This window comes from Myxococcaceae bacterium JPH2 (assembly GCA_016458225.1).
Lineage (GTDB): Bacteria > Myxococcota > Myxococcia > Myxococcales > Myxococcaceae > Citreicoccus.
This window is the reverse complement of sequence record JAEMGR010000009.1, coordinates 402,962-460,632: the sequence shown is the minus strand read 5'-3', so window position 1 is coordinate 460,632 and position 57,671 is coordinate 402,962. Positions and strand designations below refer to the sequence as shown.

Genomic DNA, 57,671 nt, shown 5'->3' with positions numbered 1-57,671 from the left:
CCCTTCGCGACCTGGTTCGCCAAGGCGACATTGCCAAGGACGGCAAGCGCTTCCGCCTCAATGCTGCCTCCCAGGCTCCGAGCCCCGAGCGGCCCTCTCGTCCTGGGCGAGCCGAGCGCGAGCGCCCTCGTCCCCCTGGCCGCACGTCGCGCGCCGCCCCTGCCCCGCGTGACGACGGGGACGCCGATGGCGAGTCCACGGTGGAGGGAACGCTCCATGTCCACCGGGACGGCTTCGGCTTCGTGCATCCAGTCTCGGGGGAGGGGGAGAACATCTTCCTGCCTCCGCACGAGGCCCAGCGGGCGCTCGACAACGACCGCGTGGTGGTCGAGGTGTCGGGGCGTCCAGGTCGCTTCGAGGGGCGGCTCGTCCGCGTCGTCGAACGGCGGCGCGAGCTGGCGGTGGGAACCTACATGACGCATGGCCGCCACGGCCTCGTGGTTCCCACGGACACGAGCCTGCCGGGCCCCATCCGCGTGCCGCTCACGCAGATGGCGCGAGATGGCGACCTGGTGAAGGTGCGGCTCGGCATCGGCGCGAACCTGCTCACTCCGGGGCGGGATCTCATCGGTGAGGTCGCGGGTTCGCTCGGGCGTCCCGGTACGCCCAGCGCCGAGGTCATTGGCATCGCGTACTCCCAGGGCTTCTCCGATGAGTTTCCTCCGGAGGTCATGGACGAGGCGGACACCTTCGACGTGCGCGTGTCCGAAGAGGAGGCGCGCGGCGAGCACCGGAAGGATCTGCGCACGTTGCCGCTCGTCACCATCGACGGCGAGGACGCGCGTGACTTCGACGACGCGGTGTACGCCGAGCCCCTCGGGAATGGCTGGCGGCTGGTGGTGGCCATCGCGGACGTGACGCACTACGTGCGCGAGCGCCGCGCGCTGGATACCGAGGCCCTGCGCCGCGCGACCTCCGTGTACCTGCCGGATCGCGTCCTGCCCATGCTCCCCGAGCGGCTGAGCAATGGCATCTGCTCGCTGCGCCCGGACGAGGACCGCCTGTGCATGGTGGCGGACATGACGTTCGATGCGCGCGGCCACCGGCGCTCGTCGGAGCTGTATCCGGCGGTGATGCGCAGCGTGGCGCGCTGCACATACAACGAGGTGCAGGACGTCCTGGAGGGCAAGGACGTGCCGCACCGCAACGCCTTCAAGCCGCACTTCGAGCAGCTCATGGCCCTGGCGCGCGCGTTGATGGGCATGCGCAAGGAGCGCGGCGCCATCGACTTCGACTTGCCGGAGCACAAGGTGGTGCTGGGCTCGGATGGCCTGCCCGAGCGCATGGACAAGCGCGAGCGCAAGGACAGCCACCGGCTCATCGAGGAGTGCATGCTCGCCGCCAACGAGGCGGTCGCGGCGTTCTTCCAGGACGAGGGCCTGCCCACGGTGTACCGGTTCCATGGCGAGCCGGACCCCGACAAGCTGGCGGCCTTCGCCGCGCTCGCGCAGGCCTATGGCTTCGTGCTCCACATCGAGGATGGCGTGTCCTCGAAGGAGCTGGACGCCTTCGTGAGCCAGTTGGAGGGGCACCCCGAGCAGCGCGCGCTCAACCAGCTCTTGCTCCGCTCGATGATGCAGGCGGTCTACACGTCCTCGCGTGTGGGCCACTACGGGCTCGCGGCGGAGTACTACCTGCACTTCACCTCGCCCATCCGGCGCTACCCGGACCTGCTGGTGCACCGGCTGCTCAAGGCGCACTGGGCTCGCAAGGGGCGCAAGCCCACCGAGGCGCAGCTGGAGCGCGAGGAGGAGCGGCTCGAGGACATGGCCGTGCAGTGCTCCGAGCGCGAGCGCGCCGCCATGCAGGTCGAGCGCGAGGTGGTGTCCTTCTACGCTGCCTTGATGATGGAAGACCGGGTGGGGGAGGAGTTCGACGCCACCGTGGCCGGCATCGCTGACTTCGGCTTCTTCGTGGAACTCGACACCGTGCACGTCGAGGGGCTCGTGAAGGCGGAGACGCTCGGGCCTGGCTCGAAGCTGGACAAGCGCGTGCACGCCCTCGTGTATGCGAACGGGCGCCGCGTGCGCGTGGGGCAGGCCCTGCGCGTGCGGCTGGTGTCGGCGAATCCCACGACGCGGAAGATCGACTTCGAGGCGCTCCAGTTCTCGGGCGAGGCGCCGCTGCCCAGCCGAGGTGGCTACGCGCTGCCCCGTCGTCGCCGGGAGTGGGCCCCGTCCGCGCCCACGCACCGCCCTGGCGAGCGTGCGAAGCGACCGGGCCGCCGTGAGCGTGAGGCCGCGAAGGAAGTGCAGCCCTCGATGCCGTCTCCGGAGGAGCTGGATGCGGCGCAGGCGCTCGAGGCGCTTCCCGTGCCCGTCGCGGAGGCCCTTCCGTGGGCCGAGCCCGCGCGGCCTCGCGGGCGTTTCAGCCGCGAGGGTCGTCGCGAAGATGCCGCGCCCGCGCGAGGGCCACGCGCGCGTCCCGTGGACGCGGAGGAGTCCACGACTCGTTGGCCGGGGATGGATGCCACGCCCGCGCCCACGACGCCGAAGCGGCGCATGTTCGTGCGCCCGGCGGCCGTTCCCGCCGAGCCCAGTGAGCCTCCTGTTTCCGTCGAGTCCGCTCCCGAGGCTCCTGTCGCGGGGTCGGGTTCCTCGGGGGAGACGTCGCCCTCGCCGCACCCGGGCTTCGACCGCATCCGGGCCCTGGCCTCGCAGCGCAAGTGGGATGCGTCGCGCGGGCGAGAAGTGGGCACGGAGGCACGGGGGCCGGAGGACTCGGGTGGATGGGCTCCGCGTGACACGGGGGCATCTCCGCCGCGCAAGGGCAAGAAGGTGAAGGCCAGCGGGCCGAAGAAGTCGCCCGGTGGAAAGTCGCGCGCGCCGAAGAAGTCCGTGGGACGCTCCAAGAAGTCGCCCGGGCGCAAGCGCTGACCCGAGTCGGACCGACCCTGAGGGGCTGCGCGTCCCACGGGGAACCAGCAAGGAGGACATGTGGGTGCTGCCCGCGTCGTGGGATTGATGCTCGTCGTGGTCGGGGGCGTGCTGTTGTGGACGGGAATGAAAGCCCGTGACTCCTTGTCGGAGCGCGCAACGGAGCTGCTCACCGGCCGCAACAGCGACACGACGACGGGCTATCTGGCGGGCGGCGGTGCGGCCCTGGTGGGCGGACTCGCCTTGCTCGTGCTGGGAGGCGGTCGGCGGCGTTAGCTTCTGACTTCGTCGGCACCCAGCGCGGAGGAGCGGAGCACCATGGCGGCAGAGCGGGCTGCGAGCGACTGGCGGTTCATGCTGCGAGCGCTGGGTCACCGCAACTACCGCCTCTTCTTCTCAGGGCAGAGCGTCTCGCTCATCGGGACGTGGCTCACGCGGGTGGCGACGAGCTGGCTGGTGTACCGCTTGAGCGGCTCGGCGATGTTGCTGGGCGTGGTGGGCTTCTGCGGACAGCTCCCCACGTTCCTGGTCGCGCCATTCGCGGGCGTGCTGGCGGACCGGTGGAATCGGCACCGTGTGCTGGTGTGGACGCAGGTGCTGGCGATGCTCCAGTCGTTCGCGCTGGCGGCCCTGGCCCTCTCGGGCGTCATCGCCGTGTGGCACATCCTCGTGTTGAGCGTGATTCAGGGCGTCATCAACGCCTTCGACATCCCCGCGCGACAGTCGTTCGTGGTGGAGATGATCGACGCGCGCGAGGACCTGCCCAACGCCATCGCGCTCAACTCCAGCATGTTCAACGCGGCGCGACTGCTGGGGCCCTCGGTGGCGGGCGCGCTCGTGGCGGCGGTGGGGGAGGGCGGCTGCTTCCTCATCGACGGGTTCAGCTACCTGGCGGTGATCGCCTCGCTGCTCGCCATGCGCGTGCGCCCGCGGACGCCGAACGCGGAGCACCAGCACGTGCTCTCCGAGCTTCGCGAGGGCTTCCGCTACGCCTACCACTTCCCGCCCATCCGCACGGTGCTCCTGCTCCTCGCGATGATGAGCCTCATGGGCACGCCCTACACGGTGCTGATGCCTGTCATCGCCTCGAAGGTGCTCCAGGGCGGGGCGAACGTGATGGGCTGGCTCATGGCGGCCTCGGGGCTGGGCGCGCTCATCGGCGCCGTCTACCTCGCGTCGCGCCGCTCCGTTCGAGGCCTGGGCCGCGTCATCGTCACCACCGCGGCGGTGTTCGGCGTGGGGCAGCTCGCGTTCTCGCTGTCACGAGGGCTGGTGTTGTCGCTGGTGACGCTCGTGGCCACGGGCTTCGGGATGATGGTGACGATGGCCGCGTGCAACACCGTCCTGCAGACCATCGTGGAGGAGCGCATGCGCGGCCGCGTCATGAGCTTCTACTCCATGGCCTTCATGGGGACGGTGCCCTTTGGCAGCCTGCTGGCTGGCTCGCTCGCGTCGAGGGTCGGGGCGCCCATCACCATCGCGCTGGGGGGCGCGGCGTGCATCGTGGCCGCGGCGCTGTTCCGTTGGCGACTGCCGTCGCTGCGCGAGCACGTCCGCCCCATCTACACGCGCCTGGGCATCATCCCGGCCGAGGTGGCATCGGGGATGGCGGCGGGCGCGGAGCGCACCGGTCCTCAAGAGTCCTGAGGATGCGACAGGGCCCGGAAGCACCGAGGCGGCTGCCTCGGGACTCCGGGCCCGGGTGTCACGGTGCGACAGCGAGGCTTACGGCTTCGCGGCGGCCTGCCCCTTGGCGGCCTTGGCGAGGTCGCCGAACTTCTTGTTCACCTCGTCGAACTGCTTCTTGAACTCCTCGACGCGGGCCTGGTGCTGGTCCGCGCGCGCCTTGGCCTCGGCCACGATGGCGGCGTCCTTGGCGTTCTCGGCGGCCTCGGAGAGGGCCGCGTCCTTCTGGTCCGTCTCGTACTGGATGTACTTCAACATGACGATGCGCTTGTTGAGGTACGTGTTGGCCGAGTTCGGGTTCACGGCCAGGACCTTGTCGTAATACTGGAGCGCCTTGTCGAGGTGCTCGGGGACGAGGGGCGCGGTCATGGAGCGCGCGCCGCCCTTCTGCGAGTAGATCTCCGCGATCCAGCCAAGCGAGGCCTCGTCCTTCGGATCGATCTTCAGCGCCTCGTTGAAGTACTCCTCGGCCTTCTCCAGCGGACCGCCCTGCATGTAGAAGCCGGCGATGTTCCGGTAGACCTCCGCCTTCTGGGCGGGCTCCTTGCGGAACTCGAGGAGCTTGAGCGCCGAGGTCGCCGCCGCGGCCGGGTCGCCCGCCTGCAGGTGCGCGAAGGCCTTCTTCTCCCAGACCTTCTCCTGGTTCGGGTTGGCCTGGAGCGACAGCTCGTACTCCTTGATGGCCTCGGCGTACTTCTTGTCCGCCAGGAAGTTGGTGCCGGCGATGCGGTGGGAGTTCGCCTGCTCCTCTTGCTCGTTCTTGCAGCCCGTCATGCCGCTCAGGGCCAGCACCCCGAGCACCAATCCAACACGTCCCATGTGCTTCATCGACAAAGCCTTTCTGGCGGGTGCCGGCCTCTCGGGCCGGACACGGTTCGGAAAACAGCCTTTGGGGCTCCCTCCGGGGGCCCCTCACGGGCCTGGGAGCATACCCGAACTCGCCTACCACGTTCCCGTCCTGACAGGGGCCCTCGACTCGGGAGTGGATGGACGTGTGAGGGCCTGGATAGATGCCCGCCTTCTAGGGCCTGGGAGGGAGGCGCACGCGGAGCGTCCGGGCGGCGCGTGACGGCGCGGGCGGGCTCCCGTATAGGTGCAGGCCATGGAACTGCGCCACCTGCACTACTTCATCGCGGTCGCGGAGGAGCTCCACTTCGGACGCGCGGCGGCCCGGCTGCACATGGCGCAGCCCCCGCTGAGCCAGCAGATCCGCCGTCTGGAAGAGGACCTGGGCGTGCTCCTGCTGGAGCGCAGCCAGCGGCGCCAGGTGAAGCTCACCGAGGCGGGCGCGGCGTTCCTTCGGGAGGCGCGCATGGTCCTCGAGCAGGCCGAGCACGCCGCGCGAGCCGCCCAGAAGGCCGCGCGGGGGGACTCCGGGCACCTGTCCGTGGGCTTCGTGGGCTCGGTGGCGTTCCACTTCTTCCCCACGCTGCTGCGAGCCTTCCGCCGGCAATACCCCGACGTGGAGCTGCACCTCGTGGAGCTGCGCACGCCCGACCAGGTGCAGGCGCTCCTCCAGGACTCCCTGCAGGTGGGCCTGCTGCGGTCGACGAGCGAGGTGAACGGCCTGTGCCTGGAGCCCCTGCTGGCCGAGGAGCTGGTCGCCGTGCTGCCGGAGGGGCATGCGCTGGCCTCTCGCGCGCGGGTGGACCTGGTGGACCTGGCCCGCGAGCCGGTGGTGTTGCCTCCTCGACACAGCGGCTGTGGGACGCTGCATGACCTCATCATGCAGGCCTGTGCTCTGCACGGAATCACGCCCCGCATCGCCCAGCAGGCGACGGAGCTTCACGCGCGCATCGCACTGGTGGCCGGAGGCATGGGCGTGACGATGGTGCCCGCCACGTATCAGGTGCTCCAGCGTGAAGGCGTGGTGTTCCGCCCCATCACGGATCCCGCGCCGCGAGTGGACCTCACCCTGGCGTGGCGGCAGGGGGACCGTTCTCCGCTCGTGCAGGCGTTCCTCAACGTGGCCCGCGAAGCGGCGGCGGTCCACGAGGCGCGCCGCTCGGGGAACGTGGTTTCGATATCTCCGAAGTATTGAAGTCGCGTCCCCAAAGTATTGGACGCGGACGGACTCGGAGCGCATTTAGCACGGCATTCAACAGGGAGCGTTTCGCGCGCGGTGGTGACACCGAGGCGTGACAGGCGCTCCCGGGAGTTGCCATTCCGTGTGGATCGTGCGGCTGGCGCTACGGCGCCCCTACACCATTGCCGTGATGTCCGCGCTCATCCTCCTGGCGGGAGTGATGTCCGCGGCCCGGATGAAGGTGGACATCTTTCCTGCCATCGACATCCCGGTCGTCATGGTGGTCTGGAGTTATCCGGGCATGTCCGCCGAGGACATCGAGCGACGCGTGGTGCTCATCAGCGAGCGCGCCTACTCGACGACGGTGGATGGCATCAGCCACATCGACTCGCAGTCGATCTCCGGCATCGGCATCCTCAAGGTCTACTTCGAGCAGGACGCGGACATCGGCGCGGCCATCGCGCAGATCGCCAGCGTGTCGCAGACGGCCAGCCGGCTCATGCCCCCTGGCATCAGCCCGCCCAACGTCATCCGCTACAACGCGTCCAACGTGCCGGTGGCCCAGCTCACCGTCTCCAGCCAGAACCTGTCCGAGCAGCAGCTCTATGACTACGGCCTGAACTTCCTGCGCATCAAGCTGTTCACCATCCCGGGCATGTCCATTCCGTCACCGTATGGTGGCAAGGCCCGGCAGATCATGGTGGACGTGGATCCGGCGAAGGTGGCGGCCAAGGGGCTCACGCCGCAGGACGTGGTGCAGGCGCTGCTCCAGTCCAACGTGCTCGTGCCCGCGGGCACCGCGCAGATCGGCAACACCGAGTACAACGTCAAGCTCAACTCCAGCCCCACCACCGTCGATGAGTTCAACGCCCTGCCCGTGAAGGTGGTGGACGGCGCGCCCGTATATCTGCGCGACGTGGGGTTCGTGCATGACGGCTTCGCCGTGCAGACCAACATCGCGCGGGTCAACGGCAAGCGCGCCACCTACCTGTCGCTGCTCAAGCACGCCAACGCCTCCACTCTGGCGGTGGTGGACGCCTCGCGAGAGCTGCTGCCCCAGCTCAAGGCGGCGGCGCCCGAGGGCATGGAGCTGAAGATCGACTTCGATCAGTCCGTGTTCGTGCGCGCCGCCGTGATGAACGTGCTGCATGAGGCGCTCATCAGCTCGGTGCTGGTGTCGGTGATGATCCTCCTGTTCCTGGGGAGCTGGCGCAGCATGTTGCTGGTGTCCACGTCCATCCCGCTGGCCATGGCCGTGGGCGTGACGGGCCTGTTCCTCTTGGGCCACACGTTCAACATCATGACGCTGGGCGGACTGGCGCTCGCCATCGGGATGCTCGTGGATGACGCGACGGTGGCCGTGGAGAACATCCACCGGCACCGCACGCTGGGGATGCCGCTGACGCCCGCCATCCTCATCGGCGCCGAGCAGATCGCCACGCCCGCGCTGGCGGCCACCCTGACCATCTGCATCGTGTTCTTCCCGGTGGTGCTGCTGGTGGGGCCCGCGCGCTTCCTCTTCACGCCGCTGGCGCTGTCGGTGGTCATCTCGATGCTCGCCAGCTACGTGCTCAGCCGGACCTTGGTGCCCACGCTGGCGCGCCAGCTCCTGGAGCACGAGGCCCATGGGCCCGAGGCCGCCCGGGGCATCTGGGGCCGCTTCAATGCCTGGCGCGACCGTCACTTCGATCGCTTCACGGACGTGTATGGCCGGGCCCTGTCCATGGTGCTGGCACATCGGGGCTTCGTCCTCGGGTGCGCGGCGCTCTTGGTGGGCGCCACCGCGGTCCTGCCGTTCGTCGTGGGCTTCGACTTCTTCCCCTCGGTGGATGCCGGCCAGATGCGCCTGCACGTGCGCGCGCCCATCGGCACGCGGCTGGAGACGACCGAAGAGATCGTCGACGCGGTGGAGCAGCGCATCCGGGACCTCATCCCGGAGGATGAGCTGGAGACCATCAACGACAACCTGGGCCTGCCCATCTCCTTCAACCTGGCGCTCGTCCCCACGGACAACATCGGGAGCCAGGACGCGGAGGTGCTCATCGCGCTGAAGGCGCATCACCACCCCACGCGCCTGTACATGCAGGCCATCCGCGAGATGCTGGCGAAGGACTTCCCCGGCGTGAGCGCCTACTTCCAGGCGCCGGACATCGTCAGCCAGGTGCTCAACTTCGGCCTGTCGGCGCCCATCGACGTGCAGATTGAAGGCAGCGACCTGGACAAGTCCTTCCTGCTGGCGCGCGAGCTGCGCGACCGCATGCGCGAGATCCCGGGTACCGCGGACGTGCGCATCGCCCAGGTGTTGGACCATCCCGCCATCCAGGTGGTGACGGACCGCGTGCGCGCCGCCCAGGTCGGCATCACCCAGCGCGATGTGGCCAACAACCTGCTCACCACGCTGTCGTCCAGCTCCACGGTGTCGCCGTCCTTCTGGTTGAGCCCGCAGAACAACGTGAACTACCCCGTCGTGGTGCAGACGCCGCTCGTGCAGATGCAGAGCGTCAACGACCTGATGACCACGCCCGTGGCGGGGGGCACGGCGCCGCTTCGACAGACTCCGAGCCGCGGGGTGGGGGACGCGAGCTCCAGCACCACGCTCTATCTGGGGAGCATCGCCTCGATGCGGGCCACGCAGGACAAGGCCCTCATCAACCACGCCACCGTTCAGCGCGTCATCAACGTGCAGGCCTCCGCCGAGGGCCGGGACCTGGGCAGCGTCACCCGCGACATCCAGAAGGCCATCAGCGGCCTGAAGGACGTGCCCAAGACGACGCGCATCACCATCCGAGGCCAGAGCGAGAGCATGTTCACCTCGTTCAAGAGCCTGGGCACCGGGCTCCTCCTGGCCATCGTGCTCGTCTATCTGCTCATGGTCGTGCTGTTCCAGAGCTGGCTGGATCCGTTCATCATCATGGTCGCGGTGCCCGGCGCGCTGGTGGGCATCCTCTGGATGCTGGCCGTGACAGGCACCACGCTCAACGTGGAGTCCTTCATGGGCTCCATCATGGCCGTGGGCATCGCGGTCAGTAACTCCATCCTCCTGGTCAACTTCGCCAACGATGTGCGCGGCGAGCGCGGCATCAGCGCGCTGGAGGCCGCGCTGGAGGCGGGGCGTACGCGACTGCGTCCCATCCTCATGACGGCGCTCGCCATGGTGCTCGGCATGCTGCCCATGGCGTTGGCGTTGGGCGAGGGGGGTGAGCAGAACGCGCCGCTGGGCCGAGCTGTCATCGGTGGTCTCTCGGTGGCCACCTTCGTCACCCTGTTCATGGTCCCGGTCGTCTACTCGCTCCTGCGCAAGGCGCCGCCTCGCCAGCACGAGTTGGACAAGCGCTTCGAGGCCGAGGCCGCGCTCCTTCCTTCTTCCTCTCCAGGTCACTCCGCATGAGTTCCGCTCCCGTGCCCGTCATCCCTCCCTCGCCTGAGCCGGTGCCTCCTGCTCCCTCTCGACCTCCCTCCGCGCGCGGCCTGTTCGCGGTGGGCGTGGTGAGCGTCAGCGTCGCCATCGGTGGCGTGGCGTTCCTGGCCACGACGCGCAGCCACGCCGAGGCCCGCGAGGCGGAGTCTCGCCGCGCCGCCGTGGCCGCCGGCCCTCGCCTGCGCGCCGTCCAGGTCACCCTGGCCGCATCGGGCCGCGACGTCACGCTGCCCGCCGAGGCCCGCGCCTGGGCTCAGGCCACGCTCTACGCCAAGGTCAGCGGCTACCTGCGCGACATCCGCGTGGACAAGGGCGACCGCGTGAAGAAGGGCCAGCTGCTGGCCACGCTCGAGTCTCCCGACACCGAGCAGCAGGTGGCCGCCGCGCGAGCGGACCTGGACGTGAAGCGACAGCTCCTGCAACGGCACCTGTCGCTGGTCTCGACGGGCGTCAGCTCCCAGCAGCAGGTGGATGATGCGCAGGCGGGGGTGAAGATCTCCGAGGCGAACCTCGCGCGAGCCCAGTCGCTCCAGGCCTATGGGACGCTGACCGCGCCATTCGAGGGAATCGTCACCGCGCGCTACGTGGACACGGGCGCGCTGCTTCCGGCCGCCACGGGCTCGACGACGAGCGCCCAGCCGGTGCTGGACCTGGCGGACATGGACAAGCTGCGCGTCTACGTCTACCTGGGCCAGGACGACGCGGACTCCGTGCACGAGGGCGACGCGGTCACGCTGTCGGTGGATCAGCGCCCGGGACAGACGCTCGAGGCGAAGGTGACGCGCATGACGCGCAACCTGGATGCGCGCACGCGCACCATGCTGTGCGAGGTGGACATCGACAACAAGGACGTGGGCCTGTACCCGGGCAGCTTCATCCACGCCACGCTCCACCTGCAGGCTCGCCCCTATCCGATGGTGCCCGCCGAGGCCCTCTTCATGCGCGCCGACAAGCCGTTCGTCGCGGTCGTGCAGGACGGGCGCGCGCGGGTGGTGCCGGTGGTGGTGGGGCGACACGACGGCAAGGTCGCGCAGATCGTCAGCGGGCTTCAGGGCGGTGAAGTGGTCGCCCTCAACGCGGGCAGTGACGTGACGGATGGCGGCCCGGTGGACGCGGTGCTGGCCTCGGCGGAGAAGCGGTGAGCGCGATGCGAGCGTGGATGGAGGGTGGAGTGATGGTCGCCGCGCTGCTGTCCGGCGCGGCGCGGGGGGAGCCGCCGACGACCCCGACCCCGGCTCCCGAGGCGACGCAGGTCCCCGCGACGGTGCAGGCCCCGGCCCTGACGTTCGAGGACGCCGTGCAGCAGTCGCTCGCGCGCAACCCGACGCTCACCCAGGCGAAGGCCCAGGTGGCGCGAGCGCAGGCCTTGGTGACCGAGGCCCGCGCGGCCTTCCTGCCCGTGCTCACGGCCAACGGCGTGTACACGCAGTTGGACGCGGACCGCGTGCAGAACGATCGCGTGGTGCAGCCTGGCAGCGCGTTCAATGCCAACCTCAACCTGACCGTGCCCTTGGTGGCGCCCCAGCGCTGGCTCGCCGCGAGCCGCGCGAAGCAGGCCGTGGACGTGGCGCGCGCCAGTGAGTCGGATGTGCGGCGCCTGGTCGCTTCGGGCGCGGCCCAGGCCTATCTGTCCGTCGTGCTGCAGCGGCGCTTGCTGGCCGTGGCCGTGCAAGCGCGAGACACGGCGCGGGCGCATCTGGAGTTCTCTCAGGCCCGGCGCTCGAAGGGCTTGGGCACTCGGTTGGATGAGGCTCGGGCGCAGCGCGAGCTGTATGACAACGAGGCGCGCGTGCAGCTCGCCGCCACGGCGTTGAATCGCTCGCGCGAGGCGCTCGGTGTGGCGGTGGGCGTGGATGGTCCGCTCGACGCGGCCGGAGATGCGGTGCTGGCTTCGCCTCCCGCGCTCACGGATGCCTTGAAGGCGGTGGAGCAGCGCGAGGACATCGCCTCGCAGCGCGCGCGGCTCTCGCTGGCCGAGCGCACCTACGAGGAGAGCTGGGCGGACTTCATGCCCACGGTGTCCGCTTCGGCGCAGCCGTACTTCCAGACGCCGGAGACCGTCACGCTGCCCACGTGGGGCTTCCAGGCCCAGGTGCTGCTGTCGGTGCCGCTCTATGACGGCGGCTTCCGTTATGGCGCCAAGCGCGAGCGCGCGGCGCTGGTGGCGGATGCCCGGGGCGCGTTGGACACCTTGATGCAGCGGGCTCGGGGTGAGGTGCGTTCGGCGGACGAACAGCTCCAAGGCGCGACGGCCGCGGCGGTGGAGCAGGGGCACTCGGCGGAGTCGGCGCGCGAGACGCTCCAGCTCTCCACCGAGGCCTACCGCGCGGGTGCCACCACGAACCTGGACGTCGTGGACGCGGAGCGCACGGCGCGAGACGCCGAGACGAATGCGCTGCTCGCCCAGGACGCGGTGCTCCAGGCCCGGCTGAACCTGCTGGTGGCCAGCGGTCAGTTCCCGCGCGACGTGGCCGCGAAGTAGCTCCCTGTCCGCGGTGACGCGGGCGGAACGTGAGGATGGCGCGTGGGTGGTGCATCATCGCCCGCCATGCGCGTCCGAACGCGGTTCCGAGGCGTCTGCTCCCTGCTCGCGGTCCTCCTGCTCGCGTCGTGCCGCATCGAGTCCGCGGCGCCGGCGAGCGGGGGACCCGTGGCGTCGACGGAGGCCGCGACGGGCGACGTGTGGGTCTACACGTCGATGTACCAGCACGTGCTGGACGCGCTGGCGCCCCTGCTGGCCCAGCGGCTGCCGGGCGTGAAGGTGCACTGGTATCAAGCAGGCAGCGAGAAGGTGGCCAGCCGGTTGGAGGCGGAGCGCCTCGCCGGAGCTGTGCGCGCGGACGTGCTGCTGACGTCCGATCCGTTCCTCTATGAGCGACTCGCTCGGGAGGGCGCCTTCCTTCGGTATGCGTCGCCGAATGTCCTGCGCGTTCCTCGACCGTTGCTCGACTTGGATGCGCGCTACGCGGCGGCCCGGGTGTCCACCATGGTGCTCGTCCATCGCGAGGACTCGGTGCCGCCGCCTCCGTCCTTCGCGGCGCTGGCGAGAGGTCCGTGGTCGGGCCGCGCCGCGATTGGAGATCCGCTCACCTCCGGGACGGCCTACACCTGGGCGGTGTTCCTGCGGTCTCGCTATGGCGAGGGATTCTTCTCGGAGCTGCGGGCGCGCGGCGCGCTCGTGGCCGGTGGGAACGCGGCCGTACTGCAGAAGGTGGAGAGCGGCGAGGTGGACGTGGGCGTCGTCCTGCTGGAGAACGTGCTCGCGGCGAGGGCTCGCGGAAGTCCTGTCGCCGTGAGCTGGCCCGAGGATGGCGCGGTCGTCATCCCTGGCCCGGTGGCCATCTTCCAATCGACGCGCAACCCCGTCGCCGCTCGCGCCCTGGTGGACCTCCTTCTCTCGCCGGAAGGGCAGCGCATCATCATCGAGCGAGGGGACATGCATGGCGTGGATCCACGGCTGGAAGGGCCGCGAGGCGAGGCGGGCGTGGAGACCCTGCTCGGGCGCGCGCAGCCGTGGACTCCCGAGCTGTTGGAGCTGGGATTGTCACGCGGGACGACCATCAAGGCGTCGTTCAGTCAGGCGTTCGCCCGATGACCCGCGAAGGGACGTGGGGCCCTCGGCTCGGGCTGGGCGCGTGGCTGGTGCCGGTGTTGTTCTTTGGCGCGGGGCCTCTGGGCGTGTTGTTGATCCGCGGGCTGGAATCCCTCACCGCGCGGTCGAGCACGGCCTGGGGAAGCGAGTGGGGCGCACTGTCCAACACGCTCATGATTTCGACAGGCGCGAGTCTGCTGGCGCTCGGCTTGGGAGCGCCGCTGGCGCTGCTGTTGTTCCGCACGGACCTGCCGCTCCGGCGCGTGTTCGCGGTCCTCTTCACGCTGCCCTCGGCGATCCCCGCGTTCATCTGGGGCATGGGCTGGCTGTCGCTCGCGAGCCCTCGCGCGGGCTATCTCAATCGGCTGTGGGGGACGGGCACGTTCGACATCTACGGGGTGGGCGGCATCGCCTTCGTGGAGGGGCTCTCGGGCCTGCCCTTTGTCTTGCTGGCGGGCGCCGCCGCGCTTCGTCGCATCGACCCGGCCCTGGAGGAAGCGGCTCGCGTGTGTGGGGCGTCCCCGTTCCGAGCGCTGACGACGGCGACGCTGCCCTTGATGCTGCCCTCGGTGCTGTCCGGCGCGGTCATGGTCTTCCTGCTGACCGCCTCGTCGTTTGGGGTGCCCTATCTGTTGGGTGTCTCAGCCTCACCTCCAACGCGCGTGTTGACCACCCGCATCTATGAGCTGGTGTTGATGGGAGGCTCGGAGGGACTTCCCCGTGCGATGGCGCTGGCCACGCTGCTGCTGGGACTGACGCCCATCGCGCTGGGCGTGATGCGGTGGTTGGGGCGAGGCGGACGTGTGCGGCTGGGCGCCGGCAAGGGACTGGCGCTTCGCCCGATGGCACTCGGGAAGGCGCGTGTGCCTTGGGGCATCACGGTGTCGCTGGTGTGCGCGGCCTTCATCGTGTTGCCGCTGGGGGCGCTGTTGCTCACGTCGCTTCAGCGGAGCTTTGGCGCGCCGCTGTCCTGGGCGTCCCTGACCTTCACGCGCTGGGGAAGCGTGCTGTGGAGTGAGCGGGCGCGCAGTGCGTTGGGCAACAGCCTGATGCTGGCGACGGGGGCAGGGGGGCTGGTGTGCGGGTTCGGTCTCGCCGCGGCCATGCTGCGCCGGCGTTCACGCGGGATGGTGGAGGCGTTGTCAGTGGGGCCCTTCTCCGTGCCGGGCACGGTGCTGGCCCTGGCGCTGCTCGTGGCCTTCTCGCGGGACTGGCGGTTCATCGCGTTCGAGCGAGTCGCCTTCGTCCTCGCGCTGGCGCACACCCCGTGGCTGCTGCTCATCGCCTACGCGGTGAAGTACCTGGCGCTGGGGGAGCGCAACAGCTCCGAAGGGCTCGCGCAGCTCGACGTGTCGCTCGTCGAGGCGGCGCGGTTGAGCGGGGCAGGGCCGCTGCGTGCGTTCCGAGACGCGGCGCTGCCGGTGCTGCGGCCCGCGATCGTCTCGGCGTTCGTGCTCGCGTTCCTCACCTGTGCCTCGGAGATGACCATGTCGGTGCTGCTGGTGCCCGCGGGCTCGCAGGTCTTGGGCACGCTGCTGTTCGAGCTTCAGAGCTATGACGACCCGGCCTCCGCGGCGGTGCTGGCCTGCGTCCTGGTCGCGCTGGTGCTGGGGGGGCGCGGCGTGCTCGCGCTCGGGCCTCGTTCGTCGGTGGAGGGGTGATGGCGAACATCGTGCTCGATGGCGTGGTGAAGGCCTATGGCAAGACCCCGGTGGTTCGCGGGCTGAGCCTGGAGGTTCGCGAGGGCGAGCTGCTGTCGCTGCTCGGGCCATCCGGCTGCGGCAAGACGACGACGCTGCGGATGATCGCGGGCCTGGAGCATCCGGATCAGGGCACCATCGATATCGGTGGAACCCGGGTCGCGGGCCCCGGCATCCGCGTGCCTCCCGAGCGACGCGGCCTGGGAATGGTGTTCCAGAGCTATGCCGTGTGGCCGAACCGCTCGGTCGAGGCGAACGTCGCCTATCCGTTGGCGCTGCGGCGAACCTCGCGGAGTGAGATCTCCGAGCGGGTGCGGACCGCGCTGCGCTGGGTTCGGCTCGAGGCGTTCGCGGAGCGCATGCCGCATGAGTTGTCCGGTGGCCAGCTTCAGCGCGTGGCGTTGGCTCGGGCGCTCGTGTCCAACCCGCGCGTGCTGCTGCTGGATGAGCCGCTCTCCAACCTGGATGCGGCATTGCGCGAGGAACTCCGCGCGGAACTCGCCGCGCTCCGCGAGCGCCTCGGGACGACGCTCGTCTTCGTGACGCACGACCAGGCCGAAGCGCTGGCGTTGTCGGATCGCATCGCGGTGATGAACGGGGGCGTGCTGGAGCAGGTGGATGCCCCGGAGCGGCTCTACCACGCACCGACCTCGGCCTTCGTCGCCCGCTTCGTGGGCGGTGCGAACGTCCTCTCCGGTGCGGTGCGAGACGGCGTCTTCTACTGCGCGCAGGCCGAGACGGCCTTCGCGCTTCCCGCCGATGTGGCGCGGAGCGAGGGGCCTGGGGCGCTGGTCCTTCGTCCGGAGGACCTGGAGCTGGGGACGGAGGGCACCGCGCTGCCGCTGGCTGCGCGCCTCTTCCTAGGGAACTCGGTGGAGTATCGCTTCGCGGTGGGCACCTCGCTCCTGCGGGTCGTGGCGCCTCCGGTGGAGGGCGTCCGCACAGGACAGGTGCTGCGAATCCGCGTGCGGAGGGCGAAGGTGTTCGCCGCTCCGTGACGCGACGCCCGCGGGTGACGACTGCACCCGCGGGCGTGTGATGCGACTGCGGACTACTGAGCCTTCAGCTCACCCACGGCCACCGTGATGGGGCCCAGGGTGTCGACGCCGGGCAGGGCATGGGCCTTGTCCACGGCGAGCGTGATGACCGTCCCGGCGGGGATGGCCTGCGCGGTGTTCAGCTCCAGCGCCACGGAGACGAGCGCGTCGGCGTAGACGACCGCCGGAGCGCTCGTTCCCTTCTGGAAGACACCCAGGCGCAGCGCGTTGCCTGCCACCGTCCCCTTGAGGAGCTGGGGCATGCCACCGAGCGCGAAGGCGCGGTTCGTGACGAACTCCGTGTCTGACGTCGCGACGTGAGCCCACGTCGTGAGCGCCGGAGGCGCGGAGAGCGTCAGCGCGACGCCGCGGCCCAGCTCGCCCACGGGCCCGACGAGGTCGAGCACGAGGTGCGTCGGCGTGGACTCGGTGGCGTTGCGGACGAGCTTCCATCCGAGGCCGCTCGGATCCGTGTAGACGAGGCCGCTCGCCGCGCGGATGGTGACGATGGCCGTGGCCTTGACGGAGGGATCCGCCTCGGACGTGGCCGTCACCGTCGCGGTGCCGAACTCGGACGGAGCCGTGTAGACGCCAGCCTGGGTGATGCTGCCCGCGGAGGTGCTCCAGGTGACGGCCGTGTTGGCCGAGCCCGTCACCACCGCGGTGAACGTGAACTGGCCGCCCGGGGTGACATCCACCGAGGTGGGCGACAGGGCCAGGCTGACCGAGGAGACGGAGACGGTGGCCGTGGCCTTGGCCGAGGCGTCGGCCACGCTGGTGGCGACGACGTGGTACGTGCCCGCCGTGCTCGGCGCGGAGTAGTCACCGGAGGCGGTGATGGAGCCGCCCGCGGCGCCCTCCTGGATGCTCCACGTCACGCCCGTCGTCGCCGTGCCGGTGACGGTGGCCGTGAAGTGCTGGCTGCCTCCGAACGCGAGGGCCGCGTTCGTGGGATCGAGCGTCACGGTGACGGGACGCACGGTGATGGTGGCCGAGCTCGACTTGGACGCATCCACCGTGCTGGTGGCGACGACGTGGTACGTGCCCGCGGTGTTCGGCGCGGTGTAGACGCCCGCGCTGGTGATGGCGCCACCCGCGGCGCCCTCCTCGACGGTCCAGGTGACGGAGGTGGTGGACGTGCCCGTCACGTGGGCCACGAACGTCTTCGTCTCACCCTGGTTCACCGCGACCGAGTTCGGAGACACCGCGACCGTGACCGGCGTGACGGTGACCGTGGCGGTGGCCTTGGCCGTGGCATCCGCCACGCTGGTGGCGATGACATGGTAGGTGCCACCGACGGCGGGCGCGGTGTAGTCGCCATCCGAGGTGATGGAGCCGCCCGCGGCGCCTTCCTCGATGCTCCACGTCACGCCCGAGGTCACCGTGCCGGCGACCGTGGCGGAGAAGTGGAAGCTGCCCGCGGCCGCGACGGTGGTCGACGGATTCGCGAGCGCCACGGTGACCGGGCTCACGGTGAGCGTGGCCGTGCCCTTCTTCGAGCCATCCGCCGCGCTGGTCGCGACGACGTGGTACGTGCCGGCGTGGGCTGGAGCGGTGTAGACGCCATCGGAGGTGAGGTCTCCGCCCGCGGCGCCTTCCTGGATCGACCAGGTGACGTTCTCGTTCGTCGTGCCGGTGACCGTGGCCGTGAGGCGCTGGGACGCGCCCTGATCCAACGTCGCCGTCGCGGGGGACACCGTCACCGCGACCGGGGTGACCGTGACCGTGGCGTAGGCCTTGGACGCCGTGTTCGCCACGCTGGTGGCGGTCACGTGGAAGGTGCCACCCGAGAGCGGAGCCGAGTAGACACCCGCGGCGGTGATGGTGCCGCCGCGCGAGCCCTCCTGGACGCTCCACGTCACGTCATGGCTCGCCGTCGTGCCGGTGACCGTGGCGCCGAAGGCGAAGCTGCCCCCGGTGGAGACGGTAGGGGCGTTGTTCGCGAGCGTCACGACGACGGGACGCACGGTAACGGTGACGACGCCCGTCTTCGAGCCATCCGCATTGCTCTTCGCGACGACGTGGAACGTGCCGCTCTTGAAGGGCGCGGTGTAGACGCCATCCGAGGTGACGCTGCCCACCGGACCGGTGTTCTCCTTGATGCTCCAGGTGACGCCGATGTTGGACGTGCCCGTCACGCTCGCCTGGAACGCCTTGGTGTCACCCTGATCCAGGGTGACCTCAGTCGGGGTGACAGCCACGACCACCAGGGTGACGGTGACGGTGGCGGTGGCCTTGGCCGTCGCGTCGCCCTTCGAGGTGGCGATGACGTGGAACGTGCCGCCCGCGGCGGGGGCGGTGTAGTCGCCATTGGCGGTGATGGTGCCGCCCGCGGCGCCTTCCTGAACGGACCAGTTCACGCCCGGGGTCTTCGTGCCGGTGACCGTGGCGGCGAAGTGGAACGTGCCCGCCGTGGACAGCGCCGCGGTCGTGTCCGCGAGCGTCACGGTGACACTGCCCACGGTGACGGTGGCCGTGTCGGACTTGGAGACATCCGCATTGCTCGTCGCCACGACGTGGTACGTGCCGGCCTTGTTGGGCGCGGTGTAGATGCCGTCCGCGGTGATGGTGCCGCCGCTCGCGCCCTCCTGGATGGTCCAGGTGACGGCGGAGTTGGACGTGCCCGTCACGGTGGCCGTGAACGTCTTCGCCTCGGCCTGCTCCAGGGTGGCGGTGTTGGGGGCCACGCTGACCGCGACCTGGGTGACGGTGACGGTGGCGGTGGCGCTCACCGTGGCATCGCCCACGCTGGTGGCGGTGACGTGATACGTGCCACCCGTAGGCGGCGCGGTGTAGTCACCGCTGGCGGTGATGGTGCCGCCGCTCGTGCCCTCCTGAACGCTCCACGTCACGCCAGGGGTCACCGTGCCGGTGACCGAGGCGGAGAAGTGGAACGCGCCGCCCGAGGACAGCGCCACCGTCGTGTCCGCCAGCGTCACGGTGACCGCATGAACGGTGACCGTGGCCGAGCTGGACACCGACGTGTCCACCGTGCTGGTGGCGACCACGTGGTACGTGCCCGCCTTGGCGGGCGCGGTGTACGCACCCGCTGCGGTGATGGTGCCGCCGCTGGCGCCCTCCAGGATGGTCCAGGTGACGGTGTTGACGGCCGCCCCCGTCACATTCGCCTGGAACGGAACGGTCGCGCCCTGGTCCAGGGTGGTGGTGGCGGGAGACACCGCGACCTCGACCGAGGTGACGGTGACCGTCGCGACGGCGGTGCTCGACGTGTTCGCCTGCGAGGTCGCGATGACGTGATACGTGCCGCCCTTGTTCGGCGCGGTGTAGTCACCGGATGCGGTGATGGAGCCGCCCGCGGCGCCCTCCTGCACGCTCCACGTCACGCCCGTGTTGTCCGTGCCCGTGACGGTGGCGCCGAAGTGGAACGTCCCGGCTGCCGCCACGGTGGGGGCGGCGTCCGAGAGCGTGACGACGATGGGGCGCACGACGACGGTGGCCGAGCCCGAGTGGGTCGGGTCCGCCACGCTGGTGGCGATGACGTGGTAGGTGCCCGCGTGGGTGGGGGCGGTGTATGCGCCGGCGCTGGTGATGGATCCGCCGGACGCGCCCTCCTGGACGGTCCACGTGACGCCGGTGTTGGACGTGCCCGTCACATCCGCGGTGAACGTCGTCGCATCACCCTGGTTCAGGGTGATGGCGGCAGGATTCACCATGACCGCGACGGTGGAGACCGTGACGGTGGCAACGGCCTTGATCGCGACATCCGCCACGCTGGTGGCGATGACGTGGTACGTGCCGTTCGTGGCCGGGGCGCTGTAGACGCCCGCGGTGGTGATGGAGCCACCGCTCGCGCCCTCCTGGACGGTCCACGTCACGCCCGTGTTCACCGTGCCGGTGACCGTGGCGTTGAAGTGGTAGGTGCCGGAGGTGATGACGTTCACCTCGGTGCGATCCAACGCCAGGGCCACCGCGCGCACGGTGACGGTGGCGGTATCCGACTTCGAACCATCCGCCTGGCTCGTCGCCACGACGTGGTAGGTGCCAGCCGTGTTGGGCGCGGTGTACGCACCCGTGGAGGTGATGGAGCCGCCCGCGGCGCCCTCCTGGACGGTCCAGTTGACGGCGAGGTTGGACGAGCCCGTCACGTCGGCGGTGAACGTCTTCACCTCGCCCTGGTCCACCGTCGCGGAGGTCGGCGCCACGCTGACGGCGACCTGCTTGACGGTGATGGTGGCCGTGTCGCTCACCGTGGCATCGGCCACGCTGGTGGCGATGACGTGGTACGTGCCACCCGTGAGGGGCGCGGTGTAGTCGCCGTCGGTGGTGATGGTGCCGCCGCTCGCGCCCTCCTGAACGGTCCACGTCACGCCATGGTTCACCGAGCCGGCGACGGTGGCGGAGAAGTGGAACGTGCCCGCCGTGGAGACGGTGGCCGTCGTGTCGGAGAGCGTCACGGTGACGGGCCGGACCGTGATGGTCGCGGTACCCGACTTGGAGTCGTCCACCGTGCTGGTCGCGACGATGTGGAACGTGCCGGCCTTGTTGGGCGCGACGTACTCACCCGCGGCGCTGAGCGTGCCGCCGCTGGCTCCCTCTTCGATGCTCCAGGTGACGGAGGTGTCGCTGGTCCCGGTGACGTGGGCCTGGAACGTGGCGTGGGCGCCCTGATCCAGGGTGGTGGTGTTGGGGGCCACCGCGACGGAAACGGCGATGACCGTGACGGTCGCCGTGGCGCTGACGGTGGTGTCCGCCACGCTGGTGGCGACGACGTGGTACGTGCCCGCAGCGGTGGGCGCCTTGTAGACACCGGCGCTGGAGATGGCGCCTCCCGCGGCGCCTTCCTGGACCTTCCACGTCACGCCTGGGGTCACCGTGCCGGCGACCGTGGCGATGAACTGGAACGTGCTCGCGGTGGAGAGCGTCGGCGCCGCGTCCGAGAGCGTCACGGTGACGGGCCGGACGGTGAGGGTGGCCGAGCCCGCCTTGGAGTGATCCGCCGCACTCGTGGCGACGACGTGGTACGTGCCAGCCTTCTTGGGCGCGGTGTAGACGCCGTCCGCGGTGACAGCGCCTCCGGCTGCGCCCTCCTGGATGCTCCAGATGACGGAGGTGTTGGCCGTCCCAGTGACCTGGGCCTGGAGCGGGGTGCTCGCGCCCTGATCGAGCGTGGCGGTGTCAGGCGTCACCGTGACGGCGACGGGCGTGACGGTGACCGTGGCCGTGGCGGTCACGGTGCTGTCCGCCTTGCTGGTGGCGACGACGTGGAACGTGCCGCCCGAGGTGGGAGCCGTGTAGACGCCCGCGCTGCTGATGGTGCCGCCCGCGGCGCCTTCCTGGATGCTCCACGTCACGCCCGTGTTCACCGTGCCCGTGAAGATCGCGCGGAAGGGAGTGCTCGCGGCGGTGGAGACGGTGGCCTCGGTCTTGTCGAGCGCCAGCGTGATGGGGCGCACGGTGATGGTGGCCGAGCCCGCCTTCGTCGTGTCCGCCGTGCTGGTGGCGATGACGTGGTACGTGCCGGCCTTGTTGGGCGCGGAGTAGACGCCGCTCGGGGTGACGGTGCCGCCCGCGGCGCCCTCCTGCACGCTCCACGTGACGGAGGTGCCCGCGGGTCCCAGGAGCGTGGCGCTCAGGATGGTCGCGGCGCCCTGGTCCAGCGTCACGCCGTCCGGCGTGACGGTCACCTTGACGGCGACGACCTCGACGGCGACCACGGCCTTCACGCTCGCGTCCACCATGCTGGTGGCAACGACGTGGTACGTGCCCGGCGTGGTGGGCGCCTTGTAGCGGCCCGCGCTGGTGAAGGTCCCACCCGCGTCGCCTTCCAGGACGCTCCAGGTGACGCCGAGGTTGGTGGTCCCCTTGGCCTGGACCGTCGCGGTGAACAGGGTGGTGCTGCCGGTGTAGATGACCGCGGTATCAGACTTCACGGACACCGAGATGCTGGGCACCACGGTGATGGTGGCGCGGCTCGTCTTGGAGGTGTCCGCGACGTTGGTGGCCAGCAGGGAGTAGGTGCCCGGGGTCTCGGACGCGGTGTAGACGCCGTCGCTGGTGACGGTGCCCGCCTGGGTGCCTTGCGGCAGGCTCCATCGGACTTGTCCGTCCGACTTGCCCTCGACGGTGGCGGTGAAGGTGGCCTGCTCGCCAGCCTTCACGGTGGCCTTGTCGGGCGTGATGGTGACCTGGCCCGTGTCTGTCTGGGGTTTGACGTCGTCCGAGCAGGCGGCCATCAGGCCGACGAGCAGGACGGGGACGATGATCTTCTTCAGCAGGTTCATGGGTGATTACCGTCCAAACTCGGCGATGAAGAGAGTGATGTCGTTGTCGTCCACGAGGCCGTTGCCATCGAGGTCGGCCGCGGGGGCGTAGTGGGCGTCGCCGTTGTGTGCGCCGAGGGCCTGGGCGAGCACGCCCATGTCCTCGCCATCGACGAGTCCGTCCGCGTTGATGTCACCCGTGTAGACGCGCACCGTCGCGCTCGCGCTCCGGGTCGGGTCCTCCACGCTGGTGGCCACGACGTGGAAGGTGCCCGTGGCGCTGGGCGCGGTGTAGACGCCCGTGGCGCTGATGCTGCCGGCCGCGGGGCCCTCCTGCAGCGACCAGGTGGCGGCCGAGTTGGTCTCGGTGTTGAGCACGGTCGCGCCGAAGTTGACCGTCTCACCCCAGCGAACGATCGCCGAGGCGGGGGCGACGGCGACGGACACCGGGACGCGCTCGAACGCGACCGAGTGCACGGCCTCATGGCCATAGGCGTCGTACGCGCGGACCGTGAGCGTGTGCGTGCCGTAGGCCACGGTGCTCAGGTCGAACGGCACCACGTAGGGGGCGGTGACGGAGCGACCTCGGTAGAGGTTGTCGACGTAGAACTCCACCTCGGTGACGCCCGTGTCATCGGACGCGGTGGCGGCGAGGGTCACCACGCCGTGGGTGCCGCTGACGCTCCCGGTGACCGTCGGGTCCTGCGTGTCCTGGATGGTGCTGTTGTAGATGCCGAAGGTCTGGCTGGCCGTGCCGACGTTGCCCGCCACGTCCGTGGCGCGCACCTCGACCGTGTGGTCGCCATTCGTGAGGCCACGCGTGTCGTACGCGACCGTGAACGGGCCCGGAGGGTTCTGCTGGGAGCGCACGAGCGTGCCATCCACATACACATCCACCTGGGAGACCCAGACATTGTCCGTGGCGCCGGCGGTGATGGAGATGTTGCCGTAGGTCCCCTTGACCGCGACGCTGGCGCGGGGCGGGTTGGTGTCCTGCGCGGTGGAGACCGCCAGCGAGAAGTCATCCACGCGCACGCGCGTGAAGCCTCCCGGGACGACCGGCGCGGTCTGCACGGCGGTGAAGAACAACTGGAGGGTCTGGCCCTTGTATGCGCTCAGGTTGAACGTGCGCATCACATAGACACCCGCGGTGTCATCCAGGTTCGAGTAGACGGCCGGGGTGGCCAGCACGTTGCCCGAGCTGTCGCGAATCTGGAACGTGAACGTGTCGTGCACCTGCCCGTCGGCGAAGGCCGTGCTCAGGATGCGGGTCCAGAACGTCAGGACGGCGGACGTGGCAGCGGCCGGCACCGTCACCGTCTGCCGCATGGTTCCCGTGTTGGGGACACCCGCGCCGTTGAAGATGGCCAGCCGCAAGCCGGAGCGCGGAGAGCTGGTCCCGACGTTGTTGATGGACGTGGAGCTGGGAACGCTGGTGAACGTCCAGGCCGCCGCCGGATTGGGAACCGTCTCGAAGCCCGGGTTCAGCAGGAGCTGGGTGGTCGTGCGATCGATGAAGAAGCTGACCGGCGTGGAGGACGCCGTGTGGCCCGCGACGTCCGTGGCGGTGACCACGAGCGTGTGGCTTCCGTTCGTCAGGCTGCTGGTGGGGATGATCGCGCTGTAGGACGACGCCTTCGAGGCCACCTCGGTCCCGTCGACGAGGAACTTCACGCTGCTGAGCGCGCTGTCGTCGGACACGTCCGCGTAGAGGCCCACGGCGTTGCCCGCCTGCTGGACATAGGCATTGACAGTGGGCGCGGTCACATCCGGCGTGGACGACACGCGCAGCGCGAAGTCATCCAGCTTGAAGTTGGACGCGCGCGAGCTGTTCTCCACGGCCTCCAGGAAGATGCGGATGGTCTGTCCCGCGTACGCGGTCAGGTCGTAGCTGCGCTGGACATAGTCGAGGTCCGCGTCGAGGTTGGAGTACGTGGCGAGCGTCTGCAGCACGTTGCCCTGGGGGTCGCGCACCGAGATGGTGATGTAGTCATTGACGGCGGTCGTCGTCGTCTCGGCGGTGGTCAGGCTCAGCCAGAAGGACAGCGAGGCGGACGTGGTCCCCGCCGGGATGGTGACGAGCTGCGACAGGTTGTCCGTGTGCGCGGTGCCGTAGCCATCCAGCCAGATGTAGCCCGAGCCTCGGTGCGAGCCGCTGCTCACGGGATAGTTGAGGACCGCGTCGGTGTGATCCCACCCGAAGTCACCCAGCTCGAAGCCCGGGTTGATGAGGAGTTGCTCCGTCTGGTTGGAGACCATGAACGCCACCGAGGCGGAGGTCGTCCGGTTGCCCGCGGCATCCTGCGCGATGGCCTGGAGCTGGTGAACGCCGTTGGCCAGGCTCTGCGAGTTGAACATCGTGAAGAACGGCAGGCTCACGCTCTCGCCCGCGATGACGCCGTCCACGACGAACTGCACGCGCGTGACGCCGACGTTGTCGGAGGCGGTGGCCTCCAGGCGGAGGGTGCCCGCGTTGCCGACCACCGACGCCGCGACCTGGGGCGGGACGCGGTCGTCATACGTTCCAGCGGTGTAGCCCACGTTGATGCCCGCGAAGGCGTTCTGCACCGCGCGGAACTCCGCGGAGTCGGAGCCGAACAGGTCCCGAGCCGACTGGAGGCAGGCGGTGCGCGCCGCCACGTAGTTGGAGGCGGGGAAGAGGTACGTGGTGATGGCGCGGTACCAGATGGCCGCGGCCTTGTCGTTGCCGATGCCGCCCATGCCCTGCGGCAGGTAAGGCGTGGACGTTTCGCCCGTGGTCGTCGCGCCCACGGAGAGGAAGTAGAACGCGCGGTTCATCGGGCCGCTGCTGTAGTGCACGTCGACCTTGTAGAGGTCCGGCGTCCACGCATCAGGGCTCAGCCCGTCCTTGCTGGGCTTGAACATGTACCGCAGGGGCTCGGAGTCGAGCTGCTCGCCGATGGACCAGTTGCCGCCCGTATCGCCGATGACGGAGCCCGTGGCGTTCTTGCCGCGCAGGTAGAACTCCACCATCGTTCCCATGATGTCGGAGTTGGCCTCGTTCAGACCGCCGGACTCCTCGGCGTAGATGAGGGCCGCCGTGTTGGCCATGACGCCGTGGCTCATCTCGTGCGCCGACACGTCAATGGCAGTCAGGGTCGTGAAGCCCGCGCCATCGCCGTAGGTCATGCAGAAGCAGCCATTGCTCCAGAACGCGTTGTCGTAGGCGGTCTTGTAGTGGACGCGGTTGAAGGTGGCCGTGCCCCTGTCATCGATGCCGTGACGGCTCATGACGTTCTTGTAGAAGTCCCACGTCGTCTGGAGTCCGAAGTGGGCATCGACGGCGGCCGTCTGGCCGGTGATGTCCATCGTGGGGTTGCCCTCGATGTACTGCTGCCCGTTGCCCCAGGTGTTGTCCGCGTCGGTGTAAGGAATGAGCGTGACGGGGCCGAGGTCGGCATCGCCGTGCTCGGCCGAGTACGTGATGTTGCCCGTGCTGCCGCGCGTGGTGTCGCGCAGCTCGAACGTCCCGTCCGGAAGCTGGTTCGTCTGCAGGGCCACCGTGCCGCTGTACTGCGAGTTGCCCGTGCCCACCGCGGCGGCCGTCTGCAGCGCGTTCCAGCGGCGCAGCACCTCACCGGACTGGGAGTCGACGATGTAGTCCGTGTGGCGGACACCGTCCTGCTTGTTCGACAGCTCCGTGTGGATGTGCCACGCGAGCGCGTAGCGCGTCACCTGGCGCGTGACGTCCACCGCGTTGAGCTGCTCCCGGGACTTCTCCGGCGTGAGGATCTGCTCCTGCGTCACCGGGTAGATGACGAGCTCGGACTGCGGCGCGACCGAGTACGCGCCATGGGCCGCCGTTCCCTCGTCCTGCTCCGCGACCGTGAGCGCCTCGCTGGCCTGCAGCGCGGGGCGCACGTCCGGCATGCGGACTCCCGGATACAGGTGCGTCGTCGCGGGCTGCTCCCCATTGTCGACATCGAGGTGGACGATGGCGTCGCCACCCCAGACCGGCACGCCGGAGAACGTCTGCTGGAAGCGTACGTGTGTCTGGCCAAACCGGTCCGTGTTGGCGGTCCGAAGCTGGAAGCCGTCCCGGTCACCCAGGCCCAGGCTCGAGCGAGCCGCCTGGATGCGCTGGGTGGCGAGTGCCACGCGCGAGTCTTGCTTTGCCCGAATCTGAGTCAGGGCTTCGCGCGACACCGGCTTCAGCCCTGTCGCGGCCTGGCCGGGCCCGGCCGACAGCAACAGGGAGAGGAGAGGGATGGGCCATGAGCCCAACACTTTGGACATAGGGAGAACTCCACCAACGATGACGGGGAATGCACGACAAAGGGCTGCCCGGGCCTTTGCGGCCCTCGGCTACCCGGGTTGACTTGCAAGGGGTACGGCGGCCACCCCAAGTGAATTCGGGGTGACCAATGCGTACTAATCCACAAATAACGAAAGCTGACAACCCGGCCCACAAGGTTTGCGGGGGCACATCGAGTTTTCAGGTGTTTTGAGTCAGCGAGGGGAGCGCGGAATTGCTCCGCGCAGCATCCCTTGCGGGGGTGGCCGGATCCGGGGCGCGAGGCGCCGCGCGGATCCGGCCAGGTACAGCGACGGACTACGGGGCGGGCGCCACCGTGGGCTTGTGTTCAGCCTTGGGGAGCGGCTTGGGCTCGGGCTTCTGGACGGGCTTCGTCTCGGCCTTCGGCGCCTCGCGGATTTCGATGCGTTCACCGGCATCGCGGGCAATGTGGCGATACCAGCCTTCCGGGTATTTCGGGTGAGTCACCTTCCCGGACTCATCGCGGACGTTGCCGTCGATGTACTTCACGAGCAGGGTCTCCCCCAGCTTGCGCCAGCGCGCGTGCACCGCGTCGCTCTGCTGCGAGGAGTAGTCCGTGAGGTACTTGCGGGCCGACTCGGGGTCGCGCTTGTACTGCTCCAGCGCGGACTTCTCGATGTCGGTCTGGTCCGCCAGGAATTGCCCCTCCAGCGCGCCCTGCTCCTTCTGGACATCGACAATCATGTCGCTCCAGCGGGAGTAGGCCTGGTTGGACACCCAGTTGAACACCCAGAAGGACGAGTCCCAGGAGAACGTCCCGCGGCTCGCCACGCCCTGCGCGAGGTTGTGGGGCGCCTGCCGGATTCCGGCGTACATGGGCGTGTAGACGGTGGTGAACGTGTCATCCACGCCGAACCACAGCACGCCGCCGATGGGGTCCGGCATGAACGAGCGCATCTGCGCGACGAACGAGAAGCCCGTCTGTTGCGTGGAGATGGCGCGCTCGTGGACGTACTTCTTTCCGTCCACTTCCCACGTCATCGGGCGCCAGCGATAGGGGACCTGGTACGGGCCCGCGCCCACGTCCTTCGTCATGTCGAGCGTGGTGCCCTCGAAGTGGTCGCGCATCAGCGCCATGGTGTCTTGCACGGACAGCTTCTTGTCCGGCTTGACCCACAAAGGCAGACGCTTGGAGGGATTGGAGCCGTCCGCGTACTCGGCGCCCAGGCCGAGCGACGGCGCGGCCCGGCGGAAGATGCTCCACACGCGCGCCTCGGAGAAGCGCACGCCCTCGAAGTCGATCGGGTGGTAGGTGTCCGCGAAGCTGAAGTCCTTGTCCGCGCCGGTGTACCAGCCCTTCTCGCGCGCGAAGCTGATGACGTCCGGCGCGTAGACAGCGTTCTCGGAGTCCGCCAGGGGGAACTGGCGGATGCGCGACTGGTTGGCGTGCGCAGAGATGAAGCCATCCGGCAGGCGGCGGGCAACCCAGACAGCGCCCTTCTTGCCCTCGCCCTTGCCAATCATCTCGAGGATCCACGCCTCCTTCGGATCCGCGATGGAGAACGTTTCGCCGGTGGAGGCATAGCCGTGCTCGGCGACCAGGGTGGTCATCACCTGGATGGCCTCGCGGGCCGTCTTGGAGCGCTCCAGCGCGATGTAGATGAGCGAGCCGTAGTCGATGATGCCGGTGGGCGCTTCCAGCTCCTTGCGCCCGGTGAAGGTGGACTCGCTGATGGAGAGCTGGTGCTCGTTCATGTTCCCCACCACCGAGTAGGTGACGGGGGCCTCGGGAATGCGACCCAGGAACTTGCCCGTGTCCCACTCGATGATGTCGCGCATCGCGCCAGCCGCGTGGCGGCGCGCGGGCGTGTAGTACAGCTCGCCGTAGAGCTCGTGTGAGTCGGCGGCGTAGGTGATGAGGGTGGCACCGTCCGTCGTAGCGCCCTTGGTGACGAGCATGCTGGTGCATGCGTCCGCGGCCGGAGCGACGAGCGCTGCCGTGACGGGCAGCGCCGCGAGGAACGTGAAGAGGCGTTGGGTCATGTCGCGGATGCTAGCAGGCCAACCGGCCGTCGGCGCGGTTCCTCGTGCGCGCATGCCCGGCCGCCTCTCAGATGGCCGACTTGAGCAGGCCCGCGCGGACGACGAAGTCCCCGAAGCCCTCCTGTGGCGCTCGGTCGCGCGCATAGGCGGCGAACAGCGGGTCGAGCGCGGCGAGGATGGCCGGCTCGTCGATGTTCTCGCGGTACAGGCGATTGAGCCGTTGCCCGCGGCGGTCGCCACCCAGGAGCAGGTTGTAGCGCCCGGGCGCCTTGCCCACGAGCGCCACCTCCGCGACGTAGGGGCGGGCGCAGCCATTGGGGCAGCCGGTGATGCGCAGGTGGAGCGGGATTCCCTCCAGGCCATGGGCGCGCAGCCGCTCCTCCAGCAGCGGCACGATGCGCGGCAGGTAGCGCTCGGCCTCGGCCATCGCGAGACCGCAGGTGGGCAGCGCCACGCAGGCCAGCGCGTCGCGTCGCAGCGGGCTGGCCTTCCGGAAGTCATCGAGCCCGTGGGCCGTCACGAGCGCCTCGATGGCGGGGCGGTCCTCGGGCGCGACACGGGCGATGATGACGTTCTGGTTGGCGGTGAGGCGGAAGTCGCCCCGATGGATGCGCGCCACCTCGCGCATGCCCGTCAGCCGCGAGGCGCCCGGCACATCCGCCACGCGCCCGCTGTCGAGTTGAAGGGTGAGGTGCCACGTCCCGTCGTGGCCCTCGGTCCAGCCGAACCGGTCTCCGTTGTGCTCGAAGTGGAATGGGCGTGCGGGCTCCAGGCGGAAGCCCAGCCTTCGCTCCAACTCGGCGGTGAACCAGGGCACGCCTCGGTCCTCCACCGTGTACTTCAGGCGCGCATGTTTGCGATTGGACCGGTCGCCGAAGTCGCGCTGCACGGTGACGACCTGCTCCGCCACCGCGAGGAGTTGCTCGGGCGGGATGAAGCCGATGACATCCGCCAGTCGGGGATGGGTGGCCGCGTCGCCGTGGGTCGCGCCCATGCCGCCGCCCACCGTCACGTTGAAGCCCGCCAGCCGCCCCGCCTCGAGGATGGCGATGAAGCCCAGGTCATGGGCAAACACATCCACGTCGTTGAGCGGGGGCACGGCGATGGCGGTCTTGAACTTCCGGGGCAGGTAGGTGGCGCCATAGATGGGCTCCTCCTCGCCGCCCGCGACCTTCTCTTCGCCCAGCCAGATTTCATGGTATGCGCGCGTCCGAGGGAGCAGGTGCTCCGACAAGCGCACCGCCCATTGATGCACCTCCGCGTGGAGATGCGAGTCCACGGGGTTGGGATTGCACATCACGTTGCGGTTCACGTCGCCGCACGCGGCGATGGTGTCCAGCAAGGTCTGATGGATGCGCGCCAGGGTGGGCTGGAGGTCTTCTTTCAAGACACCGTGGAGCTGGAAGGCCTGGCGGGTGGTGAGGCGCAAGGTGCCGTTGGCGTGCTCGCGCGCCAGTGCGTCCAGTGCGAGCCATTGGGCGGGAGTGCAGACTCCGCCGGGCAGGCGCGTGCGAATCATGAAGCTGTAGTCGGGCTCCAGCTTCTGCTGTCGGCGCTCCTCGCGAAGCTCCCGGTCGTCCTGCTGATAGCTGCCGTGGAACTTGAGGAGCTGGGTGTCGCTGGTGGCGAGGCTGCCCGTGAGTGGATTCGCGAGGCTCTCGGTCAGGGTTCCGCGCAGGAGGTTGCTTCGAGCCTTGGTGTGCTCGACCTCCGAGAGGGGTTGAGAGGGGGAACTCATGTCGTGGCTCGCATTCAGTAGACGTCGCGTTGGTAGCGCTGCTGTTCGCGCAAGGATTGGAGGTAGGCCTCCGCGTCGTCGCGGCCCTTGCCTCCGTGAGTCATCAGGATGTCGAGGAGGGCCGCGTGGACGTCCGGGGCCATGCGCTGGGCCTCGCCGCACACGTAGAGCGACGCGCCTCCCTCCAGCCAGGCGTACAGCTCTCGGCCCTGCTCGCGCAGGCGATGCTGGACGTAGACCTTCTGCTCCTGATCTCGGGAGAAGGCGACGGACAGCCGATGCAGCGTGCCCGCGTCGAGCGCCTCCTGCCACTCCGTCTGATAGAGGAACTGGCTGCGTCGGTGTTGCTCGCCGAAGAAGAGCCAGTTGCGCCCCGTCGCGCCAAGCTGCGCTCGCTCTTGGACGAAGGCGCGGAAGGGGGCCACGCCCGTGCCGGGGCCAACCATGATCACGTCACGCTGGGGGTCGCTGGGCAGGCGGAAGCGTGGGTTGGGCTCGATGAAGAGCCGCACTTTGTCCTCTCCCGGGACCCGCGTGGCGAGGTGGGACGATGCGGCCCCCACGTGCGCGGTGCCGAAGGCCAGGTAGTCGACGATCGCCACCGTGAGGTGGGCCTCGTCGCCGACGCTGCGCTGACTCGATGCCAGGGAATAGAGCCGCGGCGTCTGTCGCCGCAGGGCCTGCACCAGCTCCTCCGCGCGCCAGGACACGGGGTGGGCTCGCACGAGGTCGATGACCTGATGACTGGTGAGCAAGGCGCGGAGTCCGCTGGCGCCTTCGGGCGTCAGCAAGGGCCGCAATGACTCTCCGCCGGGCTGCGCTGCGTGGCGCTCCAGGAAGGAGCGCGAGAGGCGGGTGATCTCCAGCTCCTCCGTGAGCCATTGCGTGAGCGGGAGCGTCCGTCCGTCCCGCGTGACAGGCGCCTCGGCATCCAGGCGGAGCGCGCTCAACACGTCCGTGACCAGTCCTGGAGGATTGCGGGGCCAGACTCCGAGCGCGTCCCCGGGCTCATACGTGAGGCCCGAGCCCGCGAGCGACAACTCCAGATGGCGCACATCCTTGAGTGCCCCACGGCCGGTGATGCGCTGGTTGACCAGGACCTCGGCGGCGAACGGCGCCTCGCGGCCATGCGCGGGCGCGAGGGTGACGCCGCGCAGGGGGACGACCTCCGCGCGGGGCTCGGCGGGAGCGAGTGCCTCGCGCGTCAGCTCGAGCGTGCGCGCGAGCCAGCCGGTGGCGGTCGGCTCGAAGTCCACGTCGCAGTCCGCGCGTTCGAGCAGGCGGGTGGCGCCCAGCTCCGCGAGTCGAGCGTCGAGGATCCGGCCGGTCTCGCAGTACTTCGGATACGACGAGTCGCCCAGCGCGAGCACGGCGAAGCGCAGGGACTCCAGCCGGGGCGCGCGGCGACTCAGGATGAAGTCGTAGAAGCCTCGTGCGTCGTCGGGCGGATCTCCATCGCCCTGCGTGCTGATGACCACACACAGCACCCGCTCCTTGTTCAGCTCTCGAAGTGGGTATTCGCCTGCGCGAAACAGGCGGACCGCGACGCCATGCGCCTCTGCTTGTGACTTGAGTCGCTCGGCCAGGAGGCGGCTGTTGCCCGTCTGCGTGCCATAGACGAGCGCGAGGTGCCCGGTGGGAGTGGGAGCGGGGAATGGGGCCGCCGCGAGCCCCGTGCGGCCCGAGGCGAGCCCCGCCGCGTAGCCGCTCAGCCACTGGAGTCCGGGGGCGTCCATGCCCTCCAACAACTGGAGGAGCAGTGCTCCTTGATCCGCGCCGAGTCGGCTGGTGATGACGGGAGGTGGCCCCAGGCGTGACAGCTCCGCGCGTGAAGACGTCGTCACGACGCACGCTCCTCGGTGCCGACGATGGCTTGGATCCATTGCTCGGGAGTTCCGTCAGCGACGGCCTCGAACCAGGAGACCTCCGCGTCACGGGCGAGTCCCCGGAGCGCGCGTCGCGCCTGCGGTGCGGACGGATGCACGATGGCGTAGAGGCCGGCGCCGGCGAGTGCGAGCGCCGCCTCGGAGTCCTCACCGGCCACGGCCACGTGGCGCCCCGCATCGAAGAGGGCGCGCTCGAGCTGATAAGCGTGCACCCGCGTGTCGGGGCCGCTCGGCAGGAGGATGACGCCACCGCGCTGCGCGAGGCGATTCCGCCGCTCCGAGGACGTGACGAGCGAGTGTGCGTGCGCGTTGCCCGAGGTCGTCTCGGAGGCCCCGAGAATCATTCCGGCCGCCACCGTGTCCTGGGTCAGCGGGTCGATGACGATGAAGGCGCCCGTGCGGCGATTGCCGCGGTAGGCATCCGCGAGCAACGGACGGCGGCAGAGCACTCGGACCCGTCCCATCTCATTGAGCGCCAGGGTCTCCGCGGGGACCTCGGACAGGTCCTCCAATTCCTTGCGCCACACGACCTGCTCGATGTGCGCGGGCACGGTGCGGCTGGTGTGTTTCACCAGGTATCTGCGGGAGCAGTCCAGGGGCTGTTCGCCAAACCAGACGAGCATCGCGTCGAGTTGATGCAGGGCGAGCGGGGGTTGGTCGACGTGGGTGAGCACGTCACCTCGGCTGACATCCACTTCGTCCGCGAGCCGGAGCGTGACCGAGGCGGGCGCGGAGGCCTCGCTCAAGGAGCCGTCGAAGGTGTCGATGCCCGCGACGTGCGTCGTGCGTCCGGAGGGCGCGACCCGAACTTCGTCTCCGACCCGGATGGTGCCGGAGGCGATCTGCCCCGCGAAGCCGCGATAGTCCAGGTGAGGACGCAGCACGTACTGCACGGGGAAGCGGAGGGTCTGCGGCGCTTGGGGAGACTGGCGTGGCAGGGCTTCGAGCCAGGACAGGAGCGTGCCGCCTTCATGCCAGGGGGTTCGCGCGCTGGTGCGGGTGATGTTGTCTCCCTGGCTCGCGCTCACCGGGAAGAGGCGCACCTGCTCGAAGCCCAGCGTTCGCGCGAAGTGCTCCAGCTCGGAGCCGATGCGCTCGAAGGTGGCGCGATCGAAGTCCACCTTGTCCATCTTGTTCACGGCCACGGCCAGGTAGGGGATGCCCAGCAGGGAGGCGATGTACGCATGCCGCCGCGTCTGCGCGAGCACTCCGAGCCGCGCATCCACCAGGATGACGGCCGCGTCCGCCGTGGAGGCGCCCGTGGCCATGTTGCGCGTGTACTGGAGGTGTCCCGGCGTGTCCGCGACGATGATCTTCCGCCGCGCCGTGGACAGGTAGCGGTAGGCCACGTCGATGGTGATGCCCTGCTCACGCTCGGCGCGCAGGCCATCCGTGAAGAGTGAGAAGTCGATCTCCTCGCCGGCCGTTGCTTCGTGGGCGGCGCCTGTCTGCCGCGCGGTGGCCGCGCGCTTCGCGCTCGCTCGGCGGACCGCGAGGATTTGATCCTCGAACAGTCCGTCGCACTCGTAGAGGAGACGACCGATGAGGGTCGACTTGCCGTCATCGACGGAGCCAACCACGGCGAGCCGGAGCAACTCCTTGCGTCCATGCTCGGCGAAGAGTTGCTGCAGGGTAGGGGCGGGACTGGCCAGTCGTGCGGTGTCCATTAGAAGTAGCCCTCGCGCTTCTTGAGTTCCATGGAGCCCTCTTCGTCGTGATCGATGAGTCGGCCCTGCCGTTCGGATTGGCGCGCGGAGAGCATTTCGTGGATGACTGCCTCCACCGTGGTGGCGGAGGACTCGATGGCGCCGCTGAGCGGGTAGCAGCCCAGCGTGCGGAAGCGGACGCGGCGGGATTGCACGCGCTCGCCTGGCTTCAGCCGCATGCGCTCGTCATCCACCATGAGCAGCGCGCCGCCGCGCTCGATGACGGGTCGCTCGGCCGCGAAGTAGAGCGGCACCACGGGGATGCGCTCCTGGAGGACGTAGAGCCAGACATCCAGCTCCGTCCAGTTCGACAGCGGGAAGACGCGCATGCTCTCGCCCGCGTCCACGCGCCCGTTGTAGAGGTTCCACAGCTCCGGGCGCTGGCGCCGCGGGTCCCACTGCCCGTGGCGATCGCGGAAGGAGAAGACCCGCTCCTTCGCGCGCGACTTCTCCTCGTCCCGCCGCGCTCCGCCGAAGGCCGCGTCGAAGCCGTGCATCGCCAGCGCCTCCAGGAGCGCCTGCGTCTTCATCGCGTGGGTGTATTTCTGGCTGCCGTGGTCGAAGGGATTGATGCCCTCGGCCAATGCGCGGCGGTTCTGGTGCACGAGCAGGCGCAGGCCATGCTGCGCCACGAACGCATCTCGAAACGCATACATCTCGCGGAACTTCCACGTCGTGTCCACGTGGAGGAGCGGGAAGGGCAGGGGCGCGGGATGAAAGGCCTTGCGCGCCAGATGCAGCAGCACCTGGGAGTCCTTCCCGATGCTGTAGAGCATCACCGGGTTGGCGAACTCCGCCGCCGTTTCTCGAAGGATGTGGATGCTCTCCGCTTCCAGGTCCGCCAGGTGCGAAGCTTTTGGGGTGGTGGCCGTGCTCATGACCGGCCTCCCGCGTTCGCGATGCGGGGCTCGCGCGTCGATGTGCGGCGCGCTGCCAGGGACGGCAGTCGCGAGCGGAGGGACACCACCTCTCCCACGACGAGCAAGGAGGGCGAGCCGAGGCCTGCCTGACGCGCTTCGGTCGCCACGATGGCGAGCGGAGCCTCGACCACGCGCTGGTGCTCCCAGGTGCCCGCCTCCACGACCGCGGCCGGCGTCGAGGCCGGTTTGCCCGCGCGGATCAGCTCGCGCGAGGCCTCCTCCAACCTGCGCCCCGACATGAAGAGGACCAGCGTCTCCGCGCCCGCGAGGTGCGCCCAGTCCGTGGTGCGCTCGGCGCGGTGCGCGGTGGCGAAGGTCACGGCACCGGACAGCCCCCGATGCGTGACGGGGATGGCCGCCGCCGAGGCCGCCGCGATGCCGCTGGAGACGCCGGGAACGACCTCGTAGGCGATGCCCGCGGCCTCCAGCGCGAGTGCCTCCTCCGCGCCGCGCCCGAAGACGAACGGATCGCCTCCCTTCAGACGCACCACCGCGCGGCCCAGCCGTGCCTGCGCGATGAGCACCGAGTGGATGTCCTCCTGCCGCACGGAAGGACCATGGCCCTCCTTGCCCACGTAGATGAGCCGCGCCCGCGCCCGCGCATGGGCGAGCACCCCCGGGTGGATCAACCGGTCATGCACCACGGTGTCCGCGGCCGCGAGCACCTGGGCCGCTCGAAGGGTGAGCAGTCCCGGGTCTCCTGGACCCGCTCCCACCAGATACACCTGTCCCTCTGTCGTGCCTCTCATGTCGTCTGTCTCCGTGCTTCTCGGTCGTTCAGTTCCTCGCGCACGCGGGCCCATGCGGCCCGGCGCTGGCCTTGGGCCAGGAGCGCGCCAATGTCTCCGTCCACCAACAGCCGCAGCAGGCGCTGCCGGGTGGGTCCTCGCGGCAGTCGTCGCCGCAGCCACCCGCTCAGCCGAGCGAGTCGCACGTGGTGGACCGTCACCTGCGTCATCAGCTCGCGCCGAAGCGCGGCGGCGAGCGCGGGGGCTTGTCCTGTGCTGGAGACCGCCACGGTGATGGCACCGCGTCGCCCCACCGACGGCAGCGTGAAGTCACACGCCGCGGGTTCATCCGCCGTGTTCAGCCAGATGCCGAGCGAGCGCGCTTCGTCCGCCACCGCCTGGCTCACGCGCGTGTCATCAACCGCGGTGAGCACCAGCGCGTGGCCGCGCGTGTCGCCGGGGTTCCACCTTCGCCGCACCCACTCCAGTCGCTCGGCCTTCGCGAGCTGCTGCAACGCGCCGGTGGCCTCGGGCGACACGAGCCTCACGCGCGCTCCCGCCTCGAGCAGCGCGAGGATCCGCCCCTCGGCAATGGGCCCGCCGCCCACCACGAGGACGGGCCGGCCCTCCAGTCTCAAGCACACGGGATAGTCCATGGCTTCAGCGCCGCGCATGGATGCCGCACTCGTTGTGCTCGGCGGACTCCCACCACCACCGGCCCGCGCGCTCATCCTCGAAGGGCTTCACCGCGCGCGTGCAGGGCGCGCAGCCGATGGACAGGTAGCCGCGATCGTGGAGCGGGTTGTAGGGGACGCCGTGCTCGCGCAGGTAGGTCCACACGTCGCGCGCGGTCCAACTGGCCAAGGGGCTCAGCTTGAGGAGCCCGCCGTGCTCTCTGTCGACAGACAGCACGGAGACATCGGCGCGGTTGGAGGACTGATCGCGCCTCAGTCCCGTCACCCAGGCGAGCCGCCCCGCGAGCGCGCGCCGCAATGGCTCGACCTTGCGAATCGCACAGCATTCCTTCCGCGCCTCGACGCTCTTGCGAAAGGAGAAGTGGCCATGCTCGGACTGGAGGGCCTCCAAGCGCGCGTGGTCGGGGAAGAACGTCTCCACCGTGACGCCGTAGCGATTGCGCACCACCTCCATCAGCTCATAGGTCTCCGGTGGGAGGCGGCCGGTGTCGAGCGTGAGCAGCTTCAGGCTCCGTGCATGCCGGCGCGACATGTCCACCAGGACCATGTCCTCGGGGCCGAAGCTGGTGGCGATGACCGCCCGCGCGCCGAAGCGGTGCTCGGCCCACGAGAGGACCTCCTCGGCGGGAGCGCTCGCGAGCGAGGTGCCCGTGGCGAGCAGCTCCTCTTCGGAGACTGTGGTTTCGACGGGGACAGGACGAACCGCGGACATCGGGGACTCCTTTGGACAGAACGAAACGGCCCGCGCCTCGGAGGTTTCCGAGGGCGGGCCGCGCAAGCAGGACAGGGGTCGGGAAGAGGTGGTTACGCACTCCCCGCTGCTCGGCGCCCGCCAGGAGGCGGACACATCCGACAACAGGCCCAACACGCGCCCGCCCCACGGCCCACGACGACCGAGAGGTCTGTCATGGCGGTGCGAGAGGCGTGTGACGGCGTGGAGGACATGAATGGCGAGGACAGCGGAGGCGAGGACTGAAGACGGACCTCACCTCGGTGCGAGGCGGGCCAGGGAGTCAGGCGCGAGGTGTGGCGCAGAGGATGCTTGCTCAGTGCCACGCGCCCGGAAGGGCACAGCGACACATCCGACAGCAGCGGCGGCAGCACGGCGCGGCGGTCGGAGTGGAGGAAGGCATCGGCAAGCAAAGTACGTTCATCACTTGCGCTTCGTCAATGTGGGGACGGTGCGGTGCATGGCCGCTCAGATGGCGTAGTCGCCAACAAAGACACGCGCGGTTCGGACATCCGCGAGCACCGAGTCTCCTTCGACCACGCCCAGCGCCTCGAACTCCGAGCGAGGGACCTCGACGGCCAGCTCGTCGCCGGTGGGCAGTCGCAGGAGCACCTTCACGTAGCCCCCCACGGGCTTCAGGCGTTGCACGCGGCTGGCTCCTTCGGGATGTCTGATTCCATTCGGCGTCCTCGCGAGCTTGATGTCATGGGGGCGCACGAAGGCGTGCACGGGCTCGCCCTCGCGGGCTGCCTCGGGGGCGCTCACCACGAGCGAGCCCATCTCGGCGCGGCCCTCGCGCACCCGACCTCGCAGGATGCTGGTGCCTCCGACGAAGGAGGCGACGAACGGGGTGGTCGGCCGGTCATAGATGTCCTCGGGTGGACCGGCCTGCGCGACCTGTCCTCCCGACATCACGACCACGTGCTGGGAGATCTCCAGGGCTTCTTCTTGGTCATGCGTGACGAGGAGCGTGGTGATGCCGGTGCGGACATGCAGGGCATGCAGCCACTCGCGCAGCTCCACGCGGACGCGGGTGTCGAGCGCGCCGAAGGGTTCGTCGAGCAGGAGCAAGCGCGGTTGGATGGCGAGTGCTCGGGCGAACGCGACGCGCTGGCGTTGTCCGCCGGAGAGCTGGCCCGGGAGGCGCTCTCCCAGGTCATCCAACTGCACGAGCGCGAGCATCTCCTCCACGCGAGCGGTCACCTGTGCCCGGGGGAGGCGCCGCAGCTCCAAGCCGAACGCGATGTTCTGGCGCACCGTCATGTGACGGAACAGCGCGTAGCTCTGGAACACGACGCCCACGCCGCGCTGCTGCGCGGGGAGCCCCGTACAGTCCACGCCGTCGATGTGGATGGCTCCCGCGTCCGCGATCTCCAAGCCCGCGATCAGGCGGAGCAGGGTGGACTTTCCCGCGCCGGACGGGCCCAGGAGCGAGGTGATGGCTCCCGTGGGCGCGCGAAACGACACGTCCGCGACGGCGGGGAGGTGGCTCCGCGTGAAGTGCTTGGTCAGGTGTTCGACGATGACACTCATGGGGCGTCAGCCCTCCATTCCACGTACTTCTTGATGACGAGCGTGACGAGCGCGAGCAGGGTCAGCAGCGAGGCCACGGCGAACGCGCCGACGAAGTCGTATTCGTTGTAGAGAATCTCCGCGTGCAGCGGCAGCGTGGTCGTCACGCCGCGCACGTGGCCGGAGACGACGGACACCGCGCCGAACTCGCCCATCGCGCGCGCGTTGCAGAGGATGACGCCGTAGAGCACGCCCCACTTCACCTTGGGAATGGTGACTCGCAGGAACGTGCGCCAGCCGCTCGCGCCCAGGGTCAGCGCGGCTTCCTCTTCGTCGCAGCCTTGCGCTTGCAGGACGGGCAACACCTCGCGGGCCACGAAGGGGAAGGTGATGAAGACCGTGGCCAGCACGATGCCGGGCACCGCGAAGAGGACGGGATGGCCGTGCTCGATGAGCCACGGGCCCAGTCCTCCATGCCGACCGAACAGGAGGACGAAGAGGAGGCCCGCGATGACCGGCGAGATGCTGAACGGCAAGTCGATCAGCGTGAGGAGCAGCGCGCGCCCGGGGAACTGGAAGCGCGCGATGAGCCAGGCGGCGGCCAGCCCGAAGACGAGGTTGACGGGGACCGCGATGAGCGCGGCGGTGAGGGTCAGTCGGATGGCCGCGAGTGACTCGGGCGTGCGGATGGCCGCGAACCAGGCGGCCAGGCCCTTCTGAAAGGCATACGAGAAGACGGCGATCAGCGGGACGAAGAGGAACACACCCAGGAAGGCGAGCGCCGTCGCGATGAGCCCCCACTTCAAGAGGGCCGGGCTCGCGAGCATGCGGGTCGCATGGCGTGGCGTGAAGGGGGCGACGTGCATGGGCTACCCGGGGCGCGACTCGAGCCGACGTTGGCTCCAGCGCTGGAGGAGGTTGACGGTCAGCAGGAGCGTGAACGACGTGACGAGCATCACGAGCGCGAGCGCGGTGGCGCCCGCGTAGTCGTACTGCTCCAGCCGCGTGACGATGAGCAGCGGGACGATCTCCGTGCGCAGCGGCATGTTGCCGGAGATGAAGACGATGGAGCCGTACTCACCCAGCGCTCGCGCGAACGCGAGGGTGAAACCGCTGAGGAGGGCCGGGAGCACGTGGGGAAAGACGACGCGCGAGAACGTCTGCCAGGGCGTCGCGCCGAGCGTCGTCGCGGCTTCCTCCACTTCGGGATCCAGGTCCTCCAGCACGGGCTGCACCGTGCGCACGACGAAGGGCAGGCCGATGAAGGTCAGCGCGATGGCCACGCCCAGCGGGGTGAAAGCCACCTTCAGGCCCAGCGCCTCCAGGTACCGCCCATAGGCGCCATGTGAGGCGTAGAGCGTGGTCAGCGTCAGCCCGGCCACCGCCGTGGGGAGCGCGAAGGGCAGGTCCACCAACGCGTCCACCCACGCTCGGCCCGGGAAGCGGTAGCGCACGAGCACCCAGGCCACGAGCAGTCCGAAGATCGCGTTGATGAGCGCCGCCGCGAGGGATGCGCCGAAGCTCAAGCGATAGGCCGCGAACGCGCGAGGCGACGCCACGGTCTCCCAGAACCGCTCCCACGACAGGTTGAGGCTCTGGAGGACGAGGCCGGAGAGGGGAACGATGACCAGCAGGCCGAGCCAGGCCCAGGTCATTCCCAGCGACAATCCGAAGCCGGGGAGGATGCGTCTGCGCGCGGACGTGCTCATGGCGTGGGGCTCACCGGGCCTGGGCCGCGGCGAGACGGTCGAACTCCCCGCCGTCGTCGAAGTGGGCCTTCTGCGCCTTGCGCCAGCCGCCGAACGCCTCGTCGATGGTGAAGAGGGTGACGGCGGGGAAGTCCTGGGCGTGCTTCGCCGCCACCGTCTGCGAGCGCGGCCGGTAGTGATGTCGCGCGGCGATCTCCTGTCCTTCGTCCGAGTAGAGGTAGCGCAGATAGGCCTCGGCCACCGCGCGCGTCCCGCGCTTGTCCACGTTGCGGTCGACCAGCGCGACGGGCGGCTCGGCCAGGATGCTCACCGAGGGCGCGATGATGTCGAACCGCTCCTTTCCCACCTCACGGGTGAGGAGGAGGGCTTCGTTCTCCCAGGCGATGAGCACGTCGCCCAGGCCGCGCTCCGCGAACGTGGTGGTGGAGCCCCGCGCGCCCGAGTCGAGCACGGGGACGTTCTTGAAGAGGCGCGACACGAAGGCCCGAGCCGAGTCCTCGGTGCCGCCCGGCTTGCGCAGCGCATAGCCCCACGCCGCGAGGTAGTTCCATCGCGCGCCCCCTGACGTCTTGGGGTTGGGCGTGATGACGGAGATGCCGTCGCGCGTGAGGTCGTCCCAGTCGCGGATGTTCTTGGGGTTGCCCTTGCGGACCACGAACACGACGGTGGAGGTGTAGGGCGCGCTGTTGTTCGGCAAGCGGGTCTGCCAGTCCGTCGGGAGGAGGTTCGCCTTGTCGTGGAGCATGTCCACGTCGTACGCGAGGGCGAGCGTCACGACGTCGGCCTCCAGTCCATCGATGACGGCCCGCGCTTGCTTGCCGGATCCGCCGTGCGACTGTTGCACCGTGAGCTTCCGCCCCTGGCTTGCTTCCCAGTGCTTCGCGAACGCGGTGTTGAAGTCTTCGTAGAGTTCGCGGGTCGGGTCATAGGACACGTTGAGCAGCGTGACCGTCTCCGCGCTGGAGCCGTCGCCCCCGGCCTTGGAGCAGCCGCCGAGCGAGAGCAGCAAGAGGAGCGGCAAGACGTGGCGTGGATGCATGGGGGGCACGGCCTTTCACCAGCTGAGCTGGAAGCGAGAGAGGAAGACGGACTCCGGTGTCCGGTCCGCGTCTGGAGCGCCACCGTCGAAGGTGGTGCGGTCGAAGTCGGCGGCGAGGCGCGCGTTGGCGTTGAGGTACCAGTTGGCCGCGAGGCCCCAGCTCCGCGCGGCGCGAGCGGCCTTGTTCGGATCCGCGTAGAGCGGGAACGCGTCGGCGTCGACGTTCAGCGTGTGATAGCGGCCCGCCAGCTCGACCGCGCCCCAGGCTCCTTCCGAGGGATGCAGGGGATGCGTGGGGCGCACGCCCTCGAAGGACGGCGCGCCGCCTAGGAACACCGCGCTCGCGGTGACCTGCCAGGCCTGGTTGCGGAGCCTCGCGCGTGCCGGACCTCGACTGACTGCCTGCGTGGATGAAACGTACTCGGCCAGCAGACCCACCGGGCCCGCGTAGAAGTAACCCTGTGGCGAGAGGCGGAAGTGGTCTCCGTGGGCGATGACGGTGTCATCGGCCAGCGCGCCCGTGCGGTAGCTGAAGAAGGTCTGCTGTCCTGGCGTGCGCAGCGGCGCGACACCCGTGCTCGCCGTGGCACCGAACTGTTGTCCCTGTGATGCGGCGAAGCCGACCCCGAGTCCCTTCAGGACGCTCGGGCCGCCCGCGCGGAAGGGCTGGGCGAACACGCGCGCGGCCACGTCGAAGCTGTCATCCAGGTTGGCATCGACGCTGGCTCCGTCTGGCGTGCCATTGAACGCGCCCAGCGCGTAGGCGAGCACGCCACCGTGCAGCTCACCGTGGACTTGCAGACCCACGTCCCGATTGGGCACCAGGTCCGTGGGGAGCGCACGCTCGATGAAGACCGTGTTCGTCGCGCTCTGGAGCCGCTCCAGTCCGATGGGCGGCTTGAACTTGCCCGCGCGCAGCCGCGCCTCCTTGGCGGGGTGGAAGTCCAGGTAGGCGTCGAAGAGCTGCACCGTCCCGGCGCCGAAGTCCGGCATCAGGCGGAAGTCGAACGCGCCGAAGAGGGTGCCCTCCACGATGGGCCGCGCGCGTCGGATTAGGAACGTGGTGGAGCCGGGCTTGTCCGCTTTGCTCGCGAAGAAGCGGCCGTCTGTCTGGAGATAGCCGCGCAGCTTGAGCTGAAAGGCTTTGTCGGCGGAGGTGAGGGTGAAGCCGTCCGCGCCTGCTTGGACGGTGACCGCGGGTGGGGCCTCGGGCGTGTCGCCTTCGGCGTGGGAACTGAGCGGGGAGAGGAGTCCTCCCAGGACGAGAGGGATTGCGTAGCGCGTCGTGGATGCCATTCGTTGACCTCGTGACGAGACGGGGCAGCGAAGGGGCGGTGGGTGAGATCCGGTCCTGGAAACTCAAAAGCCCACCTCCCTTCCGGGGGTGGGCTTTCGTGTCAGCTCAGCCGATAGCGCTCAGGCCACCGGCGGACACACGCCCACCCAAGGTGCCTGACAGCAACACGAGGCGAGGGTGGTGGTGGGGATTCGCATGAGCGTCATCACGTTGCCTGTGGAGTTCGCGGCTGTCAATGCCCCGCCCTGTTCATCACACGACATGACGCGCGGCCTCGAAGGCGAGGGCCAGGTCTTCGCTCAGGTCACCCAGGTCCTCCAGCCCCACGGAGAAGCGGATGAGGCCCTCGGTGATTCCGCGGCGCTCTCGCTCGGCCGCTGGCACGGAGGCATGCGAGTGGCGAGCAGGCACCGTGACGATGCTCTCCACCGCGCCCAGCGAGACGCCGAGCAGCGGCAGCCGCAGGTTCTGCACGAACGGCGCGGCCATGGCGTCGCGCGCGAGCCGGAACGTCACCACCGCGCCCGTGTCGGGATAGAAGACCTCGCGCACCTCGGGCCGCTCGGCGAGCCACTGCGCCAACGCCGAGGCCGTGCGCACCTGCCGCTCCATCCGCACCTGCAGCGTCTTGATGCCGCGCTGAAGGAGGAAGCAGTCCTGGGGCCCAAGCACCGCGCCCACTGCGTTCTGGAGGAAGTAGACCTCCTGGGCGAGCGCCGGGGTCCTCACCGCCACCGAGCCCGCGACGACATCGCTGTGCCCACCCAGGTACTTCGTCGCGGAGTGCACGACGATGTCCGCTCCCTCGGTGAGCGGGCGCGACAGGTAGGGCGACAAGAACGTGTTGTCGACGATGAGTAGCGCCTTGTGCTGGTGGGCGATCTCCGCCATGGCGGGGACGTCCGTGCGCTTGAGGAACGGGTTGCTGACCGTTTCCACGAGCAGCGCGCGCGTGTTGGGGCGGATCGCGGCGCGCACCGCCGCCGGGTTGCTCGTGTCCACGAAGGTGGCGTCCAGCCCGAAGCGCCGGAACACCCGTGTGAGCACGCGATAGGTGCCGCCGTAACAGTCATCGGTGACGACGAGGTGATCGCCCGCGCTGAAGAGCATCAGCACGGTGGAGACGGCCGCCATGCCCGAGCCGAACGCGAACGCTCCCGCGGCCTCGTCGAGGCTCGCGAGCACGCCCTCGAGGGCCCGGCGTGTGGGGTTCCCCGAGCGCGCGTAGTCGAACTCGCCGGGCTGCTCCAGGCTCGGCTGATCGAACATCGACACCTGGTAGATGGGCACGGCCGCCGCGCCCGTCGTCGGGTCTAGCTCATGACCCGTGTGCAAGAGGCGCGTGGCGAAGCTCTCGCAACGTGTGGGCTCCGGCGAGCGCTTCGGAAAGGTCGGCAATGATGTCATGGACGTCCTCGATTCCCACGGAGAGGCGCAGCAGTCGGTCAGTGATTCCCAGCTCCTCGCGGCGCGCCGCGGGGATGTCGGCATGCGTCTGGGTGGCTGGATAGGTGATGAGCGTCTCGACGCCACCGAGCGACTCGGCGAAGAGACACAGGCGCACGGAAGAGAGCACCTGCGGCACGAGCGCCGTGTCGGTGACGGTGAAGGACAACATGCCGCCCACGCCCGGATAGAAGACGCGCTCCACGAGCGGATGGGAGGCGAGCCAACCGGCCACCTCGCGCGCGTTGGCCTGATGTCGCTCCATGCGCAGCGCGAGCGTCTTCAGGCCGCGAATGACGAGATAGGAGTCCTGCGGCCCGAGGATGGCGCCGATGCCGTTCTGGAAGTACGCGAGTCGCTCACCGAGCGCCGCGTCCTTCGCGACGAGCGCGCCGGCGACGACGTCGTTGTGGCCGGACAGGTACTTGGTCGCGCTGTGGACCACCAGGTCCGCGCCCAGCTCCAACGGACGCTGGAGACAGGGGGTGAGGAACGTGTTGTCCACGATGAGCAGCGCGCCTGTCTCGTGCGCGAGGTTCGCGAGGACCGGGATGTCCGCCGTCCGCATCACCGGGTTGGTGGGGGACTCCACCAGCACGGCCCGCGTGTTGGGGCGCAGGGCCGCGCGCACCGCCTCGGGGCGGCTGGTGTCGACGTACGTACATCGCCGATGGAGGATGTTCTCCACGAGCCGATACGTCCCGCCGTAGAGGTCCTCGGTCAGCACGAGATGGTCCTCGGGGCCGAGCAGCTGTAGCGCACAGTGGATGGCCGCCATGCCCGAGGAGAAGGCCAGGCCGCGGCTGCCACCCTCCAGTCGAGCGATGGCCTCCTCCAGCGCGGAGCGCGTGGGGTTGCGCGTGCGAGAGTAGTCGTAGCCGGTGGACTGGCCGAGCGCCGGGTGCTGGAAGGTGGCGGATTGGTAGATGGGGACGGCGACCGCGCCGGTGGAGGGATCGCGCCGGACGCCTGCGTGGACGACTGCCGTGGCGAGCTTCATGAGGGCTCCTTCAGCGACCCCGGAGGGTCTGGGAGATGCGGAGGATGTCTGCGAGGACGCCGGAGGCGGTGACCGCGCCGCCCGCGCCCGCGCCGCGCACCGTGAGCGGGTAGTCGCTGTGGCGCGTGGTGGTGAAGGAGATGAGGGACTCGGCGCCGCGCAGATCCGCCGCGGGCTGACCGGCCTCCACCACGGTGGGGCCCACGCGGATGATGGGGCCGTCTCCGGAGCGGCCCGGCGCGATGCGGGCCAGATAGCGCAGCACCGTGCCGGACTGACGGCAGCGGGCCACCTTCTCCGCATACGTTCCATCCAGCGCCTCCAGCCCCTTGGGGAGCACGTCCACGGAGGCGGTGCACAGGTCGGCCGGGACGAACGGCTCCAGCGCCACGTCCGAGAACGAGAGCGGCAGCCCCAGCTCACGCGCGAGGATGAGCGCCTTGCGCGCGACGTCGATGCCGCTGAGGTCGTCGCGTGGATCCGGCTCGGTGAAGCCGCGCTCGCGCGCCGTGCGCACCGCGACGGAGAGGGGGACCCCCGCCATCAGCTCGTTGCAGAGGTAGCCGAGCGTTCCGGACAGCGACGCGGTGATGAGCCGCACCGTGTCGCCGGTGCGCACGAGGTTCGACAGCGTCTCGATGACAGGGAGGCTGGCGCCCACCGTCGTCTCGTAGTGGTAGGCCACATGGTGTCGCCGCGCCTCGGCCAGGAGCTGCTCGTGATCGGCCCAGGGCAGGGCGAGCGGCTTCTTGTTGGCCGCCACCACGTGGATGCCGCGCTGGAAGGCCTGCGTGTAGACGGCCTCCATTCCCGCGGCGGCCGTGCAGTCCACGAGGATGGGCACGGGCTGTCGGCGCAGCTCCTCCAGCAGCGGGACGAGCCGCGAGAGCCCGGCCTCGCGCGCGTCTCCGGTGGAGAGGCGCTCCTCGAGGCCGTCGAGCGGGAGGCCGCGCGCGTCGAACACCGCGCGACGGCTGTCCGCGATGCCCACCACGCGAAGCGCGATGCCATGGCGCTCGCGGAGCTGTGCCTCCTGGGCGCGAAGCTGCGCGAGGAGCTGCCCGCCCACCGTCCCCTTGCCGAGCAAGAAGACGCTGACCTGCTGGTGCGCGAGGTTGAAGGCCGCGTGCGTGGTGCGCACGGCGATGGCCGTGTCCGAGGCATCGACGACGCACGAGATGGAGCGCGAGCTGGCGCCCTGCGCGATGGCCTTGACGTTGACGCCCACCCCTCCCAGCGCGCGGAAGAAGCGTCCCGCCACGTTGACGCCGTGACCCATCGCCTCGGCCACGAGCGTCAGCAGCGTGACGGGCTGGCGAATCTTCAGCGGCTCCACCTCGCGGCGCGCGAGCTCTTGCGCCAGCTCGGACTCCAGCGCCGTCCGGGCTCGCTCCGCATCCGGGCGAGGAACCACGACGGCGATGGACTGCCCGTTGGACGACTGCGCCGTCATCCACACGGTGACGTCCGCCTGCCGCAGCGCGGACAGCGCGCGCTCACCGAGCTGGAACTGGTCGGAGAGCTTGCGCACCTCGATGTCCAACAGCGCGAGGTCCTCGCGCGTGGCGATACAGGTGGGCCGCTGCCCATCCAGCGAACCCACGGCGTCGATGAGCGTGCCGGGGTGCTCGGGCGACATCGTGTTGCGGATCCGCAGCGGGATGCCGGACTCGATGAGCGGAATCATGGTGCGCGCGTGCAGCATGCGCACGCCCACCGCGGCCAGCTCCAGCCCCTCGCCGTGCGTGAGATGCGCGACCGGGTACGCATCCGCCACGAGGTCGGGATCCGCGGTGTGCAGCCCGAGCACGTCCGTCCACACGGTGACCTCGGAGGCGGCCAGTCCCTGGGCGACGAGCGCGGCGGTGTAGTCCGAGCCATTGCGCCCGAGCGTGGTGGTGCGCCCATCCGGCGTCGCCGCGATGAAGCCAGGGAGGACGGGCACCGCGTTGCCCCACGTGCGCGCGGCCTCCTGGATGAGCGTTCGCGTCCGCTCCACGTCCACCCGCGCCGCGCCGAACCGGTCATCCGTCACGATGAGCGCGCGCGAGTCACAGAATCGCGACTCCACGCCAGCGGCCTGGAGCAGCTCGGGCAACACCGTGGAGGTGATGAGCTCTCCATAGGAGAGGACGCGATCCTTCGACGCCGGGGAACACTCGCGGGTGAGCGCGATGCCTTGCAGCAGGAGCTGGAGCGGCGCGAGCAACAGATCGATGCGCGCCGCGAGTCCCGCGCTGGGGGAGGGGTGGAGCGCGGCGACGGTGCTCTTCGCCAGCTCGGTGATGCGCCAGAGCACCGCGCGCGCACCTTCCAGGTTGCCGGCCGCCGCGAGGCTCGCCGCCTCCAGCAGCCAGTCCGTGGTGTCGCCCATGGCGGAGACCACCACCGCGAGCGGGCCGCTGCGCGAATGCTGGGCGATGAGCTGCACCACCTGCCGCAGCCGAGGGGGAGAACCCACCGACGAGCCGCCGAACTTCATGACCCTGAATCGAGGACTGTTCATGACTGAACCCAAGACAGACGCCCGCCCCGCGAGCGCTGATAGGAATTGAGAGGGAATGGCTCGCCGTCACCGCGCGCGAACGCGCGAGCGGGCTCTGAGCCAACGACAGACGTGAGAGGGATAGATGCGAAGCCCTAGCGCATGAGCCAGGGCTGACGCATTCGCGCCGACCCCGCGCGACAGCGCGAGCAACGACCCAGAGCGGGGGAGGGGACCGTCGTCTGTCGAGGCGAGTGAACCACGGCGAGACTCTCTCACCGAAGCATGGGGCGAGGGCCCTGGCTTCGGACACTTGGATTGCCCGCGGAATCACTTCTCCCGGGCCGCATCATTTGGACACCTTGGAGGTCCGTCTCCAGGTTGTCGGGCACCCGCGCAAGCGAGGCCGCTCTTGATGTTGCGCGCATATAGCCCTTGAAGGGCATCACTTGTCAAGACAAGGGCCGCGCCAGGGCCAACAGGCCCCGGGCGGCCCCGGGTTCAGCTCACCGCGTCAGCGAGAGGGATTAGCCGTGGTAGCCCAGCGTGAAGGTCAGCACGTGCAGCGAGCCCCGGTACGTGCCGGGCAGCGCGGGCGTGGTGCTCTCCTTCTTCGCGAACAGGAGCAGTTGGTAGCCGGCCGTCAGCGACAGCTTGCCGATGCCATAGGTCACGCCGAGCGCGCCCTGGTAGCGGTCCGAGTCCGGCAGCTCCGGCGTGAGCGTCGCGTCCGGGATGGGCGTCGGGTCATAGCCCACGCCCGCTCGCACGGTGACCGCGGGCGTCACCGCGTACTCGGCGCCCAGGTCGAAGGACCAGCGGTTGTGCCAGTTCTTGGGCTGGCTCGTGCTGAACGCCGCGTTGTCGAACTCGAGGTTCAGGCTCTGCAGCCGTGACCAGTTCCACCAGGTGGCGTCGGCGGCGACCGTCATGCGCTCGACCGGGTGGTAGGCCAGTCCCAGGCCCATCGACTGGGGCATGGGCATGCTCACCCGCACGCCCTGCTTGGCGAAGGCGGCCTGGAGGGGCTCGGGGACGTCGGTGAACTCCGCGTCGCCCTTGAAGTCGAGCGTGGTGGCGCTGCGGTAGGTGATGCCCGCCGACAGCTTGTTCTTCACGAGGTCCGCCTGCACGCCCGCGTTGAAGCCGAACGCGACGTCGTCACCCGAGATGCTGGCGCCCGCCTCGGTGTTCGTCGGCAAGGGGACGCGCTGACGAATCTTCAGCATGCCGTAGAGGATGTCCGCGCCCACGCCCACGCGCAGCCAGTCCGTGGCCGCGTACGACAGCGTGGGGTTGAGGTTGAACGTGGCCATCTGCGAGTACGTGGCCACGAAGCGGCCAGAGAAGCCGTCCTTCCACTCCAGCGCGGCGCCGTACGGGGTGTACACGCCCACGCCCGCCACCAGCCCCTGCGTCAGCGGGAACGCGGCGAACAGGTGCGGCGGCGGGGAGACGGCGAACTTCGTGGCCTCCGCCGTGTTGGAGTCCCGCGGCGTGAGGTTCGCCACGGGGATGACGGCGCTGCCGCCCACTTCCAGGTCATACGTCGTCAGCGCGGAGAGACCCGCGGGGTTGAACGCTACGGACGAGGCATCCTGGACATGCGCCGTCATGGCGCTGGCCATGCCCGTGGCTCGGGCGGTGTGGGTGGTGTTGGCGAAGCCGGCTGCCTGACTGCCGCCGGCGAGGAGCAGGGTCGCGAGGGAGACGTACTTCTTCATGTGTGCATCCTCTGGTCCCGGCCACGCGCAGGAGGGTGAGGTTGCACGGGAGACTCGGACTGCCGGAGACCGTGCGCGGGCGCGGAACAGGCGAACGGTAGCCTGTTCGCCTGCTCGGACAATGCGGGTCCAACTCGACCTGTGAGTGCTGCGGTGAGACAGGCTCACGCCGTATCACCGCCACGTGGCGATGGCTCGGGCGATGACTGTCATTGGATTCCCGGACAGTCCTGGGCGTGAGACAGCCGCGCCGTGATTCAACCGCTTCCGGTCCAGAACCAGACAAATCTGACAGACCCAACAGGTATCAGGCGCGCATAAATCCGGATAAGCTGAAATCCTCTTTGAAGTGCGGGCGTAAACTTGTGAACCCTGAAGTGCGCCGGTATCTTCCTTGAATTTCCAGTTCTGGTCTCGGGGTAAAAGTTGGATAGGAACGCGACGGCATCTCCAGCGCCCGAAACTCATTTCGGGAAATACAGGATAGTCCAGCAGCTTGCCGCGGGAGGGATGGCTCACCTCTTCGTGGCGACGCTGGACGGACCTGACGGGTTCTCCAAGGCCTGCGTCATCAAGCGGGTGTTGCCGGAGTACGCGAACCTGGAGGCGTTCAGCCGGATGTTCGTGGACGAGGCGAAGGTGGCTGCGCTCCTGACGCATCCGAACATCGTGCAGGTCTTCGACTTCGGGAAGATCGACGGCCAGTACTACATCGCGATGGAGTACATCCAAGGGCAGTCGTTCGATCGCCTGCTGCGGCACGCGGGCGCGGCGGGACTGCCGGTGGGGCCTCGGCTCGCGGTGGACGTGGGCATGGCGTTGTCGGACGCGCTGGCGTACGCGCACACGAAGACGCTGCCGGATGGAACGCCGCTGGGGCTGGTGCACCGGGACATCACTCCGGGCAACGTGCTCGTGTCGCGCGACGGCATCATCAAGCTGGCGGACTTTGGCATCGTCAAGACGAGCGTCAATGCCGAGCGCACCGTCGCGGGCGTGGTGAAGGGGAAGTACGCGTACATGTCCCCGGAGCAGATCACCAACCGCGAGTTGGATCACCGCTCGGATCTCTTCTCCCTGGGAATCGTGCTGTACGAGGCGTCCACGGGGCGCCGGCTGTACAAGCGCGAGTCGATGGAGGCGACCATCCTCGCCGCGTCGCACGCGGAGGTGCCTCGCCCCTCGGACATGGTGCCTGGGTTTGATCCGGCGCTGGAGCGCATCATCCTCAAGCTGCTCCAGAAGGATCCGAACGCCCGCTATCAGACCGCGCGCGAGCTGCACGAGGACCTGGAGCGCTATCGGTCGGCGCAGAACTGGACCTCGGGCGGACGGGAGCTGGCCTCGCTGATGGCGACGCTGTTCCCTCCGGACAAGGCGGGGCGTCACGCGCCGGCCATGCCCGCGCTCGGCTCGCAGCCGGGAGGCACGGGCGGAAGTGGCTCGGGTTCCGCGCGCACGCCGAGCGGCGGGTCGGCACCGCGCTCGGTGATCGAGCCCGAGCCTGATCTCGAGCCCGCATCGGTCCCTGGCTCGGCCGGCTCGGGGAGTCGCATGCCCACGGTCGCGACGGTGGGGCTGGGGATGGCGGGCGGCGGGACGATGGACGTGGCCGAGGGATTTCCGTGGGGCATCGCGGCGGCCGCGGGCGTCGCGCTCATTGGCTCTGCCTTGTTCTGGTACTTCGCCGGCTGATCGACCTGGGCCGCTGCCTCCGACGGTGAGGCATCGCGGCGCGGGAGTGAGACATTGATGAAACAGAAGACGTGGATTGTTGTCATTCTCCTGGGCGCCTTGGCGTTCAATGCGCTCGCGTATGTGATGGTGCGCGGTCGGCGCGCCGCGGCGCCGGTGCCGGCTCCGTCCGCTCCCGTGGCTGCCGAGGTGGCCCCCACCGCGCCCGTGGCCGCGCCGGCCGTCGAGGACGCGAACGCGGGGCTCGCTCGCGCGCGCCGGGCCGCGGGGCTCGCGGCGCTGGAGGATCGCGACTACGACAAGGCGGTGTCTGAGTTCACCGAGGCGCTCAGCCTGCGCAAGGACAAGGGTGACCTCGTGGAGTTGCTGCGCATCGCGGCGGATCTGCGCACCCGCGAGCAGTCGCGCAAGACGGCCGAGCCCGCGCGCGCGCCCCATGAGCCCTCGGTGCCTCCGAGCCGTGGGGGGGCTCGGACGCGAGCGGTCCGGTTGGCGTCCCGTGCCGCGCAGCGCGAGGAGGCTCCTGCCCCTGCCGCGGCGGAGGCTTCGCACAACGGCCTCTTGCTGGTGACGTCGACGCCCCCTGGGTTGGTGGTGATGGTGGACGGCAAGGCCACGGACCTGACGCCCGCGCGGGTGACCGTCTCCGCGGGCTCGCACCGCGTGGCGCTCGCGCAGGGCGAGCGGAAGCTGTTCGAGGAGACGGTCGAGGTGCCCGATGACTCGGTTCGCTCCATCAACCGAGACCTCTCGTCGGAGCTGACGCCCGCGAGTCCTCCTGCGGTGGTGGCCGCTCGGGCTCCCGTGACGCCGCCTCCCGCGCCAGTGCCCGCCGCGGCTCCCGCGGCGAGTCCTCCCGTGGCGGTGGCGACTCCGGCTCCGGCCGCGGCGGAGACCGCGCCGGCCGTGGCTCGCGCGGCCGTGGCGGGGAAGGGTGATCTGGACGTCACGTCGCCGTCCATCTACGGGGAGATCTGGATCAACAGCCGCCCCTATGGCTTCCCGCCCGTGACGGCGGATGGCCTGCCCGCAGGTCCGGCCCGCATCGAAGTTCGCGTGAATGGCGAAGTGAAGCGCCGGATGACCGTCGAGGTCGAGCCGGGTCGCCGCACCGCCGTTCGCGTCCGCTGACGTTTCGTGCCGGCGCGCCTCTAGGTCGCCGGCCTCGTCCGTCCCATCTTCCCGACACAAAGTGCCGAGGTTCGCATGCGCAGCAGCCCTGGGTGGCTTCGCGGTTCTATGGGTGTGATCAGTCTGGTGCTGTCGGCGTCCCTGGAGGCGGCGGCGCAGGAGCCCACCGCGCCCGCTTCCACTGAGCCGACGGTGGAGCGCGAGGCCGAGGAGCCGGAGGTCCACAGTCAGGTGGCCTCGTTCGCGGTGACCAAGCTCCATGACTCGCCCGCTGTTGTCACCGCGGTGACGGGCGAGGAGATCCGAGCCTCGGGCGCGCGGGACCTGATGGACGTCCTGCTCCAGGTGCCGGGCTTCTTCTTCGGCGTGGACGTGCAGGGCGCGGTGGGCCCGGGCTTCCGAGGACTGTGGGGCCACGAGGGCAAGGTGCTCCTGCTCATCGACGGCAAGGAGATGAACGAGCAGCTCTACTCGACGATGCAGCTTGGCCACGAGTTCCCCATCGAGCTGATTGAGCGCGTCGAGGTCGTGCGCGGCCCGGGCTCGGTCATCTACGGCGGCAACGCCGAGCTGGCCGTCATCAACGTCATCACCCGAGGCATCCAGGGCAGCTCGGACGTCATGCTCGCGGGAACGTACGGCGAGCTGAAGTCGTCGAACGGGCGCCGCAGCGTGACGCTCTCCGGACGCAAGGTGTTCGAGAGCGCGCCGGGCCTGAGCGCGTTCGTCTCCGCCTCGGTGGGGCAGGGGCAGCGCAGCGACGCGGTGTTCGATGACTTCTACGGCAACTCCGCCACCATGGGCGGGCACTCGCGGCTGGATCCGACGACGGTGCAGGCGGGCGTCGGCTTTCGCGATCTCCAGTTGAGCGTGCTGTATCAGCGTTACAACACCACGGCCGTGGCCGCGTTCGAGGAAGTGCTGCCCACGCCGGCGACCACGAACTTCGACTCGCTGCACATGGAGCTGACCGATCGCTTCCGCCCGACGGACCGGCTGGAGATCATCCCTCGGCTGAACCTCACCCTGGGCGAGCCGTACCGGGACTCGAACGAGGCGTCGGACTTCTTCTACGACAAGCAGGTGCGGCGCTTCCGCGGGCGGACGGTGGCGCGCTGGGCGCCCATCGACATGCTCCAGCTCACCAGCGGCGTGGACGTCACCTATGACGAGGGCTTGCTGCGCGGCCCCGCCGGCGTGGGTCTCCAGACGGCGTTCGGTGACGGGGCGGACGAGGTGTCCTACCTCAACGCGGCGGGCTTCGTGGAGGTGTACGCGGACAACCCCATCGCCACGGTGGTCGCCGGTGCACGCTACGAGCACCACAGCGCCTTCGGCGATTCCTTCGTGCCGCGCCTCGTGCTCCTGCGCTCCTTTGGCGCGTTCAGCGGCAAGGCCCTGTTCAGCCGCGCGTTCCGCGCCCCGGGCATCGAGAACATCAGCCTGGGCGATCACGTGACGCCGGAGCGGACCACCGTGTTCGAGTTGGAAGGAACCCTGCGGCTCGGTGATGGCCAGCAGGTGAGCGCGAACGTCTTCGACGTGGGCGTGAGAGACCCCATCATCTACTCGTACGACGCCGAGTCCGGCACGGAGGCCTACCGGAACCTGGGTCGCCTGGGCAGTCGGGGCGTGGAGTTGGAGTACCGGATGAAGGCCGCGTGGGGCCGCGCGGTGCTCGGCTACTCGTACTACACGCCGTCTGGGAAGAACGACGTGCAGGACTACCTGGTGCCCGGCAACGCCAACACCTTCACTGGCATGCCCACGCACAAGGCGACGCTCGCGGCCAGCGTGAAGCTGCTGCCGTGGCTCTCGTTCAATCCGACCGCGGTGCTGGTGGGGCAGCGCTACGCCGTGGAGGCCCCGGATGATCGAGGCGTCTCGGCGGTGCAGCGGCTGCCCACCCAGCTCCTGTTGAACACCTTCCTGCGCGCCGAGAACGTGGGCACACAGGGGCTGGAGCTGGGCGCGGGCGTCTACAACCTGCTCGGCACCGACTTCCGCGTGGCGCAGCCGTACAACGGCGGCCACGCCCCGCTGCCCGTCTTCTCCCGCGAGTTCCTCGTGCGCCTCACGTACCTCTACGACCCCTCTTTCGAGGGGTAGCAGCGCACGACGCTACGAGCGCAGGGCCACGATGGTGACGCCGTCACCGCCCTCGTGGCTCTCGCCCGGGCGGAACATGCGGATGTACGGCGACGCGGCCAGGTAGTCGCGGATGGCCTGCTTGAGCGCGCCGGTGCCGTGGCCGTGGATGATGACCGCGGCCTCTTCACCTTGGCGCATCCCTGCGTCGAGGAAGGCCTCGACCTCCGTGAGCGCCTCATCCGCGCGGTGACCGCGCACGTCGCAGCGGAAGTTCGTGGCCTCCACCTCCGCGGGCGCCGCCGAGGCCGCGCGCTTCAGCACGGCCTCCTGCTTGGCTCGCTCGGGGAACCGGGCCTGCTGCGGCTTGCGGGTGCGCGAGCCGGACAGCTCGGTCGTGGACACGCGCATCTTCATCGCGCCGCCCGCGGACACCACCGCGCTGCCCTCGGACAGCTCGAGGATCTCCACGTCGCGGCCAAGTCCCGAGTGGTGCACCCACGCGCCGACCTTGAGCGTCGCCGGGCCTGGGGCCTCCACCTGGAACAGCTCGGCCTTGGCGGCCTGGGAGCGCTTCTGGGCCTCCTCCGCGCGCTGCTGGAGCTGGGCGCGTGCCTCGGAGAGCGCCTTCTCGTTCTGCGACGCGCGCAGCTTCGCGAGCAGCTCCCGCACCTCGGTGGTGGCGAGCTCGGTGGCGGCGTGCACGTCGTCGTTGAACTGCATCATCCGGCCCTTGCGCTCGCGCTCGAACGCGACCTTCTGCTTCTCCAGCTCGGCGCGCAGTGCCTCGGCCTCGCGCGCGGCCACGCGGGCCTTCTCCAGCTCCTCGTTGAGCTTGCGTCGCTCGTCCTCGGCCGCGGCCAGCGCCTTGGTGAGCGGTCCTCCGGAGTTGAGCGACAGCTCGCGAGCGCGATCGCACACGCGCGCGGGCAGGCCCACGCGGGCAGCCACCTCGATGGCGGAGGACTGGCCCGCCGCGCCGATCTGCAGGCGGTAGGTGGGCGCCATCTTCTTCGCGTCGAAGCCCACGCGCGCGTTGAGGAAGCGCCGGTCCATGTGGGCCAGGGCCTTGAGTTCCTCCAGGTGCGTGGTGACGAGCACCACCGCGTCCTTCTGGAGCAGCTCCTCCAGCACCGCCACGGCGATGGCCGCGCCCTCGCGAGGGTCGGTGTCCGCGGCGATCTCGTCGATGAGGACGAGTGAGCCCTCGCCCGCGACGGCGATGATGTCCCGCAGCATCACCACGTGGGCGCTGAACGTGGACAGGCCCTGCGTGAGGTCCTGCGCGTCGCCGACGGTGGAGTGCACGGAGCGGTACAGCGGCATCCGCGAGCCCTCGGCCACGGGGATGGGCAGCGCGGAGCGCAGCATGAGCGCGCAGAGTCCCACGCCCGTGAGCGTCACCGTCTTGCCGCCGGCGTTGGGGCCCGACACCACCAGGGACCGCGCCTCGCCGGTGAGCGCCACGTCGTTGGCCACCACGTTCATGTCCTTGAGGACCAGGCGGGGGTGGCGCAAGAGGCGCAGCTCCAACTCGCGCACGCCATCGAACGTCGGGATGCTGGCGTCGAGGTCGGCGGCGAGCAGCGCCACGGCCTCCAACTCATCCAGCTCCGCCACCGCCGAGAGCCCCTCGAGGATGCGGTCCGCCTCGCGCCCGAGGTGCCCGCTCAACTCCTGGAGGACCTTGAGCTCCTCCTCGGCCACCTCGGACTGCGCGATGGCCAGGTCGTTGCCCAGGCTGACCATGGCCTGCGGCTCCATGAAGAGCGTCTGGCCCGTCTGGCTGGCGTTGTGGACGATGCCGTCCACTTCCGAGCGGTAGTTGGACACCACGGGGACCACATACCGGCCGTTGCGCACGGAGTAGTAGTTCTCGCGGAGCTTGGAGACGAAGCCCTCGTCGTGGAGCATCTCGTCCAGACGGGACTTGATGCGCCGGTGCAAGCCGCGGGTCCGGTCCCGGGCCTCGCGGAGGGCGGGGCTGGCCCGGTCGGAAATCTCACCGTCTGGCTCGAAGCACTGATCGATTCGGCGCGCGAGCGACTCGAGCAGGGGCATCTGGCGCCCGATCTCCATCATCCGAGGGACGCGCTCGCGGCGTTCCTCCAGGGCCTCGCGGCTGTTGATGAAGGCGAGCAGGAGCTGCGCCGAGTCGATGAGCTGCCGGGGTTCGAGCACGCCGCCCTTGGTCGTGTGCCCCAAGGCGAGGCGCAGGTCCGTCACGCCACCCAGCGGCAGGGAGAACTGCTCCTGCGAGAGCGTCCGGGCCTCCGCGACCAGGGCGAGCGCCTCGGTGACCTCCTCGGCTGAATCGAGGAAGGGGCGGGCGAGGGCACGCTCCCTGCCCGGCTCCGTCCGACAGCGTTGGGCCAGCGCACGCAGCACGTCCGCGAAGCCGAGGTCTTCCAGTGTCCTTTGGGAAATCTGCACGGTCATGGGTTTCATGCGCGGCCGATTGGCCGTCAAGAGGAACTGTTGAGGAGTTCAGCCCGGCTCTGCTATCTGCCGTGGATGACGTGGGTCATCCTGGCGGCGCTGCTGGCGGCCGCCGCCGACGCGCCAGCCTCTTCCGCCCTGACAGCGCCCCCGACGGTGGCCCCCGCCCCCTCCCTGGCGGCGGCGCTCGCCCATGAGGCGGAAGGGGATGATGCGGCGGCGCTCGCGGGCGTGGAGTCGCTGGCTCGGACCCAGCCCTCCTGGGAGCTGCCTCACCTGGAGGCGGCCCGGCTGCTCCTGAAGGCGGGGGGGCCGGCCTCGCTCGAGCGGGCGCAGGCCCACCTGGATGCCGTGGCCTCGGTTGCTCCGGAGAACCCCCGAGGGCACTACCTGCGCGGTCTGCTGCTCGAGGAGCAGGGCCTGCCGTTCAAGGCGGCCCGCGCCTATGAGACGGCCTTGTCGTACCGCGCCTCGTATGAGGAGGCCCGCTTCCGGCTCGCCAGCGTGTGGGTGGGGCTGGGGGACTGGCTCAAGGCCGAGTTGCACTACCGTTACCTGGCCCATGCCCGACCGGAGTGGGTCCAGGTGCGCCTGCAGCTCGCCCTGGTCCTGGAGCGGCAGGAGCGCATCGCGGACGCGGAGCGGGAACTTCTCGCCGCGCGAGAAGCCCAACCCGGCGGGGGGATGGTGCTGCGCAAGCTGGCCGAGTTCTACGAGCGGACGAACAGGCCCCAACTCGCCGCGAAGGTGCGTGCCCAGCTCTCCGCGCCCGAGCCCCGGCGCATGCGCGCCCTGAAACCTTCCAAGCGCTGACAGCGACCGCGAGGCTTCTCCGGTGGCAATTGCTTCGCGCCGGCTGCTGCATAC

35 protein-coding genes and 1 riboswitch (1 of these 36 cut by a window edge) are annotated in these 57,671 nt (G+C 69.6%); of the genes, 14 read left to right on the top strand and 21 right to left on the bottom strand.

Translation table 11 applies throughout. From position 1 onward, the window contains the following. The 3 genes from rnr to JGU66_17120 all read left to right on the top strand — a co-directional run. Positions 1-2,876, top strand: the 3' portion of a protein-coding gene (gene rnr, locus JGU66_17130) for a ribonuclease R (protein MBJ6762497.1). It extends 121 nt beyond the left edge of the window; 2,876 of the gene's 2,997 nt are visible here — the last part of the coding sequence; its start codon lies off the left edge, out of view; it ends in the stop codon at positions 2,874-2,876. A gap of 60 nt (positions 2,877-2,936) precedes the next feature. Then, complete coding sequence (locus JGU66_17125; GenBank protein ID MBJ6762496.1) at positions 2,937-3,152, top strand: DUF3185 family protein; 216 nt, start codon at positions 2,937-2,939, stop codon at positions 3,150-3,152. A gap of 78 nt (positions 3,153-3,230) precedes the next feature. Then, the gene (locus JGU66_17120) at positions 3,231-4,523 is read left to right on the top strand and encodes an MFS transporter (protein MBJ6762495.1); all 1,293 of its coding nucleotides are present in this window, start codon (positions 3,231-3,233) and stop codon (positions 4,521-4,523) included. Between the two features lie 78 nt (positions 4,524-4,601). On the opposite strand, the gene JGU66_17115 is transcribed toward JGU66_17120, so the two are convergent. After that, positions 4,602-5,390, bottom strand: a complete 789-nt coding sequence (locus JGU66_17115; protein MBJ6762494.1) for a hypothetical protein — start codon at positions 5,388-5,390, stop codon at positions 4,602-4,604. 274 nt (positions 5,391-5,664) lie between these two features. Between JGU66_17115 and JGU66_17110 the strand changes: the two genes are divergently transcribed. The 7 genes from JGU66_17110 to JGU66_17080 all read left to right on the top strand — a co-directional run bounded on the left by JGU66_17110 (position 5,665) and on the right by JGU66_17080 (position 16,296). Beyond that, complete coding sequence (locus JGU66_17110; GenBank protein MBJ6762493.1) at positions 5,665-6,603, top strand: LysR family transcriptional regulator; 939 nt, start codon at positions 5,665-5,667, stop codon at positions 6,601-6,603. Between the two features lie 127 nt (positions 6,604-6,730). Further along, a complete protein-coding gene (locus JGU66_17105; protein MBJ6762492.1) occupies positions 6,731-9,976 on the top strand; it encodes an efflux RND transporter permease subunit in 3,246 nt (1,081 codons plus the stop codon). Next, positions 9,973-11,148, top strand: a complete 1,176-nt coding sequence (locus tag JGU66_17100; GenBank protein ID MBJ6762491.1) for an efflux RND transporter periplasmic adaptor subunit — start codon at positions 9,973-9,975, stop codon at positions 11,146-11,148. The genes JGU66_17105 and JGU66_17100 overlap by 4 nt, the downstream gene beginning before the upstream one ends. Further along, a complete protein-coding gene (locus JGU66_17095; protein MBJ6762490.1) occupies positions 11,145-12,488 on the top strand; it encodes a TolC family protein in 1,344 nt (447 codons plus the stop codon). Before JGU66_17100 ends, JGU66_17095 begins: the two co-directional genes overlap by 4 nt. A 66-nt stretch (positions 12,489-12,554) precedes the next feature. Next, positions 12,555-13,601 carry an ABC transporter substrate-binding protein gene (locus JGU66_17090; GenBank protein ID MBJ6762489.1) on the top strand — a complete coding sequence of 349 codons (1,047 nt, stop codon included), beginning with the start codon at positions 12,555-12,557 and terminating at the stop codon, positions 13,599-13,601. Continuing rightward, positions 13,598-15,259 carry an iron ABC transporter permease gene (locus JGU66_17085; GenBank protein MBJ6762488.1) on the top strand — a complete coding sequence of 554 codons (1,662 nt, stop codon included), beginning with the start codon at positions 13,598-13,600 and terminating at the stop codon, positions 15,257-15,259. The genes JGU66_17090 and JGU66_17085 overlap by 4 nt, the downstream gene beginning before the upstream one ends. Further along, complete coding sequence (locus JGU66_17080) at positions 15,259-16,296, top strand: ABC transporter ATP-binding protein (GenBank protein MBJ6762487.1); 1,038 nt, start codon at positions 15,259-15,261, stop codon at positions 16,294-16,296. The genes JGU66_17085 and JGU66_17080 overlap by 1 nt, the downstream gene beginning before the upstream one ends. Before the next feature lie 53 nt (positions 16,297-16,349). On the opposite strand, the gene JGU66_17075 is transcribed toward JGU66_17080, so the two are convergent. From JGU66_17075 to JGU66_16985, 19 genes are all read right to left on the bottom strand, one after another. Next, positions 16,350-22,577 carry a hypothetical protein gene (locus JGU66_17075; GenBank protein MBJ6762486.1) on the bottom strand — a complete coding sequence of 2,076 codons (6,228 nt, stop codon included), beginning with the start codon at positions 22,575-22,577 and terminating at the stop codon, positions 16,350-16,352. A 6-nt stretch (positions 22,578-22,583) separates the two neighbouring features. Then, positions 22,584-26,813, bottom strand: coding sequence for a M4 family metallopeptidase (locus JGU66_17070; protein MBJ6762485.1), 4,230 nt, complete (start codon positions 26,811-26,813; stop codon positions 22,584-22,586). Positions 26,814-27,129: 316 nt separating this feature from the next. After that, positions 27,130-28,836: a C69 family dipeptidase gene (locus tag JGU66_17065; protein ID MBJ6762484.1), complete on the bottom strand. Its 1,707-nt coding sequence runs from the start codon at positions 28,834-28,836 to the stop codon at positions 27,130-27,132. 67 nt (positions 28,837-28,903) lie between these two features. Next, positions 28,904-30,574 (bottom strand): assimilatory sulfite reductase (NADPH) hemoprotein subunit, encoded by a 1,671-nt coding sequence (cysI, locus tag JGU66_17060; protein MBJ6762483.1) that lies wholly within the window; start codon positions 30,572-30,574, stop codon positions 28,904-28,906. 14 nt (positions 30,575-30,588) lie between these two features. After that, entirely contained in the window at positions 30,589-32,457 is a 1,869-nt protein-coding gene (locus JGU66_17055; GenBank protein ID MBJ6762482.1) for an assimilatory sulfite reductase (NADPH) flavoprotein subunit, read from the bottom strand. Further along, positions 32,415-34,127 (bottom strand): 50S ribosome-binding GTPase, encoded by a 1,713-nt coding sequence (locus JGU66_17050; GenBank protein MBJ6762481.1) that lies wholly within the window; start codon positions 34,125-34,127, stop codon positions 32,415-32,417. The genes JGU66_17055 and JGU66_17050 overlap by 43 nt, the downstream gene beginning before the upstream one ends. Continuing rightward, entirely contained in the window at positions 34,127-35,044 is a 918-nt protein-coding gene (gene cysD, locus JGU66_17045) for a sulfate adenylyltransferase subunit CysD (protein MBJ6762480.1), read from the bottom strand. Before cysD ends, JGU66_17050 begins: the two co-directional genes overlap by 1 nt. Then, entirely contained in the window at positions 35,041-35,835 is a 795-nt protein-coding gene (gene cobA / locus JGU66_17040; GenBank protein MBJ6762479.1) for a uroporphyrinogen-III C-methyltransferase, read from the bottom strand. The genes cysD and cobA overlap by 4 nt, the downstream gene beginning before the upstream one ends. After that, complete coding sequence (locus JGU66_17035) at positions 35,832-36,470, bottom strand: bifunctional precorrin-2 dehydrogenase/sirohydrochlorin ferrochelatase (protein MBJ6762478.1); 639 nt, start codon at positions 36,468-36,470, stop codon at positions 35,832-35,834. The genes cobA and JGU66_17035 overlap by 4 nt, the downstream gene beginning before the upstream one ends. Before the next feature lie 4 nt (positions 36,471-36,474). After that, the gene (locus JGU66_17030; GenBank protein ID MBJ6762477.1) at positions 36,475-37,221 is read right to left on the bottom strand and encodes a phosphoadenylyl-sulfate reductase; all 747 of its coding nucleotides are present in this window, start codon (positions 37,219-37,221) and stop codon (positions 36,475-36,477) included. A 486-nt stretch (positions 37,222-37,707) separates the two neighbouring features. Further along, positions 37,708-38,772: an ABC transporter ATP-binding protein gene (locus JGU66_17025; GenBank protein ID MBJ6762476.1), complete on the bottom strand. Its 1,065-nt coding sequence runs from the start codon at positions 38,770-38,772 to the stop codon at positions 37,708-37,710. Continuing rightward, positions 38,769-39,617 (bottom strand): sulfate ABC transporter permease subunit CysW, encoded by an 849-nt coding sequence (cysW, locus tag JGU66_17020; GenBank protein ID MBJ6762475.1) that lies wholly within the window; start codon positions 39,615-39,617, stop codon positions 38,769-38,771. The genes JGU66_17025 and cysW overlap by 4 nt, the downstream gene beginning before the upstream one ends. Before the next feature lie 3 nt (positions 39,618-39,620). Next, complete coding sequence (cysT, locus tag JGU66_17015) at positions 39,621-40,460, bottom strand: sulfate ABC transporter permease subunit CysT (protein MBJ6762474.1); 840 nt, start codon at positions 40,458-40,460, stop codon at positions 39,621-39,623. Between the two features lie 10 nt (positions 40,461-40,470). After that, entirely contained in the window at positions 40,471-41,499 is a 1,029-nt protein-coding gene (locus tag JGU66_17010) for a sulfate ABC transporter substrate-binding protein (protein ID MBJ6762473.1), read from the bottom strand. A 15-nt stretch (positions 41,500-41,514) separates the two neighbouring features. Further along, on the bottom strand, positions 41,515-42,795 hold the full coding sequence (locus JGU66_17005; protein MBJ6762472.1) for a porin: 1,281 nt from the start codon (positions 42,793-42,795) through the stop codon (positions 41,515-41,517). A gap of 253 nt (positions 42,796-43,048) precedes the next feature. Further along, the gene (locus JGU66_17000) at positions 43,049-44,203 is read right to left on the bottom strand and encodes an aminotransferase class V-fold PLP-dependent enzyme (GenBank protein MBJ6762471.1); all 1,155 of its coding nucleotides are present in this window, start codon (positions 44,201-44,203) and stop codon (positions 43,049-43,051) included. Continuing rightward, entirely contained in the window at positions 44,115-45,242 is a 1,128-nt protein-coding gene (locus tag JGU66_16995) for a PLP-dependent transferase (protein ID MBJ6762470.1), read from the bottom strand. The genes JGU66_17000 and JGU66_16995 overlap by 89 nt, the downstream gene beginning before the upstream one ends. 10 nt (positions 45,243-45,252) lie before the next feature. After that, on the bottom strand, positions 45,253-47,748 hold the full coding sequence (gene thrA, locus JGU66_16990; protein ID MBJ6762469.1) for a bifunctional aspartate kinase/homoserine dehydrogenase I: 2,496 nt from the start codon (positions 47,746-47,748) through the stop codon (positions 45,253-45,255). A 283-nt stretch (positions 47,749-48,031) separates the two neighbouring features. Then, positions 48,032-48,151: riboswitch (SAM riboswitch) on the bottom strand. Between the two features lie 103 nt (positions 48,152-48,254). Beyond that, a complete protein-coding gene (locus JGU66_16985) occupies positions 48,255-49,451 on the bottom strand; it encodes an outer membrane protein transport protein (protein ID MBJ6762468.1) in 1,197 nt (398 codons plus the stop codon). Between the two features lie 426 nt (positions 49,452-49,877). On the opposite strand from JGU66_16985, the gene JGU66_16980 reads away from it, so the two are divergent. The 3 genes from JGU66_16980 to JGU66_16970 all read left to right on the top strand — a co-directional run bounded on the left by JGU66_16980 (position 49,878) and on the right by JGU66_16970 (position 54,386). Next, positions 49,878-51,146, top strand: a complete 1,269-nt coding sequence (locus tag JGU66_16980) for a serine/threonine protein kinase (protein ID MBJ6762467.1) — start codon at positions 49,878-49,880, stop codon at positions 51,144-51,146. Between the two features lie 57 nt (positions 51,147-51,203). Continuing rightward, on the top strand, positions 51,204-52,277 hold the full coding sequence (locus JGU66_16975) for a PEGA domain-containing protein (GenBank protein ID MBJ6762466.1): 1,074 nt from the start codon (positions 51,204-51,206) through the stop codon (positions 52,275-52,277). A gap of 75 nt (positions 52,278-52,352) precedes the next feature. Next, positions 52,353-54,386 carry a TonB-dependent receptor plug domain-containing protein gene (locus tag JGU66_16970; GenBank protein MBJ6762465.1) on the top strand — a complete coding sequence of 678 codons (2,034 nt, stop codon included), beginning with the start codon at positions 52,353-52,355 and terminating at the stop codon, positions 54,384-54,386. A 12-nt stretch (positions 54,387-54,398) separates the two neighbouring features. Here the strand turns inward: JGU66_16970 and JGU66_16965 are convergent, their stop codons facing one another. Continuing rightward, positions 54,399-56,804 (bottom strand): Smr/MutS family protein, encoded by a 2,406-nt coding sequence (locus tag JGU66_16965; GenBank protein MBJ6762464.1) that lies wholly within the window; start codon positions 56,802-56,804, stop codon positions 54,399-54,401. A gap of 75 nt (positions 56,805-56,879) precedes the next feature. Between JGU66_16965 and JGU66_16960 the strand changes: the two genes are divergently transcribed. Next, entirely contained in the window at positions 56,880-57,617 is a 738-nt protein-coding gene (locus tag JGU66_16960; protein ID MBJ6762463.1) for a hypothetical protein, read from the top strand. The last annotated feature ends 54 nt before the right edge of the window (positions 57,618-57,671 follow it).

Coding starts and splice junctions, on each gene's coding strand:
- JGU66_17120 (MBJ6762495.1), top strand. CDS start 3,231: ATGCTGCGAGCGCTGGGTCACCGCAACTACCGCCTCTTCTTCTCAGGG.
- JGU66_17115 (MBJ6762494.1), bottom strand. CDS start 5,390: ATGAAGCACATGGGACGTGTTGGATTGGTGCTCGGGGTGCTGGCCCTG.
- JGU66_17110 (MBJ6762493.1), top strand. CDS start 5,665: ATGGAACTGCGCCACCTGCACTACTTCATCGCGGTCGCGGAGGAGCTC.
- JGU66_17100 (MBJ6762491.1), top strand. CDS start 9,973: ATGAGTTCCGCTCCCGTGCCCGTCATCCCTCCCTCGCCTGAGCCGGTG.
- JGU66_17090 (MBJ6762489.1), top strand. CDS start 12,555: ATGCGCGTCCGAACGCGGTTCCGAGGCGTCTGCTCCCTGCTCGCGGTC.
- JGU66_17085 (MBJ6762488.1), top strand. CDS start 13,598: ATGACCCGCGAAGGGACGTGGGGCCCTCGGCTCGGGCTGGGCGCGTGG.
- JGU66_17080 (MBJ6762487.1), top strand. CDS start 15,259: ATGGCGAACATCGTGCTCGATGGCGTGGTGAAGGCCTATGGCAAGACC.
- JGU66_17075 (MBJ6762486.1), bottom strand. CDS start 22,577: ATGAACCTGCTGAAGAAGATCATCGTCCCCGTCCTGCTCGTCGGCCTG.
- JGU66_17070 (MBJ6762485.1), bottom strand. CDS start 26,813: ATGTCCAAAGTGTTGGGCTCATGGCCCATCCCTCTCCTCTCCCTGTTG.
- JGU66_17065 (MBJ6762484.1), bottom strand. CDS start 28,836: ATGACCCAACGCCTCTTCACGTTCCTCGCGGCGCTGCCCGTCACGGCA.
- cysI (MBJ6762483.1), bottom strand. CDS start 30,574: ATGAGTTCCCCCTCTCAACCCCTCTCGGAGGTCGAGCACACCAAGGCT.
- JGU66_17055 (MBJ6762482.1), bottom strand. CDS start 32,457: ATGGATCCAAGCCATCGTCGGCACCGAGGAGCGTGCGTCGTGACGACG.
- JGU66_17050 (MBJ6762481.1), bottom strand. CDS start 34,127: ATGGACACCGCACGACTGGCCAGTCCCGCCCCTACCCTGCAGCAACTC.
- cysD (MBJ6762480.1), bottom strand. CDS start 35,044: ATGAGCACGGCCACCACCCCAAAAGCTTCGCACCTGGCGGACCTGGAA.
- cobA (MBJ6762479.1), bottom strand. CDS start 35,835: ATGAGAGGCACGACAGAGGGACAGGTGTATCTGGTGGGAGCGGGTCCA.
- JGU66_17035 (MBJ6762478.1), bottom strand. CDS start 36,470: ATGGACTATCCCGTGTGCTTGAGACTGGAGGGCCGGCCCGTCCTCGTG.
- JGU66_17030 (MBJ6762477.1), bottom strand. CDS start 37,221: ATGTCCGCGGTTCGTCCTGTCCCCGTCGAAACCACAGTCTCCGAAGAG.
- JGU66_17025 (MBJ6762476.1), bottom strand. CDS start 38,772: ATGAGTGTCATCGTCGAACACCTGACCAAGCACTTCACGCGGAGCCAC.
- cysW (MBJ6762475.1), bottom strand. CDS start 39,617: ATGCACGTCGCCCCCTTCACGCCACGCCATGCGACCCGCATGCTCGCG.
- cysT (MBJ6762474.1), bottom strand. CDS start 40,460: ATGAGCACGTCCGCGCGCAGACGCATCCTCCCCGGCTTCGGATTGTCG.
- JGU66_17010 (MBJ6762473.1), bottom strand. CDS start 41,499: ATGCATCCACGCCACGTCTTGCCGCTCCTCTTGCTGCTCTCGCTCGGC.
- JGU66_17005 (MBJ6762472.1), bottom strand. CDS start 42,795: ATGGCATCCACGACGCGCTACGCAATCCCTCTCGTCCTGGGAGGACTC.
- JGU66_17000 (MBJ6762471.1), bottom strand. CDS start 44,203: ATGACATCATTGCCGACCTTTCCGAAGCGCTCGCCGGAGCCCACACGT.
- JGU66_16995 (MBJ6762470.1), bottom strand. CDS start 45,242: ATGAAGCTCGCCACGGCAGTCGTCCACGCAGGCGTCCGGCGCGATCCC.
- thrA (MBJ6762469.1), bottom strand. CDS start 47,748: ATGAACAGTCCTCGATTCAGGGTCATGAAGTTCGGCGGCTCGTCGGTG.
- JGU66_16985 (MBJ6762468.1), bottom strand. CDS start 49,451: ATGAAGAAGTACGTCTCCCTCGCGACCCTGCTCCTCGCCGGCGGCAGT.
- JGU66_16975 (MBJ6762466.1), top strand. CDS start 51,204: ATGAAACAGAAGACGTGGATTGTTGTCATTCTCCTGGGCGCCTTGGCG.
- JGU66_16970 (MBJ6762465.1), top strand. CDS start 52,353: ATGCGCAGCAGCCCTGGGTGGCTTCGCGGTTCTATGGGTGTGATCAGT.
- JGU66_16965 (MBJ6762464.1), bottom strand. CDS start 56,804: ATGACCGTGCAGATTTCCCAAAGGACACTGGAAGACCTCGGCTTCGCG.
- JGU66_16960 (MBJ6762463.1), top strand. CDS start 56,880: ATGACGTGGGTCATCCTGGCGGCGCTGCTGGCGGCCGCCGCCGACGCG.